38 protein-coding genes, 2 tRNA genes, 3 rRNA genes and 6 pseudogenes (2 of these 49 running past the window's edge) are annotated in these 57,671 nt (G+C 43.4%); 36 read left to right on the top strand and 13 right to left on the bottom strand.

Annotation, left to right across the window (positions count from 1 at the left end):
- The 8 genes from AC5YB1_RS05945 to AC5YB1_RS05980 form a co-directional block, all read left to right on the top strand.
- Positions 1-76: the final stretch of a M13 family metallopeptidase gene (locus AC5YB1_RS05945; protein ID WP_494521109.1), read on the top strand. The gene continues 2,009 nt to the left of window position 1, outside the view; only the last 76 of its 2,085 coding nucleotides appear in the window; its start codon lies beyond the left edge, outside the window; it ends in the stop codon at positions 74-76.
- Between the two features lie 224 nt (positions 77-300).
- Positions 301-1,086: a RelA/SpoT domain-containing protein gene (locus AC5YB1_RS05950; RefSeq protein WP_494521110.1), complete on the top strand. Its 786-nt coding sequence runs from the start codon at positions 301-303 to the stop codon at positions 1,084-1,086.
- Positions 1,087-1,254: 168 nt separating this feature from the next.
- A complete protein-coding gene (locus tag AC5YB1_RS05955; protein WP_494521111.1) occupies positions 1,255-1,656 on the top strand; it encodes an SMI1/KNR4 family protein in 402 nt (133 codons plus the stop codon).
- A gap of 90 nt (positions 1,657-1,746) precedes the next feature.
- Positions 1,747-2,247: a DUF4447 family protein gene (locus AC5YB1_RS05960; protein WP_494521112.1), complete on the top strand. Its 501-nt coding sequence runs from the start codon at positions 1,747-1,749 to the stop codon at positions 2,245-2,247.
- A gap of 501 nt (positions 2,248-2,748) precedes the next feature.
- A complete protein-coding gene (locus AC5YB1_RS05965) occupies positions 2,749-4,020 on the top strand; it encodes an Nramp family divalent metal transporter (protein ID WP_494521113.1) in 1,272 nt (423 codons plus the stop codon).
- Positions 4,021-4,189: 169 nt separating this feature from the next.
- Complete coding sequence (locus AC5YB1_RS05970) at positions 4,190-4,654, top strand: YehS family protein (protein WP_110457489.1); 465 nt, start codon at positions 4,190-4,192, stop codon at positions 4,652-4,654.
- A 196-nt stretch (positions 4,655-4,850) separates the two neighbouring features.
- Positions 4,851-6,539 (top strand): NAD-dependent malic enzyme, encoded by a 1,689-nt coding sequence (locus AC5YB1_RS05975; protein WP_494521114.1) that lies wholly within the window; start codon positions 4,851-4,853, stop codon positions 6,537-6,539.
- 494 nt (positions 6,540-7,033) lie between these two features.
- Entirely contained in the window at positions 7,034-7,267 is a 234-nt protein-coding gene (locus AC5YB1_RS05980) for a cytochrome c3 family protein (RefSeq protein ID WP_494521115.1), read from the top strand.
- Between the two features lie 281 nt (positions 7,268-7,548).
- Here AC5YB1_RS05980 and AC5YB1_RS05985 read toward each other — a convergent pair whose 3' ends face one another.
- Complete coding sequence (locus AC5YB1_RS05985) at positions 7,549-12,444, bottom strand: S8 family serine peptidase (protein WP_494521116.1); 4,896 nt, start codon at positions 12,442-12,444, stop codon at positions 7,549-7,551.
- Positions 12,445-12,731: 287 nt separating this feature from the next.
- Here AC5YB1_RS05985 and AC5YB1_RS05990 point away from each other — a divergent pair, with 287 nt between their 5' ends.
- Positions 12,732-13,649 (top strand): LysR family transcriptional regulator, encoded by a 918-nt coding sequence (locus AC5YB1_RS05990; RefSeq protein WP_494521117.1) that lies wholly within the window; start codon positions 12,732-12,734, stop codon positions 13,647-13,649.
- Between the two features lie 358 nt (positions 13,650-14,007).
- Complete coding sequence (locus AC5YB1_RS05995) at positions 14,008-15,870, top strand: methyl-accepting chemotaxis protein (protein ID WP_494521118.1); 1,863 nt, start codon at positions 14,008-14,010, stop codon at positions 15,868-15,870.
- A 291-nt stretch (positions 15,871-16,161) separates the two neighbouring features.
- Here AC5YB1_RS05995 and AC5YB1_RS06000 read toward each other — a convergent pair.
- Both AC5YB1_RS06000 and AC5YB1_RS06005 read right to left on the bottom strand, forming a co-directional pair.
- Positions 16,162-16,237, bottom strand: a tRNA-Phe gene (locus AC5YB1_RS06000).
- 614 nt (positions 16,238-16,851) lie between these two features.
- A complete protein-coding gene (locus tag AC5YB1_RS06005) occupies positions 16,852-17,610 on the bottom strand; it encodes an outer membrane protein assembly factor BamD (RefSeq protein ID WP_494521119.1) in 759 nt (252 codons plus the stop codon).
- A 122-nt stretch (positions 17,611-17,732) separates the two neighbouring features.
- Here AC5YB1_RS06005 and rluD point away from each other — a divergent pair, with 122 nt between their 5' ends.
- The 4 genes from rluD to AC5YB1_RS06025 all read left to right on the top strand — a co-directional run bounded on the left by rluD (position 17,733) and on the right by AC5YB1_RS06025 (position 22,799).
- Positions 17,733-18,704, top strand: a complete 972-nt coding sequence (gene rluD / locus AC5YB1_RS06010; protein ID WP_475514618.1) for a 23S rRNA pseudouridine(1911/1915/1917) synthase RluD — start codon at positions 17,733-17,735, stop codon at positions 18,702-18,704.
- A complete protein-coding gene (gene pgeF / locus AC5YB1_RS06015) occupies positions 18,704-19,423 on the top strand; it encodes a peptidoglycan editing factor PgeF (protein WP_494521120.1) in 720 nt (239 codons plus the stop codon). The genes rluD and pgeF overlap by 1 nt, the downstream gene beginning before the upstream one ends.
- A 112-nt stretch (positions 19,424-19,535) precedes the next feature.
- On the top strand, positions 19,536-22,109 hold the full coding sequence (gene clpB, locus AC5YB1_RS06020; protein ID WP_494521121.1) for an ATP-dependent chaperone ClpB: 2,574 nt from the start codon (positions 19,536-19,538) through the stop codon (positions 22,107-22,109).
- A gap of 381 nt (positions 22,110-22,490) precedes the next feature.
- Positions 22,491-22,799, top strand: coding sequence for a hypothetical protein (locus AC5YB1_RS06025; RefSeq protein ID WP_494521122.1), 309 nt, complete (start codon positions 22,491-22,493; stop codon positions 22,797-22,799).
- 68 nt (positions 22,800-22,867) lie between these two features.
- Here AC5YB1_RS06025 and AC5YB1_RS06030 read toward each other — a convergent pair whose 3' ends face one another.
- Positions 22,868-23,311 (bottom strand): DUF4124 domain-containing protein, encoded by a 444-nt coding sequence (locus tag AC5YB1_RS06030; protein ID WP_494521123.1) that lies wholly within the window; start codon positions 23,309-23,311, stop codon positions 22,868-22,870.
- Between the two features lie 1,263 nt (positions 23,312-24,574).
- On the opposite strand from AC5YB1_RS06030, the gene AC5YB1_RS06035 reads away from it, so the two are divergent.
- The 3 genes from AC5YB1_RS06035 to rrf all read left to right on the top strand — a co-directional run bounded on the left by AC5YB1_RS06035 (position 24,575) and on the right by rrf (position 29,575).
- Positions 24,575-26,121 (top strand): 16S ribosomal RNA (locus AC5YB1_RS06035).
- A 339-nt stretch (positions 26,122-26,460) separates the two neighbouring features.
- Positions 26,461-29,354 (top strand): 23S ribosomal RNA (locus AC5YB1_RS06040).
- A 105-nt stretch (positions 29,355-29,459) separates the two neighbouring features.
- Positions 29,460-29,575, top strand: a 5S ribosomal RNA gene (rrf, locus tag AC5YB1_RS06045).
- The 16S, 23S and 5S rRNA genes sit together here, the layout of an rRNA operon.
- 427 nt (positions 29,576-30,002) lie before the next feature.
- Here the strand turns inward: rrf and AC5YB1_RS06050 are convergent.
- The 3 pseudogenes from AC5YB1_RS06050 to AC5YB1_RS06060 all read right to left on the bottom strand — a co-directional run.
- Positions 30,003-30,306: pseudogene (locus AC5YB1_RS06050) on the bottom strand (NUDIX domain-containing protein).
- Positions 30,269-30,448 (bottom strand): annotated as a pseudogene (gene yacG, locus AC5YB1_RS06055) (DNA gyrase inhibitor YacG); the annotation flags it as partial. The pseudogenes AC5YB1_RS06050 and yacG, both read right to left, overlap by 38 nt.
- Positions 30,436-30,813, bottom strand: a pseudogene (locus tag AC5YB1_RS06060) (winged helix-turn-helix domain-containing protein); the annotation flags it as partial. The pseudogenes AC5YB1_RS06060 and yacG, both read right to left, overlap by 13 nt.
- A gap of 268 nt (positions 30,814-31,081) precedes the next feature.
- Here AC5YB1_RS06060 and AC5YB1_RS06065 point away from each other — a divergent pair.
- Positions 31,082-31,158, top strand: a tRNA-Trp gene (locus tag AC5YB1_RS06065).
- A 194-nt stretch (positions 31,159-31,352) separates the two neighbouring features.
- On the opposite strand, the gene AC5YB1_RS06070 is transcribed toward AC5YB1_RS06065, so the two are convergent.
- Positions 31,353-31,760 carry an HsdM family class I SAM-dependent methyltransferase gene (locus AC5YB1_RS06070; protein ID WP_494521124.1) on the bottom strand — a complete coding sequence of 136 codons (408 nt, stop codon included), beginning with the start codon at positions 31,758-31,760 and terminating at the stop codon, positions 31,353-31,355.
- Between the two features lie 6 nt (positions 31,761-31,766).
- A pseudogene (locus tag AC5YB1_RS06075) lies at positions 31,767-31,994 on the bottom strand (type I restriction-modification system subunit M N-terminal domain-containing protein); the annotation flags it as partial.
- 113 nt (positions 31,995-32,107) lie between these two features.
- Here AC5YB1_RS06075 and AC5YB1_RS06080 point away from each other — a divergent pair.
- From AC5YB1_RS06080 to AC5YB1_RS06155, 16 genes and pseudogenes are all read left to right on the top strand, one after another.
- On the top strand, positions 32,108-33,235 hold the full coding sequence (locus AC5YB1_RS06080) for an HNH endonuclease (protein WP_494521125.1): 1,128 nt from the start codon (positions 32,108-32,110) through the stop codon (positions 33,233-33,235).
- Between the two features lie 293 nt (positions 33,236-33,528).
- Positions 33,529-34,671 carry a CRISPR-associated ring nuclease Csm6 gene (csm6, locus tag AC5YB1_RS06085; protein WP_494521126.1) on the top strand — a complete coding sequence of 381 codons (1,143 nt, stop codon included), beginning with the start codon at positions 33,529-33,531 and terminating at the stop codon, positions 34,669-34,671.
- The gene (gene hsdR / locus AC5YB1_RS06090; RefSeq protein ID WP_494521127.1) at positions 34,671-38,207 is read left to right on the top strand and encodes a type I restriction-modification system endonuclease; all 3,537 of its coding nucleotides are present in this window, start codon (positions 34,671-34,673) and stop codon (positions 38,205-38,207) included. Before csm6 ends, hsdR begins: the two co-directional genes overlap by 1 nt.
- Positions 38,208-38,319: 112 nt before the next feature.
- Positions 38,320-38,997 carry a vWA domain-containing protein gene (locus AC5YB1_RS06095; protein WP_494521128.1) on the top strand — a complete coding sequence of 226 codons (678 nt, stop codon included), beginning with the start codon at positions 38,320-38,322 and terminating at the stop codon, positions 38,995-38,997.
- Positions 38,998-39,690: a PP2C family serine/threonine-protein phosphatase gene (locus AC5YB1_RS06100; protein ID WP_494521129.1), complete on the top strand. Its 693-nt coding sequence runs from the start codon at positions 38,998-39,000 to the stop codon at positions 39,688-39,690.
- Positions 39,683-41,113, top strand: a complete 1,431-nt coding sequence (locus tag AC5YB1_RS06105; RefSeq protein ID WP_494521130.1) for a protein kinase domain-containing protein — start codon at positions 39,683-39,685, stop codon at positions 41,111-41,113. Before AC5YB1_RS06100 ends, AC5YB1_RS06105 begins: the two co-directional genes overlap by 8 nt.
- An 8-nt stretch (positions 41,114-41,121) precedes the next feature.
- The gene (locus AC5YB1_RS06110; protein WP_494521131.1) at positions 41,122-44,469 is read left to right on the top strand and encodes a DEAD/DEAH box helicase; all 3,348 of its coding nucleotides are present in this window, start codon (positions 41,122-41,124) and stop codon (positions 44,467-44,469) included.
- Positions 44,459-45,913, top strand: a complete 1,455-nt coding sequence (locus AC5YB1_RS06115) for a hypothetical protein (RefSeq protein ID WP_494521132.1) — start codon at positions 44,459-44,461, stop codon at positions 45,911-45,913. Before AC5YB1_RS06110 ends, AC5YB1_RS06115 begins: the two co-directional genes overlap by 11 nt.
- A gap of 3 nt (positions 45,914-45,916) precedes the next feature.
- Positions 45,917-48,271, top strand: a complete 2,355-nt coding sequence (locus AC5YB1_RS06120) for an AAA family ATPase (RefSeq protein ID WP_494521133.1) — start codon at positions 45,917-45,919, stop codon at positions 48,269-48,271.
- A 2-nt stretch (positions 48,272-48,273) separates the two neighbouring features.
- The gene (locus AC5YB1_RS06125) at positions 48,274-50,115 is read left to right on the top strand and encodes a hypothetical protein (protein WP_494521134.1); all 1,842 of its coding nucleotides are present in this window, start codon (positions 48,274-48,276) and stop codon (positions 50,113-50,115) included.
- Positions 50,116-50,438: 323 nt separating this feature from the next.
- A pseudogene (locus AC5YB1_RS06130) lies at positions 50,439-50,606 on the top strand (type I restriction-modification system subunit M N-terminal domain-containing protein); the annotation flags it as partial.
- Between the two features lie 75 nt (positions 50,607-50,681).
- A protein-coding gene (locus tag AC5YB1_RS06135) for an IS3 family transposase (protein ID WP_494519615.1) occupies positions 50,682-51,784 on the top strand; the annotation gives its coding sequence in 2 pieces (ribosomal slippage) (positions 50,682-50,946 and positions 50,946-51,784; 1,104 coding nt in all).
- A 55-nt stretch (positions 51,785-51,839) separates the two neighbouring features.
- Complete coding sequence (locus AC5YB1_RS06140) at positions 51,840-52,223, top strand: hypothetical protein (protein WP_494521135.1); 384 nt, start codon at positions 51,840-51,842, stop codon at positions 52,221-52,223.
- Positions 52,224-52,266: 43 nt separating this feature from the next.
- Entirely contained in the window at positions 52,267-52,932 is a 666-nt protein-coding gene (locus tag AC5YB1_RS06145) for a metallophosphoesterase family protein (protein WP_011919772.1), read from the top strand.
- A gap of 5 nt (positions 52,933-52,937) precedes the next feature.
- Complete coding sequence (locus tag AC5YB1_RS06150) at positions 52,938-53,879, top strand: hypothetical protein (protein WP_494521136.1); 942 nt, start codon at positions 52,938-52,940, stop codon at positions 53,877-53,879.
- Positions 53,879-55,168: an MBL fold metallo-hydrolase gene (locus AC5YB1_RS06155; RefSeq protein ID WP_494521137.1), complete on the top strand. Its 1,290-nt coding sequence runs from the start codon at positions 53,879-53,881 to the stop codon at positions 55,166-55,168. The genes AC5YB1_RS06150 and AC5YB1_RS06155 overlap by 1 nt, the downstream gene beginning before the upstream one ends.
- Before the next feature lie 67 nt (positions 55,169-55,235).
- Here the strand turns inward: AC5YB1_RS06155 and AC5YB1_RS06160 are convergent.
- The 3 genes and pseudogenes from AC5YB1_RS06160 to AC5YB1_RS06170 form a co-directional block, all read right to left on the bottom strand.
- Positions 55,236-55,391: pseudogene (locus tag AC5YB1_RS06160) on the bottom strand (IS5/IS1182 family transposase); the annotation flags it as partial.
- A gap of 204 nt (positions 55,392-55,595) precedes the next feature.
- Entirely contained in the window at positions 55,596-55,730 is a 135-nt protein-coding gene (locus tag AC5YB1_RS06165) for a hypothetical protein (protein WP_269204142.1), read from the bottom strand.
- On the bottom strand, positions 55,727-56,170 hold the full coding sequence (locus AC5YB1_RS06170) for a hypothetical protein (RefSeq protein WP_041420582.1): 444 nt from the start codon (positions 56,168-56,170) through the stop codon (positions 55,727-55,729). Before AC5YB1_RS06170 ends, AC5YB1_RS06165 begins: the two co-directional genes overlap by 4 nt.
- 604 nt (positions 56,171-56,774) lie before the next feature.
- Here AC5YB1_RS06170 and AC5YB1_RS06175 point away from each other — a divergent pair.
- The gene (locus tag AC5YB1_RS06175; RefSeq protein ID WP_494521138.1) at positions 56,775-57,116 is read left to right on the top strand and encodes a DNA polymerase III subunit psi; all 342 of its coding nucleotides are present in this window, start codon (positions 56,775-56,777) and stop codon (positions 57,114-57,116) included.
- Positions 57,106-57,549 (top strand): ribosomal protein S18-alanine N-acetyltransferase, encoded by a 444-nt coding sequence (gene rimI / locus AC5YB1_RS06180; protein ID WP_494521139.1) that lies wholly within the window; start codon positions 57,106-57,108, stop codon positions 57,547-57,549. Before AC5YB1_RS06175 ends, rimI begins: the two co-directional genes overlap by 11 nt.
- Before the next feature lie 85 nt (positions 57,550-57,634).
- On the opposite strand, the gene lipA is transcribed toward rimI, so the two are convergent.
- Positions 57,635-57,671 carry the 3' end of a lipoyl synthase gene (gene lipA, locus AC5YB1_RS06185; RefSeq protein WP_110457843.1) on the bottom strand. It continues 929 nt past the right edge of the window, so the window shows 37 of its 966 coding nt (coding positions 930-966); its start codon lies off the right edge, out of view; the stop codon is at positions 57,635-57,637.

Genomic DNA, 57,671 nt, shown 5'->3' on the forward strand with positions numbered 1-57,671 from the left:
GTTTTACACCACCTTTAACGTTAAAGAGGGCGACGCTATGTATATTGCGCCTGAAAAGCAGGTGAAAATTTGGTAAGTCTGTAAGGCAAGATTAAGCGCTATGCTATCTGCTGCTATGCAGATAGATTTCACGCTTTAAAATTTAACTTTAGTTAATAAAAAGAGCGCATTACGCGCTCTTTTTTGTTGGTTTTTTATCGTGCGTTAAGATGAATCAATATTCACTTTGCATTCAGCAAGGGTTAAGCCATTGGAGGATAGATTAGAGGCTCGAGGTTAGGATTGTTACCGAGGATGGTTATGAATAGATTATTTCGCACCTTTATTATTTTCCTGTTATTGCTGTCGACCCGTAGCGGTTTAGCCGCCAGTTATGAGCCCCAAGTTAATCTAAAAGACCCACGCAGCAACTTCATCTCCCGCCAATCATTTAATCCTAACCTCGCTGGCCTTATCGCCATCCCCACCACGTCGTCACAACCCATTCGACAAACCAGCAGTAATCTAGAGCAACTTTACGCCAAAGCCGATGGCGCTCAGCAAGAGTTGCAAGACATACTCAAGAGTATTGATGGGGCTGAGCACTACGAGTTGATTGTACCGGCGATTAAAAGTTATCAGCGCGCGGCGCAGAAGGTCGCCGTTAAGTTTAATGGTGATGCCAGTCAAATTACCGATTTAGCCCGTGCCAGTATTGTTGCCAGCGATATTCATCGCCTGATGCATGCGTTCGAAGCGTTGCAACACAAGGCGACGATTGTGCAGGTTAAAAACCGCTTTGCCATGCCTAAAGCATCGGGTTATCGCGATCTTAATCTGTTAGTCAAGCTGCCACAAAGCGGCATGATTGCCGAGGTTCAGTTACACCTTAAAGCCATTGCTGAGATTAAAAGTGGTGAGGAGCATCAGATTTATCAAACAGTGCAAACTATTGAAGCTAACGCCAAACAGCAGCAACGTGCACTGAGTCAATTGGAACTGGCTAAAATCACTCAGTTACGTCAGCAGTCTCATAAGTGCTATCACAAGGCATGGCTGCACTATAAACGTATCGACAGTGCTAACCTTATTGCCCAAGCTGCGTAGGTGGCAATGGCATATTGTCCTCAGCCGATGGCGTAGCGGCGACAGATAATCCACCGCTACGCCATTGAGCTGCGTTTACCCATCAGCCTTCGACTGAAATTGGCTTAACAAATCCTCGCCAAAGCGATTATACTTGCCGCCATTAGCCCCATAACTAGCGAATAAAGCATGCATGATCTGATCGAACAGCTACAGGAATTAAGTGAAACCGTACCGGTTCCGTTAGAGTTACCCACCTTTGAACAGCTGGTGGAGGTGGAAGAGCAAATTTTGATCCCACTGCCTGCAGAGTTAAAAGAGTACCTCTTGTATGCCAGTGATGTGATCCACGGTACGCTAGAACCCGTGACCGCCAGCGATCCTTATGCGCATACCTATTTGCCCGAAGTGACCTCATATGCATGGTCCATTGGCCTGCCTCGAGAGTACATCGCTATCTGTCAGATGGGCGATGACTTTTACTGTATCGACCAAGAAGGTCAGGTGATGTTGTGGCGTGATGGTGAGCTCGATGAGGATGGTTGGGAGTCGTTTTGGCAGTGGGCCGAAGATGTGTGGATCCAAGCTTAGCCGCTTAACCTTGTCAGCGCTTTTTTTACCTTAGCTGATATTTATCCTAGCAAAACGATAGATGTTTACGTACTCAATTTGGAAATCAATATGTCGAAAAATGCAGAGTTAAATGCGATTGAAATTACCTACCTGCGCCACTCTTTAGGTTTAAGTGCGGCGCAAGTTGCTGAACTATCAAAGTCGACCGAAGCGCAAGTGCTGGCTTGGGAAGCGGGCGAGGCTGACGTATCAGGACTTGCAGCAAAAAAATTACTTGAGCTTGATGAAACCATCGAGATGCAAGTGCTTAATACCTGTGATGGTATTGAAGAGTTATTTAAAAAAGAACCCAAGCGCCGTTTAAGCTTTGTGGTGTACCCAACGCAGGTAATTTATACCCAATACAACCCTGAGTTTTTGAGTGCATTGCCGTTAACTGAGCTGTACAACACCGCGGCATGGCGTATCAAAAAAGAGTGCAAGTTAGTGCTAGAGGTCGATGTGACCCTAATCGCTCTGGACGTCGAAGCCTATAAAGCTTATCGCGAAAAAGAGGGGCTTAAAGAAAGCCGTGAAAGCCGTGCTAAGTGGGCGGCCACCCAGCTTTAAGTGATCGCTCAAATACCGTAAAGGTAGCCAGAAGACTAATGCCAGTCAGTTAAGCTGACTGGCATTTTTTGTTTTTGCTCGGGCTTGCTCTAGGTCGATCGCATCGCTCTTTGGGACGGCCTATTTTCAGCATGCTTGAGCGTCAAAGTCGCAATGTGCTTCTATTAAGTATTAAGGTTTCATCGTTTTCTGGAAACGTCTTAGGTCAGTTAATGGTAATGATGGGAAGCCGGTGAGCATGAGCCTTATGGCTGCTTTTTACTCTTTATTTTTAGTGGGTGTTGTAATGGCTGACATTAATCTGGTGATTCATTGAATGAATGTCTATTGACTCTATTTTAAAGACAGTTTCATATAGAATTTGTTTTATCTATGTTTTCTCTAATTAAGTTGTTTAACAACTTCCATGAGGAGAGCCCGAGCCTAGCGTGCCATTATGTGGGATTAATACAATATTGCAGGCAGCAACCTACCAAATATGAATAAACGGATAAATATACTATGAATAGCACGCATGCCACGGTGGCCATTGGCCCACTTGAACGAATCAATCGCGTACTCAAAGCCACGGGGCCTGGGTTGTTAATGGCGGCAGCGGCCATTGGAGCATCGCATTTGGTCGCTTCAACCCGCGCTGGCGCCGAATTTGGTTGGCAGCTCGCTTGGGTGATCGTGGCGGTTAATTTACTTAAGTATCCGTTTTTTGCGGCAGGAGCGCGTTATACCGCCGCCACTGGCGAGAGTTTGCTGCACGGTTACTTGCAGCAGGGCAGGCGCTACCTATTGTTGTTTACCGTGCTCAATACCATTGCGGCCATCGCTAGCACCGCGGGGGTGGCGATGTTAACCGCGGCGATGCTCACTTTGTTTATTCCCTTGTCTATCGATATCTTGGCGTTCATCGTCTTAGCGTCGAGCTTACTCATGTTGATACTGGGGCATTATCAACTGCTTGATAAGGTGACTAAGGTGGTCATGTTGGTGTTAACCATTACCACCTTAACGGCTGCAGCATTAGCGTTTAACGCCGAGCCCATTATAGTTGACGGATTTGTGTCACCTTCGCCATGGGATTGGGCCCATGTGGGCTTTTTGGTGGCGATGATGGGCTGGATGCCCGCGCCTATTGAAGTCAGTTGTTGGAACTCATTATGGCTATTAGAAAAGCAAAAGCAGCAAAGAGTGACTCAAGCGCAAGCCTTGTTCGATTTTAATTTAGGTTATGCCACTACAGCGGTATTGGCGGTGGTATTTTTATCCTTAGGAACCTTGGTGATGCATGGCAGCGGTGAGCATTTCTCGGCCTCTGGAGCCCAATTTGCTGACCAGCTCATTACCCTTTATAGCCAAGTACTTGGCAGCGAAAGTCGTTATTTAATCGCCATTGTGGCCCTGCTGTGTATTTTCAGTACCACTGTCACTGTGATTGATGGTTACAGCCGAACCTTAGCGTTAGGTTGGCAATTATTGATGCAGCAGCCAAGCGACAAAAGTAGTGCTTGGCTAACGGCCATCATGGTGGGGGTGAGTCTATTGGGGCTGGGGATCATCTTATTTTTCAAAGGTGCCTTGTTGCCATTATTACAGTTTGTTATGACGCTAGCGTTTATGACGACCATTATTTTTGCGTGGCTCAATTACCGATTAATGACCAGTGAACGCTTGGCCGTGGCGGATCGTTATGGTACTAAAATGCGCTTACTATCTTGGTTGGGCATGGGGTATTTGCTGGGCTTTGCAGGCCTATTTATCTATTGGAAAACGCTAGGGTAATCGTTTGTCTTGTGGGCTTGACTCCAATGTATATACGCAGGTGAAATATCGGCGGCGTGATGAGCCAAAAATGGTGAAAAAATCGCTTAGTTAACGGTAAAACTCAGTTATAATACGCCTCTAAGATGATCGCGCAGCCGCGCTATCCAAAAGGTAAAGACATTCGATTATGATTAACAACGATATATTACGCCGTTTACGTTTTGTGTTTGACTACCAAAATGCAAAAATGATTAAGATTTTTGCCAAGGTAAAACATGAGATAACCCAAGAAGAACTGCTCGACATGCTTAAGAAAGAGTCAGAAGAGGGCTATAAACCGTGTAACGATAAGACCCTTTGTCTGTTCCTTGATGGCTTGATCATCGAGAAGCGCGGTTTAAAAGAGGGCGCTGAGATCCCTGAGCCCGTGTCGCAGTTAAACAATAACCTGATATTCAAGAAGCTTCGAGTCGCACTTGAGATGCGTGAAGAAGATATCATCAACACGCTTGCCTTGGCAGACTTCAGCATGAGCAAGTCAGAGTTAGGTGCTTTGTTTAGAAAGCCGGGTCATAAGCACTTTAAAGAGTGTGGCGATCAGGTGTTGCGTAACTTCCTTACTGGGTTATCGATTAAATATCGTGGTAAGTGATCTTCAATAAGTCATATCAAAAGCACAGCCTAGGCTGTGCTTTTTTGTGTGCCAAAGTAGGATGTTTAAAACAAAGGCAAGGATAAAATAATCAAAAATCCACCGCTAAAAAGACAACAAAGATCACACTTTGTGGTAATCTTGCCGCATTCGAACGACAGTCAATCCACTATTTCACATACAATAAAGGTTACCAATGGACGATAATAAACGCCCGCTATATCTTCCTTTTGCCGGCCCAGCCATTTTGGAGGCGCCTCTTATTAATAAAGGCAGTGCGTTTACCGAAGAAGAGCGTATTTTCTTTAACCTTGAGGGCCTCCTGCCTCATGTTATCGAAACAATTGAAGAACAAGCGTCGCGTGCCTACGACCAATATAAAAACTTCAGCAATGATCTCGATAGACATATCTATTTGAGAAACATTCAAGACACCAACGAAACCCTATTTTATCGTTTAGTGCAAAACCACATTACCGAGATGATGCCTATCATCTACACCCCTACGGTGGGGATGGCGTGTGAGCGTTTTTCAAAAAACTATCGTCGTAACCGGGGTCTGTTTGTCTCTTATCCTCATAAAGACCGTATCGATGATATTTTGAATAACTCGACTCGCCAAAAAGTGAAGATCATAGTGGTCACCGATGGCGAGCGTATCTTAGGCCTTGGTGACCAAGGCATTGGTGGTATGGGGATCCCTATCGGCAAACTCTCTCTGTATACCAGTTGTGGCGGGATCAGCCCTGCATATACCTTGCCTATTACGTTGGATGTGGGCACGGATAATCCGCACTTGCTTGAAGACCCTATGTATATGGGCTGGCGTAATCAGCGTATTGGTGGCGAAGAATATGCCGAATTTGTTGAAGCCTTTATGCAAGCCGTACATCGTCGCTGGCCAGATGCATTGATCCAGTTTGAAGATTTTGCGCAAAAGAATGCCATGCCATTACTTGAGCGTTATAAAGACCAATACTGCTGTTTTAATGACGATATTCAAGGCACAGCCGCAGTAACAGTTGGTTCATTACTGGCTGCGTGTAAGGCTGCTAATACCCAATTGAGCCAGCAGCGAATTGCGTTTCTAGGTGCTGGCAGCGCCGGCTGCGGTATCGCCGAGGCGATTGTGGCGCAAATGGTCTCTGAAGGTATTTCTGATGAGCTGGCTCGTCAGCAGGTGTTTATGGTTGACCGTTGGGGCTTGCTGCAAGACAACATGCCTAACTTATTGCCGTTCCAGCAAACCTTGGCACAGAAGTCTGCGCTGGTAGATAGCTGGACGACCGAGAGTGAAAACATTTCATTGTTGGACGTGATGCACAATGGCAAGCCGACTGTATTGATTGGTGTGTCAGGGGCGCCGGGATTATTTAGTGAAGAGATCATCAAAGCGATGCACAGTCATTGCGCGCGCCCTATCATTTTCCCGTTGTCAAATCCAACCAGCCGTGTTGAGGCAACGCCAAAAGACATTTTGCATTGGACCAAAGGGGAAGCATTGGTTGCCACAGGCAGTCCATTTGAACCTGTGGTCATTGACGAACAAACCTTTGAAATTGCCCAGTGCAACAACAGTTATATCTTCCCTGGTATTGGCCTTGGGGTGTTGGCTTCTGGTGCTAAACGCGTCAGCAATGAAATGTTGATGGCCTCGAGCCGTGCGTTAGCCGAATGTTCACCATTGGCGATACAGGGACACGGTTCACTGCTGCCTAAATTGGAGAATATTCACCAAGTGAGTAAGCATATTGCGTTTGCGGTGGCTAAGGTTGCTGTTGAGCAAGGCCATGCACTGCCTTGCAGCGATGAGTTGTTGTTACAAGCGATTGAGGATAACTTTTGGACGGCCGATTACCGTCGTTATAAGCGCACCTCGTTCTAAGCAACCTTGTTGTAATGTGAAAAAGCTGCCCAAGGGCAGCTTTTTTATTGGGTGTTTATTGTAAGCGGTACTTGATAGTATAAATGCTGCTTAATCAGTTCATTATCCATTTACTGCACTGTACTTATTGCTATCGCTAGGCTTTATGGTGGGTAAATGCGCTAGGCCAGTAGATTCATCTAGAACTCGCCTACAATTAACCTGAATTTAGATGTGCTTAGGCTGATTAACCTTGTGTTAATCATATTGACAGTCATCACAAAGTTGAGCTTTAACGTTTGATGCTATTAGCATTTTACGCCAATTGTTGTTACTTTTAAGTTTCAGTTAATACTGATCGGTAAGTCTAGGTTTATCGGTTCGCAGCAATTTGCTTTTTTAGTAGGTGTTTAGCCTTAGCGAAAATTGAGGTTCGCTGTAAAAGCTAAATTGAGCGTCACCTTTATTTCACTATTTTGTCAGTTTGGCCATAGCCGCTGACTCTAGGAGCCACTATGAAATATCTCGCTATTGTTGCCGCCTTACTCTTTGCTGGTTCAGCTGCAGCACTCGATTGCACTGAATGCCATGAGAAAGTCGATTTGACGGTACACCAAGAAGCCGAAGCAACGTTGGCTACATGTAGTGATTGTCATGGCATCAATGATGCTCACGCGATCGACATGGAAATGCATACCCCTGAATTAACGATTACTGAGTGCGCTGATTGCCACGGTTTAGAAAAGTAATTATCGGCTAGCCAAATTGTTGTAATAAAAGCCATCTTATTTATAAGGTGGCTTTTTTTATGGCATGTTTCACACCAAGGTGCCATCCAATAATCTTATCTCAAATACCAAAATTCCGAATCGTTGTTACAGCTCACTTAGGTGGGGAGTACTAAAAAAAGGGCCCTCGTTGAGGACCCTTTGTTGGCATTACCTTGTTAGCGTCAACTTAAGATTGAGCCTTCGACTGAATGATTCAGTTTTAGGCCCAGGTATTAAGCGACTCTGTTAAAGCTTCAGTGTTAGTGAAACTTTCTACGACGTCCAGCTGCCAATGCTAATAAGCCAACGGCCAAGAAACCTAAGCTGCCACCATCATCATCGGGAGTTTCTGGTGCTGGCGCTTCAGGCTCTGGTGCTGGTGGCGTCGGTTCTACGCCGTCAGACATAACCACGAGTGTAAAGCTGGTGTGTACTGCATCGTTAGGGAAGGTGATGTCATGGGCTGTAACCGTAACGGTGGTTTCGCCATGCCAATCTTGCTCTGGTGTTAAGGTCACCAAGTTACCTTCGATAACGGCACTAACGTGCTCGCCACTGACTTTAATGCCATTAGCGGTATTTTCTTTATCTTGTATTAGCACCTCAAAGCTTATGCTGTCATTTTCATCGACAGACATATCATTAAGCGCGCCAATAGACAGATTCGATGGCACGTTAATGACTGTGGTAGTTGTGATGCTATCGCTGCCGGTGTAGTCACTGTCTACCGCTAGGTTAAGTGCTTGACCAACTGCTGTGGCACTGACTCTAGCTGAAAACGACACTTTAATTTCAGATTGCTCTGGGCCAGCATAGTTAGCACAGACCACAAGTCCTTCTTCAATCTTTGAGTCAAGATCGTCAAAGGCAAAGCCATCACCACTATAACCATAACTTGGGCCATAGGTGCCCCGTGGGCCATAGTAGCCATGCAGACCAATTGACCCTAAGTGTGATTTAGCGCCTTGAATTTTGTCATAAGCGAACACAAATTCATGCTTGCCAGGGGTGAAGTCTATTTTACTCGAGGCAATCACTTCGAAGCTATAACGTGCGTCGTAGTCTGGCTCGAAGTTAACCCCCCATGCAAACTCTTGGCGCATATTATCCCATTCGACAATCAGGTAATCACCGCTTACCGTGCTTGCCATACTCACACCATCTAGGCTGTCGGTGTCCATGTTGTATTCAGATAGAATAAAACCGTCGCCGCGCCATAGTGGGGCAATAATCGTGTCAGGGAAGAAATCTGCAGCAACAGGATAGTGCGCAGGCCAGAACAGCGGCATGCTATCAAGTTGAATAAAGCCACCGGGTGAAATGGCGAGCGTATCTGGCTCCATATAATCAGGGTTATTGTTATACAGTGGGATACGGTCAATACCAAAGATGTTTAATGGTAAGATCACGGTGTCATTTGAACGACCTTGGATCGCTGGCTCTGCGGTGATACCCGCTTCGCTAAGTAGATCTAAGTAGTATGGGTTTGAGCCGATGGGGACTCGACAGCTCTCATCTACAGCACTGGTGGTGTAGTGATATTGACGTTTTTGAGCGTTACTCGCCATCTGAACTGTGCTTAAGCTGATCTGCTGTCCTTCAATATTGATTGAATCTTGCAGACTTTGGTTGTTGCTAATTGCTGTGACAGTGTCAGCCAACAGTTGCAAGCCTTCTGGTAGCGTAAGATGCATGTTCACATCTCGCTCTAGCCCAAGGGTGTTGGGGGCCAGTGTCACGGTGACATCGACAACATCGCCTTCTTTAGCTTGTTCTTGACTGGTCACAATAGCAACATCGTCACCGCCGTGAACCAAATGGACAGCCATCTTACCAATGTTACCGACATTGTCAGCGCTGCTACCCACTTCAATTACGCCATAGAAACGATCGCCTTTTTCTGCGCCAGGCAATGTCCAATGCATCTGCAGTTGGTAAGGGTCAAGCCCATTGGTGCTTTGTGGTCCTGTGACGTCTAACTGTTGATTACTTTCATTGGGAATAACCGCTAAGCTAGTCGTGATACTGTCTTGGGTATCTTTAGCATCGCCATAGAGGCTCTTATTGTTGCTAACCAGAGCCCAGTAACGACCCGGTACGGGATTATTGATGTTGCAGTAGTCGAGGATGTCGGTCGATGAGAAACAAATTGCTTCGTCATACCAGTCAACTAGTCCATTTTCATTGAGATCAATACCGATATCAACCTTGCTCACAGCAGATTTATCTTCAGCCGTTATTTCCCAGACGATACGACTCGTGCCTTCTGGTACATCGAAGAATTGGATATCAATACCTGGATTGCTCTTTAGCGTTTCAGGCTGAGTGTAATCAGGGAGTTTTGATGCACTAAGCTTATGTTCAGTCATTTGCCCAGCGGTTAAGCCATGGACTTTTACATTGAGCTCACTAATCTCTTTGGTCATCAACTCAGGCGTCAGCACGGTACCCGTGTCACGGTGGATCATGCCCGATACCATTTCTGGCAGGCTGGAGCCGCTATAACGAGCCATTACAGGCAGGTACTGTTTTGATAGGTTGCTATCTTTAGGGGTGATTTCAACCTTACCAAACACCTCGTTAGACGAAGAGTTCGCATTAACCGATGACACATCCAGCACTTTGGCGGTAACCATAATGCTTTGCGACTGGCCAGCCTTGAGGCTAAAACTGTTTGGATAGACACCTAACTCAAGGAAAGGCGCACCTTCGGCTTCGAGTCCAGTTGCGCTGATATCCCATTCACCATCGGTTGTCGCGGTAAAGGTACGCATCCAGGTACAGCTGCTTTTACATTCAGCATTCACTAAGTAAGGCACGTTCAGCGCGGTAACATCACCGCCTTCTTCTGGATTGGCTGCGCGGTAGTTATCAGCCGTTTCATCCATGACTAAGCCCGCTTTCATTGCGCGAGCTACGTTAATGACACCACTACCCATCTCATAGAAGGTGGCTTCTTTGAGCTCGGGTGGATAACTTCTACCATATGACTTTCCTGGCAGAGCCGTGGTCATCAAGGCTGATTGGATCATCGCCGGAGTCCATTGTGGATAGGCTTGAGTCAGTAGCGCTAATGCACCCGCCACGTGTGGGCCAGACATAGAGGTACCACTGATTGCCACGTAATCACTTGGCGCTGGGTACATGCTAAAGGGCATTTCATCGGCGTAAGCGGCAAAAATATCCACCCCAGGCGCAGATACGTTGGGCACCATCACATTAGGATTGCTCAGGCTAGGACCGCGTGATGAGAAGCTGGCTAACACATCGGCTTCACGTTCGGTGGTCACAATCTCAGATGGATAAATACTGGCTTGTGCATCCTGTGTGTTGGCAACCCATTCGGTGAGTTTTCTACCCGCATTGTAGTCAACATGTAACCCTGGAATGGGGAACGTATTTAAGTTCAAGCTATTACCGCCGGTACCATCGTCCCAATTAATCGCATTGTAGAGTATGACAGCACCTGCACCGCCTGCAGCAACATTGACGCCTTTGTCGACACGGGCGATATCGCCACGTTTACACAAGACAATCTCATTGCTGTTAAAGGTATTGGCTGGGAACGGGGTTAGACAGAGTGCATCGCCATAATGGGCTGCATCTACCAGAGTACCGCTGAACTCACCCGTAATGCCGGCACCGGTGATATCTTCTGGTGCGTTTGCACCAACAAAATCGGTAAGCCTACCAGGGATTTGGTCGATTTTACGGCCATGGGTGCTAGCAGCAACCGAGGTTAACCAAGGTGATACATGGTCTATATAAGATGGGCCGTATTGGCCCCAGTTACCTGCAGAAGCTGCGACAGAAATGCCTGATTCACGCGCGGCCAGAAATGCCATCTCGATGGCATCATACCAAGGTAAACTCTCTAAACCACCAATGGAGAAGTTAATGACATCAACGCCGTCGATAATGGCATCTTCTATCGCGGCCACAAGTGCATCTCCAGGGCAACCACCATAGGTTTCACTGTAAGAGCCATCTCCGGCATAACAGGCTTGATAAGCGATAATGTTGGCACGTGGTGCAACACCCGATATTTCAGGGAACACTAATGGCGTTGGTACACCATCAGAAGATTCTGTCATGCCATTAAGTGGGAAGTTCACATTATACAGTAGGTTACCCGCAACCGTACTAGCAGTATGTGAGCCGTGACCGCTATAATCTTCGCCGTTAGGTGGGCGCTTATAATCGACATCCCAACGTGGAACATCCGGTTGATAAACTGGGTCTTTATAGCTATCTGTAATGACTTCGTACGAGCGAACCCCTATCAGTTTGCTGTTACACATCATAGGGTATTCGAGACAATCACCTATGTAATTCCCTTCGCCCAATGGGTTGGTGTGCTTATATCCGTCACCTGCAACGGCGGCAAATGAGGGGTGGTCCGAGTTAATTCCGGTATCGATAATACCGGCAATAATCCCTTCACCACGTAGCTCAACCCCATCGGGGGCGCTTGAGCCTTGCCAAACCATGTCTGCACCAATGTGCTTTGGTCCTGCGTCGGTAAATAGTTTGTACTCTTTAGCGCGGGTGACCGCCTTGACACCAGCCATTTTCGCCACATCGGCGGCTTGCTGCTGTGTGAGAGTTAGAGTCATACCGTTTAAGGCAACATTAAAGCGCTGTTTAATTTGAACATCGGGGGCGACCATCCTAATTTGGTTCACCGCGCGATCTTGCGCTTGTGTTAAGAACTTCTTGTAGCTCTTAGCCGCAGGGCTTTTGACATCTAAAGTGCCACGGCCACTACTGCGCATATTGGATTGCTGGCTGCGTGGAGAGGTCGCAGCATAATCTGGACGCTCGCCTTGATATAGCGCGATTGGCGCATCCATTAACTGAATGATATAGGTATGCTGACCTTGAATCTCGTCTTCCCACACAAAAGGCGCTTGATGATTACTGCCTTTTGCTGCGCGATGAACATTGAGACCGATTTGTCCGGGGGGGGTGGCTTTGCTTGCTGCTGAATGGGAAGATTTGTTGTTGTACTTTTCCAGCAGTTCGGGCGTAATTTTGACACCGACCAAATTATTGGCTTGGCGCAGTTCTGGGGACAAGGGGTCAGCAACAAGCGCCCCTAATCCTGTCGCATATAACGCGGCTAGCGTCATAATGCTGATCTTCTTAAGTTTCATGCTTCATTCCTTGTTTATTTTTATTGTTGCGACATTGTTAATCATCGCCGCTCGATTGTTACGGTTTATATTGTTGAGACGCCAATGCGTTATGCGTATGAAGGTATAGCTAAAAGCCATGAGGCTCACCTGTTTTGGTTTTTAATCTTTTTTATCAGTAGTTTGACTCTTTGCATTTTGGTTGGGCATTACTAAAGGTGATACAAAGTGTCACAGCAACTTGGTTGTTGATCTTTTGTTGTAACTGTATGTTGTGTTTTTGTTATCTGGTTGCGAGTGAGAGTGGGGTGATTGAGTTCAGACATTTACGAAATTTTAGCGTCCTTGCTAAGGAGCAAAATTATCAAAAGGCTGCCAAACGGCTTAATCTCGCTCAGCCATCATTGACCAGAAGCATACAAAGACTGGAGAGTTTGCTCGGCACCGAGCTACTCAATCGCGGTCATCAATCGATGACACTGACGGCATCGGGCGAATTAGTGTTAAGTCATAGCGATACTATCTTGGACAGTGTCGATACTTTACGTAAAGAGCTGCATTGTTTACTTGGTAAAAGTAGCGGTCACTTATTAATTGGCGCCAGCCCAGTACCAGCTAATACCATTATTGGCCCAGCAATAGGGCGCTTTATTGAGCAGCACCCCGATGTGCATGTAGAGTTGAAGGTCGCGACATGGCAGCAGCATATACAGCAACTGCTTCAAGGTAAGTTGTCGTTATTGGTCACAGATATCAAAGGGGAGGCGTTAGGCCATGATGCATTACTGCAGACATTTAACTTACCGTCTTACCACGCGGTATTTTGTGTACGAAAAAACCATCCTTTGGCAGTGAAACCTGAACTGACTTTAGCAGACATACGTCATTATCCTTTGGCAATACCGCGGAATTTGCCTACTGGAGTGATGGAGTCTTTTGCTGATCTATTTTCGCCATACCGTGATGATTTTGCTGGCTTACTTCGTTATGACACCTTTCAACCCATAAGTGCTGCACTACAACATTCTCAAATGGTAGCGCTAGCGCCTCAAGTTAGCGTGATAGAGGGGCAAACCAAGCCATCACTGTGCGCCTTGAGCCCCATAGACATGCCCCCTTTGGATGTGTGTTTTAGTATTGTGATGCTGAAAAAGCAAAACTGCACAGTCACGAGTCGATTTGTGCATCAATTGCTTTCAAGTGTCGCAGAGTCATCAATATCGTGATGGTAGCGATGACTTGCAGTAGGCTTAGCGACTAGGGCAATAATGGGGCGAAATGCTGTGCTACAAGGCGGCATCGCTTTTGAGTTGTTTTATCAATCTACTCTTTATGTCTTAAGGAAGTGTTAAATGAGTATGGGGGCAATGCCCAAGCTATTTTGAGGGTTTTTCCCATTTTCTGGTCTTACCTGTGGGTAATTTGTCTAAATCTGCAGCGGTTAATAGGCTTGGTGTTAAGAAAGAGCGTGGCTCGGCCGACATAAACTATAATCGCTAAAGGGTGATCGTCTTTTATTCAAGTGTGTTGAGAGTCGATCAAGCTTACATTGCCCAGCTAATTTACTCTAAGGATCTCTTCTCTATGCTCATTCGCCACAAATTGCTTGTTAGTGCCGCTGTATCTATTTGTTCGGTCATTGCGATGTTTGGTTTACAGCTTTATTCAGGCGATACGCTCGATGATCTTTCTCATGCTGCGCAGAGAGTGATTGAACTGGAAAAAGAAGTACTGAGTTTACGTAAAGATGAGAAAGATTTTTTTGTGCGTCTAGAGTTGAGCTATCTAGACCAACATAAAATCAATGCCAGCGAACTCGACAGCACCATGGCTGCGCTCAACGAGACGTTCGACCACTATGGTATCCCTTCCGCAACATTAGATGGTTTCAAACAAAGCGTAGAGCGTTACGAGAGCGTGTTTATTGATATTGTAAGCTTGCAGCAAAAGATAGGCTTACACCCCAAAGATGGCTTGTATGGCGCGCTGCGCAGGTCGGTACATGAAGTGGAATCAGTCGTTACGCAATATAATGAAGCCGAAATGATGGTGACCATGTTGCAGTTAAGGCGCAATGAAAAAGATTTTATGCTGCGTCGAGACGTAAGTTACGTTGATAAATTCAATACTAACCTAGATAAATTAAAACAACAGGTCAGCGATTCTATGTTAGAGAGTCGTGTCCAGTCACAACTCATTGGATTTATTGATGGTTATCAAGCCAGTTTTAAGATGTTAGTCGATACTGAAACAGAACTGGGTTTGACCAAAAATGATGGCCAAATGGAGCTTTTAAGAGAGAGTATTGCTAAGGCTGAAGACGATTTAGTGATGTTAAAAAAACAGTCACTGACAGCGATTGATAGTGCAGAGACCAGGGCGACTACCATAGGCCTTGTAGTGTTTATTTTGATCTCCATCATTTTAGTCGCTTTCACCTTAGCAATTATACGCAGCATCATGGATCCCGTTAAAAAGATCAGCGATGCAATTTCGAAAATCGAAGAAACTAAAGATTTAACCTTACGCTGCGATACCACTGCAGATGATGAGATTAGTCAGATAGGTATTCATTTTAATAGCATGGTCGATTCACTGCAGCAGCTGATTAAGCAAGTGTTAGATTCTGTCGATATGGTTAATCGTTCGTGCAAAGAATTGTCTGAAAACTCCATTCGTGCATCAGAAGGGGTGAGTCGCCAACTGAATGAAACCGATATGGTTGCAACCGCAATCACCGAAATGGGCGCCACCATTGATGAGATCGCCAATAATACAGAGTTGGCCGCAGAGCGTGCCAGTAATACCCATAATAATGCGCAGCAGGGACAAGTGGGTGTGGTGCAGACAATCGAAAAAATTCAAGCATTGGCAGAGCAACTTAATAGCTCTGTGCAAGTGGTGGCTGATCTTGAAAAAGACAGCGAAACCATTGGCAGTGTGCTCGATGTGATCAGAGGTATTGCCGATCAAACTAACCTACTGGCGTTGAATGCAGCCATTGAGGCTGCTAGAGCCGGTGAGCAAGGCCGTGGTTTTGCAGTCGTAGCTGATGAGGTTAGAAGTTTAGCTATGCGCACCCAAGAGTCGACTGAGGAGATTTCTGGCATTATTGAAACCTTACAGTCGCGCACGCGCTCGATTGTAGAGTTAATGGAGTCGACCCAGAAGCAGGGCAGCGAAAGTGCGGCAGAGGCGGCAAACGCTGGTGCTTTGCTAGAACAAATTAATGCCGATGTAACCAATATTATGGATATGAGCACACAAATAGCGGCCGCTATCGAAGAGCAGAGCGCAGTGGCCTCAGAGGTGAATCAAAACGTGGTGATCATTCGCGATATTGCAGCCGACTCTGCAACGGCTGCGCAAGAAAATGCCAATGCTTCTGATGAAGTACGTGCGCGAACTGAAGCGCTACATCAGGCGGTAAGCTTATTTAAGATTTAATTTTTACCCTAGCAGCAAAACAACAGGGCCAGGGTGTTTCACCTTGGCCCTGTTGTTTTTAATCCTCTTAACAAGGATGAGTTAAATGTTGAGGGCGCAGATAGTTTGGTGGTGTAGATAGTTTAAGTGATGGTTTAGGTAGCTTAGGCGGTGGCTGAGATGTGAATCGCCACAAGTTTACATCACGACTCTTTCACCACTCAATTAATGATAGTTTTAAAATCTACAGATACAAAAAAGCCTCGCATTGCGAGGCTTTTTTGTTTAGTTGCCGCAGCACCTAATTAAATTTGGTGCCCGAACCCGGAATCGAACCAGGGACACGAGGATTTTCAATCCTCTGCTCTACCGACTGAGCTATTCGGGCGACGGGGTGCATTAAATAGCTTTTCGGGATTTGAGTCAACCCATTTATTAAAAATATGCTTCAAAAGCTTCCGTTTGAATAAGTTTTGCACGAAACGTGCTTTTTTATAGCAATAATCATTTTAAAGCCGTGTTTAGGTTAGTGTGATGTTTTGCGGGATGCTCCTATGGGGTAAACGATGAAGAGGTGTTCGGCCTATTAAATACGAGTACGGTATACAGCAAGGTGAATGCTTGTATGGTTAGTCGCAGATGTAAGTTAGAGAATCAACGTTGTCTCAGTGGATTGATGTGATTTCAGTGGCTTAGTATTGCGACTTAGATTGTCATTCAACATTGTTTTAGCAGGCGCGTAAGATAAGCGGAGATGTTGAATAGGAGGCTGCACTTAACGAGGTGCTCAGTCGGGACCATAGTACCAGTGAGTGAAGTTCACGGGCACAACGCTATGTTGTAAGTTGGTGGAGACACAGACAAGGCTGTGCGAGGTCGCGCTGTCGTGATGTGCACAAGCTTTGGGGATAAAAATGAAAATAGAGGGAGTCAAGTCTGGGTATTAAGGCTGACATTAACCTGTTAGTCGTTAATATCAGCCTAAGTATTACAATTAATGCGTTATTTTACTAATGGATTGCTGGGAAAATTGCTCTGCATCACCAATAATACATGCTTTTTAAGTTGCTCTTGTCCAAGCTCTTCATACGCGGTGGCCATGATCTCTAAGGCTCGTTCGGTATGAGGCGTACCCGGATATGATTCCATTACCGTTTGCGCTCTCACCGCCGCAGCACTCCAAGCGTTCATCTTGATATAGTATTCGGCGACGGTAATTGAGTACTTTGCTAGACGATTTTTTAAAAATTGCATACGTTTTTGCGCATCTGCAGCGTATTTGCTGTTAGGATACGACTTTATCAAACGGTCAAAATCTTTAAAGGCATCTTGTGCCGCTTTTGGGTCTCTATCTGTCCTGTCAATATTCAACATGTCATGAAACATGTAATTATCTGACTGCATATTGACGAGTCCACGCATATAATAGACATAATCTATATCTTTATGGGTGGGGTTTAAGCGAATAAAGCGATCGATATTAGCGATACCTGAAGCAGGATCGTTAAGTTTGTAGTATGCGTAAATCAGGTCTAACTGTACTTGAGTTTTGTGTGGACCGAACGGATAACGAGAGTCCAACGCTTCCAATGAGCGCACAGCTTTACTGTAGTTTCCTAACTCCATTGACGTTCTAGCTTGTGAATAAAGCACTTCAGGCGATGATTTAGTGAGTTCGATATCATCTTCTGGACTACTACTGCAAGCCGCGAGGGCCAGTGATAACAAGGCGACAGCTGCGCCTTTGGCAAAATTATGCATACTTGAATTCGATTCTTTTTAAGTTGTAGTTAAGAATTTTTCCATTTCAGGATAAAATAGAAACAATCCGATTGTAACAGATAGCACATTATTTTGGACCCCAAAACGCGGGTACGGTTCCTATGACACAAGAGATTAATCTAAAAAGCGAGATAACAGCAACACAAACTGGTCAAAGATTGGATCAAACTTTGGCCGAAATGTTCCCTGATTATTCGCGTACACGCATTAAAGAGTGGATACAGGCAGGCGCTGTCTATGTCGACGGTGTAGTGCAAACTAAGCCACGAGAAAAAGTACTCGAAGGCCAAGAAATTGAAGTGCAAGCTACGTTGCACGAAGAAACGAAAGCTGAAGCACAAGCCATTGACTTAAACATTGTCTATGAAGATGACCATATTTTGGTTATCAATAAGCCTGCTGGCTTAGTGGTGCATCCAGGTGCAGGTAACAGTGACGGTACCTTGCTAAATGCGTTATTGCACTATTGCCCTGAAATCGAGTTGGTGCCAAGAGCGGGTATCGTGCATCGTCTCGATAAAGACACCACAGGATTAATGGTGGTGGCTAAGACGGTGGAAGCGCAAACTCATTTAGTGGCGGCATTGCAAGCACGTGAAATTGTGCGTGAATATGAAGCGATAGTACAGGGCACCCTTATTTCGGGTGGCACTGTGGATGAGCCTATCGATCGTCATCCGACTAAGCGTACTCATATGGCTGTGGTACATAATGGTAAGCCAGCGGTTACCCATTATCGTGTCGCAGAAAAGTTTCGAGCCCATACGCGCTTGAGATTGCGCCTTGAATCTGGTCGTACGCATCAGATCCGCGTGCATATGGCCCATATTGGTCACGTATTAGTGGGCGATCCGGTTTACGCTGGCCGTCCGCGTCCGCCTAAAGGGGTGACGCCTGAGTTTTTCGAGATCTACATGGGCTTTAAGCGCCAAGCGCTACATGCGATCAGACTTGAGCTAGCTCATCCATTCACGTGTGAAATCATGAGCTGGCAGGCGCCAGTGCCTGATGATATGGTGCAATTGACTCGAGCGTTGCGTGAAGATACCAAAGCGCATCCGACCGATTATTAATGCTACCATCAGACTGGCTTATACCTAAAGGGGTGAAGCTCGCCTTCACCCAAAGACAGGGTGGTGTAAGCCAGCCGCCTTTCGATAGTCTTAATCTCGGTACCCACGTGGGTGACTCGTTCACCGATGTTATGCAAAATCGCGCTATTATTAGAAGCTCGTTAGCACTGCCATGTGAGCCAGCTTGGTTAGAGCAGGTGCATGGTGTCAAAGTGGTCGATCTTGATAATGATCAACAACGAGTTGCCGACGGCAGTTTTTGCCAAAGTACTAATCATGTTTGTGTGGTGCTGACTGCAGATTGCCTTCCGGTGCTTATTTGCGATAAACAGGCTACGCAAGTGGCTGCTGTTCATGCCGGTTGGCGCGGCTTGTGCGATGGCATTATTGAAGCTGCGATAGCGCAATTTGATGCGCCTGCCGATCAGCTATTGGTTTACCTAGGGCCCTGTATTGGTGCTACAGCCTTTGAAGTGGGTGATGACGTCAGGCAGCAATTTATCGCTAAACATCCGCAAACAGCGTTGTTTTTTAGCCCTCATGGCCATAAGTATATGGGTGATCTACAAGGGATCGCACGCTATCGGATTGAGCAAGCGGGTGTTACACGCCTGTTTTGCTTATCTGATTGTACTTATACCTTGAAGCAACGTTATTTCTCCTATCGCCGCGAGTCTGTTACCGGACGAATGGCATCCTTAATTTGGTTAGAAAAGTAGCAGCTTTTTGGCCTTTTAACGCCTGCTGAAACTTGAATTAAGCAAAAATGCCCCCATCTTTAAATTAACAAAATACTGAAGGTTGACTTCATTCGTTAGTTTAGGAGGTTGTATGCGGCTTGATCGTATGACAAATAAATTTCAGATAGCCATCTCCGATGCTCAATCATTAGCGTTGGGGCGTGACCATCAGTTCATTGAACCCATTCATTTAATGATGGCATTGCTTAATCAAGATAGTGGCTCTATCCATCCTTTGCTGACTCAAGCTGGGATCTCAGTGAGTACACTTCGCTCATCATTAAACCAAGAGCTTGAGCGTTTACCTCAAGTTGAAGGTACTGGTGGAGACATTCAGTTATCGCAGGCGTTAATTCGCTTGTTAAACCTATGCGATAAATTAGCGCAAAAGCGCAATGATAAATTTATTTCAAGTGAACTCTTTGTGTTGGCTGCCATCGAAGGCAGTGATGCATTGGCACAGTGCCTTAAAAAGTCTGGTGCGACCAAAGAGTTGTTGGAGCAAACCATATTGCAAATTCGCTCTGGTAAAAATATTGATGATCCTAATGCGGAAGATCAGCGTCAGGCATTGAAAAAGTTCACTGTAGATTTAACTGAGCGCGCCGAGCAAGGTAAGCTCGATCCTGTTATTGGCCGTGATGATGAGATCCGTCGTACTATCCAAGTGCTGCAGCGTCGTAGCAAAAACAACCCAGTCTTGATTGGTGAGCCTGGTGTGGGTAAAACGGCGATTGTCGAAGGCTTGGCACAACGTATCATTAACGGTGAAGTGCCCGAAGGGATCAAAAATAAGCGGGTATTGTCGCTCGATATGGGCGCATTGATTGCGGGGGCTAAATATCGTGGTGAGTTTGAAGAGCGCTTAAAAGCGGTGCTTAACGAGCTGGCACAAGAAGAAGGCCAGGTTATTCTGTTTATCGATGAGTTGCACACCATGGTCGGCGCAGGTAAAGGCGATGGTGCCATGGATGCAGGTAACATGTTAAAACCTGCGTTAGCCCGCGGTGATTTACACTGCGTCGGTGCAACAACGTTAGATGAGTATCGTCAATATATTGAAAAAGATGCCGCGCTTGAGCGTCGTTTCCAAAAAGTGTTGGTCGATGAGCCTAGCGTGGAAGACACTATCGCGATTTTACGTGGACTCAAAGAGCGTTACGAGTTGCATCATCATGTTGAGATCACCGATCCAGCGATTGTGGCGGCGGCGAGCATGTCTCACCGTTATATCTCGGATCGTAAATTACCGGATAAGGCGATCGACTTAATTGATGAGGCGGCATCGAGTATTCGTATTCAGATAGACTCAAAACCTGAGCCGCTAGATAAACTTGAGCGCCGGGCGATTCAGCTTAAGCTTGAAGAGCAAGCGTTAAGTAAAGAAAACGATGAAGCGAGCTTACGTCGCCTAAGTACGCTGCGCAGTGAGCTACGAGAAGTCGAAGAGAAAGTTGCCGAGCTTACTGAGATTTGGCATACCGAGAAAGCAGCCTTGGCTGGTACTCAACATATTAAAGCCGAACTCGAACAGGCTAGAATGGATATGGAAGTGGCGCGTCGTGCGGGGGATTTAACCCGGATGTCAGAGCTACAATATGGCCGTATTCCTGAGCTTGAAAAGCAACTTGATTTAGCTTCTCAAGCTGAAATGCAAGATATGACCTTGTTGCGTAACAAAGTGACCGATATCGAGATCGCTGAGGTGCTCTCAAAGGCTACAGGTATTCCTGTGTCTAAGATGCTCGAAGGCGAGAAAGAGAAGCTCTTACAGATGGAAGATGCGTTGCATAAACGGGTAATTGGTCAAAATGAAGCCGTCAATGCCGTTGCTAATGCTATCCGTCGTAGCCGCGCAGGTCTTGCAGATCCTAACCGACCCATTGGTTCATTCTTATTCCTTGGACCAACGGGTGTGGGTAAGACAGAGCTGTGCAAATCGCTAGCGAAGTTTTTGTTTGATACCGAAGCGGCGATGGTGCGAATCGACATGTCGGAATTTATGGAGAAGCATTCAGTATCACGTTTAGTGGGTGCGCCTCCAGGATATGTGGGTTACGAAGAGGGTGGCTACTTAACCGAAGCGGTGAGACGTAAGCCTTACTCGGTTATCTTACTCGACGAGGTTGAGAAAGCGCATCCTGATGTATTCAACATCCTGTTACAGGTGCTTGATGATGGTCGTTTGACCGATGGACAAGGTCGTACGGTTGATTTCCGTAATACTGTGGTCATCATGACATCGAACTTAGGTTCAGACATTATTCAAGAGCGTTTTGGTGTGGCGACTTATGCCGAAATGAAAGCTGAAGTCATGAATGTCGTGACCCATAGCTTTAGGCCTGAGTTCCTTAACCGTATTGACGAGAGTGTCGTGTTCCATCCGTTAGAGTCAGAACACATTGCACATATTGCTAAGATTCAAATCGATAATCTTCGCGCTCGTCTTGCAGATAAGGACTTTGAATTAGAGATAAGTGATGACGCATTGGCGTTAATTGCTCAGGCTGGTTTCGATCCTGTTTATGGTGCACGCCCATTAAAACGTGCATTGCAGCAAGAGGTTGAAAACCCATTAGCGCAGCGTCTATTACGAGGTGAGTTAATCCCCGGTAAGCCAATCCATATTGGCAGCGCCGGTGGTGAGTTAACCTTTACTCAATAACGATGCGTAAGAGGTGTTAACCAATAGTCTGTACCATCGCTAAATTGACTTGTTAGCCTCTCCAACCAAAAAGCCCGAACTTATTATATTGAGTTCGGGCTTTTTTATTGGGTTAATCGTCCAGTAATTTGCCATCATTAACAAGGTAGCTATGATATGAAATATGACCCCATCAGGTAATGATTGAGTTGAGGGGGGCTTTACCTAGTGACTTTGTAATCATAAAAAACATTAACTACTATTGCTAATAGTGTTTTGCCTTGTAGTTTCAATATCGACTTGTTGTTAATAGGTTTAATCGTGTTGTCACAGCTATAGTTACAGTTACTACGTGTTGAACGTCATCGCATTGGAGGAGTTCTGAATGCCAAACTAGCCATATTGTCAGCAATAGCCCTTGCATTAACTGGGTGTAGCAGCTCATCGAGTACCGCGCCCGAATCGTTAACAAGTGCAACCTATATAGGTGTCGGTAATATCGAATACGATAGTTTATATCATTATGGTTACAATATAGGCTGTCGTAGCGCGGTAGCCGTGAAGGTTGACCCCACTAATAATGTGAACGTCGAATCAATGAAAGATCCCGTTCTTGATGGATTAACTGAATTTGATAAAGGTTGGCGCTCGGGCGTTAACGCTTGTGAGGATGGCATTAGTCGCTCTATGTATAGCGTTAAATCATCATAGATTGATGCTTAACCAACACTCACAATCGGTTTTGGGCTATAGGATAGGCCTTGCTTATGCGAATCAGGCTATTTGACACAAAATAGCCTGATTCTCTCTTGTTGTATTGAAATCGCTGCTTGCCTCTGCTCTTCGGTCATTTTTTCCATATCACCCGTTTGTTCATTTTTTTGTGTCAGTCTGGTGTGGGTATTGAGTAGGTTGAGTCGATGTTTAGCATTGCTACAAATCGCTTTTGCTTGTGCTTTATCTTGTAGCACTATTGCTTGTGTTGCAGTTTGCTCCGAGCTTTTAGTTGGCGCACTTGCCGCAGTCACTTTTGGCGCAATAAATCCCACTTTCTGTTGTTCTATCTCTTCGCTGTACAATGTTTCCGATGACTTTTCTGGCGGGACCTGTTGACTGTAATTAGTCACCCCATTCTCATCAACCCACTTATAAATGGTTGTCGCCAATACCGCAGGGCTCAAGGCTAGTGTAAGTAATAGTGCATAATACCGATTTTTAATCATCTTGCTGTCCATAATAAGATTAGCGAGTGTGGCTACCTGATTTTATATTCCTAACGAAATATGCGCTACCTGCTAGTTAAGCAGATTATCAACGTGAGGCAAAATTAGCTGCTATCGTGTCAAGATAACGCCGCCATCAAGGATATGCAAAACTTAAACAACATTACGTTAAACAGCAAATGTGACCGCTTCGTTGACGCAACCTATTCACTGGAAATGAACCAGTACTTAAAGTGTTTAGTAGGACCATGTTCAATAGAACAAATCCACTTCCCTTTTTCTGTGCCTGTATGCAAAAGCCCCTAAGGGATGCCGAATAAGAGGGAGGGGAAGCTAACAGGGCGTTTGGCTTAGGCTTATTTTTGCATGTTAATGAAGATGGCGGTGGGCGAATCATACTAATGTGGAGTCGCATTGTAGAACTGCATTACGTTAAACTTATATCCCAATCATCGCTCTTAGCGCTTGTTATGTAGACGATAGGCATAATAAATTATGGCGCACCGATCATCTGTGCCCGTTAACCTATCGACTCGTTAAATAATCTTTGGCAAATTCTTACATATTTTCTGCAAAATGAATCAATCTGTGCCAGACTTATTTTCCCGCTCAACAATGCCTCGTTAAATAACGAACTATTTATCGCATGATAATTGAGCATTTTGAGTTGGGATGTGGCATTTATAGAGTGGTTTCATCGGTTTTTGTTCAAAAAATGGGCGGGCGTGATTTAATACGCAAAAAGCCCTTGCGCCCATCCGAGAACTGCCTATAATGCGCATCCACTGACACGGCACAGCAGGCCAACTACCTAGGTAGTACGGGACTTGCAGCGGTGTTAGCGAGTTGAACTCTTCGGAGATTAACTCAGGTGATAAGCACTTTTAAGGGCTTCGACTGATGGCTTCTGTTTAAGAAATCATCGCTTGGAAAGCTTCTTAAAATAAGCACTTGACGCCAACAACGGGACGTGTAAAATACGCATCCCTAAGCCAACGACCTAGCGTCAACGGCGGCTAAATGAAAGATTGATTCTCTCATGCTAGCAACGCTCTTTAACAAGATGAAACAAGAAATCTGTGTGGACACTCACAGGTGTTGAGTTAATCGAAATTGCCTAACCTTCGGGTTGGCAATCAAAGAATTAAATCAATGTAACGATGAGTGTTCATAGCAATATGTACAAACGTTTTTAAGATTCTTCCGAGTCTTTTAAACGGAATCAGAATTCATTGAGCCGAATCGCAAGATTCAACAAAACTTTAATTGAAGAGTTTGATCATGGCTCAGATTGAACGCTGGCGGCAGGCCTAACACATGCAAGTCGAGCGGTAACAGGAAGAAAGCTTGCTTTCTTTGCTGACGAGCGGCGGACGGGTGAGTAATGCCTAGGGAACTGCCCAGTCGAGGGGGATAACAGTTGGAAACGACTGCTAATACCGCATACGCCCTACGGGGGAAAAGAGGGGACCTTCGGGCCTTCTGCGATTGGATGTACCTAGGTGGGATTAGCTAGTTGGTGAGGTAATGGCTCACCAAGGCGACGATCCCTAGCTGTTCTGAGAGGATGATCAGCCACACTGGGACTGAGACACGGCCCAGACTCCTACGGGAGGCAGCAGTGGGGAATATTGCACAATGGGCGCAAGCCTGATGCAGCCATGCCGCGTGTGTGAAGAAGGCCTTCGGGTTGTAAAGCACTTTCAGCGAGGAGGAAAGCTTAAGCGTTAATAGCGTTTAGGTGTGACGTTACTCGCAGAAGAAGGACCGGCTAACTTCGTGCCAGCAGCCGCGGTAATACGAGGGGTCCAAGCGTTAATCGGAATTACTGGGCGTAAAGCGTACGCAGGCGGTTTGTTAAGCGAGATGTGAAAGCCCCGGGCTCAACCTGGGAATTGCATTTCGAACTGGCAGACTAGAGTCTTGTAGAGGGGGGTAGAATTTCAGGTGTAGCGGTGAAATGCGTAGAGATCTGAAGGAATACCGGTGGCGAAGGCGGCCCCCTGGACAAAGACTGACGCTCAGGTACGAAAGCGTGGGGAGCAAACAGGATTAGATACCCTGGTAGTCCACGCCGTAAACGATGTCTACTCGGAATTTGGTGTCTTGAACACTGGGTTCCCAAGCTAACGCATTAAGTAGACCGCCTGGGGAGTACGGCCGCAAGGTTAAAACTCAAATGAATTGACGGGGGCCCGCACAAGCGGTGGAGCATGTGGTTTAATTCGATGCAACGCGAAGAACCTTACCTACTCTTGACATCCAGAGAATTCGCTAGAGATAGCTTAGTGCCTTCGGGAACTCTGAGACAGGTGCTGCATGGCTGTCGTCAGCTCGTGTTGTGAAATGTTGGGTTAAGTCCCGCAACGAGCGCAACCCTTATCCTTATTTGCCAGCACGTAATGGTGGGAACTTTAGGGAGACTGCCGGTGATAAACCGGAGGAAGGTGGGGACGACGTCAAGTCATCATGGCCCTTACGAGTAGGGCTACACACGTGCTACAATGGCAAGTACAGAGGGTTGCAAAGCCGCGAGGTGGAGCTAATCTCACAAAGCTTGTCGTAGTCCGGATTGGAGTCTGCAACTCGACTCCATGAAGTCGGAATCGCTAGTAATCGTGGATCAGAATGCCACGGTGAATACGTTCCCGGGCCTTGTACACACCGCCCGTCACACCATGGGAGTGGGCTGCACCAGAAGTAGATAGCTTAACCTTTCGGGGAGGGCGTTTACCACGGTGTGGTTCATGACTGGGGTGAAGTCGTAACAAGGTAGCCCTAGGGGAACCTGGGGCTGGATCACCTCCTTACCTATACGACTAACTCAATATTTGCTGAGTGTTCACACAGATAACTTGTTCTTGTTAGAGCAGGTGGCACGTCTTAACGGCGATGCTTGTTCTTTAAAAATTTGGAAAGCTGATAGTGTTAATGTGAAAGGGATAGTGACGTACTTGTACGTGATTATTTGTAGCATTGACGCGAAAATTAAAATTGAGTTCTCAAACACTTAAATCAAGTGCCGAGTCATTGTAATGATGATTCATGAGTATTCTTTTGGCGAAAGTAAACACCATTAGTTGCGATACAACATCAAGCTTACCCGCTTGATAAAGTTTGTTTCCTTGTGAAACTCATTTGGGTTGTATGGTTAAGTGACTAAGCGTATACGGTGGATGCCTTGGCAGTCAGAGGCGATGAAGGACGTAGTAACTTGCGAAAAGCGTTGGCGAGCTAGTAACAAGCATTTGAGCTAACGATGTCCGAATGGGGAAACCCACATGCATAAGCATGTATCACAACATGAATACATAGTGTTGTGAGGCGAACCCGGGGAACTGAAACATCTAAGTACCCGGAGGAAAAGAAATCAACCGAGATTCCCCTAGTAGCGGCGAGCGAACGGGGATTAGCCCTTAAGCGTAGAGGGTGTTAGTGGAATGTGTTGGAAAGCACAGCGGCACAGGGTGATAGCCCCGTACATGAAAACTAACTTTACGTGAAAACGAGTAGGACGGGACACGTGACATCTTGTCTGAACATGGGGGGACCATCCTCCAAGGCTAAATACTCCTGACTGACCGATAGTGAACCAGTACCGTGAGGGAAAGGCGAAAAGAACCCCTGTGAGGGGAGTGAAATAGAACCTGAAACCGTATACGTACAAGCAGTGGGAGCGGTTCTTGAGACCGTGACTGCGTACCTTTTGTATAATGGGTCAGCGACTTACATTTTGTAGCGAGGTTAAGCGAATAGCGGAGCCGTAGGGAAACCGAGTGTTAACTGCGCGTTTAGTTGCAAGGTGTAGACCCGAAACCCGGTGATCTAGCCATGGGCAGGTTGAAGGTTGAGTAACATCAACTGGAGGACCGAACACACGTATGTTGAAAAATGCGGTGATGACTTGTGGCTGGGGGTGAAAGGCCAATCAAACCGGGAGATATCTGGTTCTCCTCGAAAGCTATTTAGGTAGCGCCTCGAGCGAATACCATTGGGGGTAGAGCACTGTTAAGGCTAGGGGGTCATCCCGACTTACCAACCCTTTGCAAACTCCGAATACCAATGAGTACTACTCGGGAGACACACGGCGGGTGCTAACGTCCGTCGTGAAAAGGGAAACAACCCAGACCATCAGCTAAGGTCCCAAAGTTATTGCTAAGTGGGAAACGATGTGGGAAGGCTTAGACAGCTAGGATGTTGGCTTAGAAGCAGCCATCATTTAAAGAAAGCGTAATAGCTCACTAGTCGAGTCGGCCTGCGCGGAAGATTTAACGGGGCTAAGCAATACACCGAAGCTATGGGTACTAGCGCTTGCGCTAGTGCGGTAGAGGAGCGTTCTGTAAGCCGTTGAAGGTGAAGGGGTAACCCACGCTGGAGGTATCAGAAGTGCGAATGCTGACATGAGTAACGATAAAGGGGGTGAAAAACCCCCTCGCCGAAAGACCAAGGGTTCCTGTCCAATGTTAATCAGGGCAGGGTGAGTCGACCCCTAAGGCGAGGCCGAAAGGCGTAGTCGATGGGAAACAGGTTAATATTCCTGTACTTCTGCTAACTGCGATGGAGAGACGGAGAAGGCTAGGCTAGCGCGGCGTTGGTTGTCCGCGTTTAAGGCTGTAGGTGGTGCACTTAGGCAAATCCGGGTGCACATACACTGAGAGTTGATGACGAGGTTCTACGGAACTGAAGTAGTTGATGCCATGCTTCCAGGAAAATCTTCTAAGCTTCAGGTTAGCAGGAATCGTACCCCAAACCGACACAGGTGGTTGGGTAGAGAATACCAAGGCGCTTGAGAGAACTCGGCTGAAGGAACTAGGCAAAATGGTACCGTAACTTCGGGAGAAGGTACGCTCCTGTTGGTGATGAGACTTGCTCTCTAAGCTGACGGGAGTCGCAGATACCAGGTGGCTGCAACTGTTTATCAAAAACACAGCACTGTGCAAACTCGCAAGAGGAAGTATACGGTGTGACGCCTGCCCGGTGCCGGAAGGTTAATTGATTGGGTTATCTTCGGAGAAGCTCATGATCGAAGCCCCGGTAAACGGCGGCCGTAACTATAACGGTCCTAAGGTAGCGAAATTCCTTGTCGGGTAAGTTCCGACCTGCACGAATGGCGTAATGATGGCCACGCTGTCTCCAGCCGAGACTCAGTGAAGTTGAAATTGCGGTGAAGATGCCGTATACCCGCGGCTAGACGGAAAGACCCCGTGAACCTTTACTATAGCTTGGCACTGAACATTGACCCTACATGTGTAGGATAGGTGGGAGACTTTGAAGCAGGAACGCCAGTTCTTGTGGAGTCAACCTTGAAATACCACCCTTGTAGTGTTGATGTTCTAACTCTGGCCCCTGAATCGGGGTTGAGGACAGTGCCTGGTGGGTAGTTTGACTGGGGCGGTCTCCTCCCAAAGAGTAACGGAGGAGCACGAAGGTTGGCTAAGTACGGTCGGACATCGTACGGTTAGTGCAATGGCATAAGCCAGCTTAACTGCGAGACATACACGTCGAGCAGGTGCGAAAGCAGGTCATAGTGATCCGGTGGTTCTGAATGGAAGGGCCATCGCTCAACGGATAAAAGGTACTCCGGGGATAACAGGCTGATACCGCCCAAGAGTTCATATCGACGGCGGTGTTTGGCACCTCGATGTCGGCTCATCACATCCTGGGGCTGAAGTCGGTCCCAAGGGTATGGCTGTTCGCCATTTAAAGTGGTACGCGAGCTGGGTTCAGAACGTCGTGAGACAGTTCGGTCCCTATCTGCCGTGGGCGTTGGATGATTGAAGGGAGCTGCTCCTAGTACGAGAGGACCGGAGTGGACGAACCGCTGGTGTTCGGGTTGTCATGCCAATGGCATTGCCCGGTAGCTACGTTCGGAATCGATAACCGCTGAAAGCATCTAAGCGGGAAGCGAGCCCTAAGATGAGTCATCCCTAGGACTTTAAGTCCTCTAAAGGGCCGTAGGAGACTACTACGTTGATAGGCAAGGTGTGTAAGCGTTGTGAGGCGTTGAGCTAACTTGTACTAATGACCCGTGAGGCTTAACCATACAACCCAAAAGGGTTTCTAACTAAGTGAATACTTAGCGAAAGAATACCGACACTTGATTTAGTGTGACTCAAATTTAAAACAGCTTTCTAAATTTCCAAATTTGTCTGGAAACCATAGCATTGTGGTACCACCTGATCCCATCCCGAACTCAGAAGTGAAACGCAATCGCGCCGATGGTAGTGTGGGGTCTCCCCATGTGAGAGTAGGTCATTTCCAGACGCCTAATACGATAAAGCCCGTTGCTAATGCAACGGGCTTTTTTCGTTTTAGCCTGGAGCTAACCACTCGAACATGGGGAAGTAAATAGTCCGAACGTAGTGAGGCTCAAACCCATGTAGAGTAGGGTGAAGCGTCTGCGCTTATCAAGTGCAGCTTGATGCTGGAGCTGAACGCGGAGAGCTAGCTCCAAGCTGACCATTTCCAGGCGCCTAATACTTCTCGTAAGAGAATCGATAAATCCCCAGCACTTTGTGTTGGGGATTTTTTCGTTTAATCGCTATTGAAATGACCACTCGAACATGGGCGTTAAGTAGCGCATGCAAAGCATGCTGCAATTCATATGATAGGCAGTGAATAGCTGCTGCATTCTCTACATCCACGTAGGGCATAGAAAGTCCAATATCTGTAGATATTGGACTACATGGCACTATAAAGAGAGAAGTTTTTCTATGATAGGGCTGTTAGCGGCGGGGAAGTCATATTCTGTTAATGTATTGAACTCTGCCCATGTGACTGCTTGGCCTTCAAGGCCGCGAGGCTCTCCTGAGAAGGTTTTGTAACCCTCCCTGCAACTCTCTGATTAGTGCTTGTGAGGTGGTTTCGTTATTTTCAACCTTACCACAGGGAAACTCCCATTTTCCGCCCTGATGTAGATGCTCTGGGCGTTTGGCCAGCAGTATTTGGTTAGCGGCATTAATGACAACACCTACGGCGACATGTACGCGTTTCATTGGTTAGTTGTCCTTGAAAAAGATCTGCTTCATCATACCCGAGTGCATCTAAGGAGTCGGCATCGAATTCTGGTTTAACCGGAATGGCATGTTTCTCTGATGCCCAGTCGCCTAGATCGATTAGCTTGCAGCGTTCGCTGCATGTTGTTGCTTAATTGCTCTTGGTCTTGAGCCTTTTAGTGCCCAAACTCGAGTCGTCGTGTTTTGCTGGTCAAATCTGGCCTCATCTTGGAACACACATCGATCCGAATAAGCGGTAAATGGCCAGGGGGTGTTAAGGATCGTTTCCATGAGAAAGGTTTTTAAAAAGTCGTTGAGCCTCTTCATTTTTTTAGGATGTTTAGAGCGGCTTGTTATCCACGAAAAGGCTAATTGATGAAGCAGTCTATAGACATTTATGCCCTCATATTCAACACCAAATTGAGTGTGTATAAACTCACCAACGTCTTTTGCTTAATGTTGTCCGCCATAAGTAGAAGCACTTCTTTCCTTTACAAAACCTTCGACCATGTCTAGTTGTTGTGGCGTTCTGTGCCGTCAACTATAGGGTTTTGATTACACTCAGCGATTCTTTGGAGAAAAGGCTCATGTAACGTGTGGTTTGAAAAGTCGCAAAACTGAAAATAACGCATTGTTGATATTATTTTTTGCATTGAAAAATGCACCAATACTTATGATATTAAGCTTCTTGCATGAAAAACCCGCAGTTAAGTGGTTTTGGTATAAAAAGTCCTTTACCTTTGGCAGGTGTTTTTGCATAATGCCCCACGTCAACAGGGGTGTAGTTCCAATTGGTAGAACAGCGGTCTCCAAAACCGATGGTTGCGGGTTCGAGTCCTGCCACCCCTGCCAAATTCTAGAAGGCTTAGCAGAAATGCTAGGCCTTTGTCTTTTCTAGTTTTCCTCATGTTTTGTGTCATCAACTAATGGTCATATCCAACTTTCTATACTTCTAATAATTTCTCTCGGTGACCAAACGGTGACCAAATCGTGACCATTGCTATTAAGTCGTTAATTAGTCTACTAAATTTTTGCTCGTCACTTGTTTACATTGAAAGGCGTTCAGTTGTTAATTTGAGAGTGCGGTATTCTTTACCTTCATCTTTAAGGTGCAACGCGCAGTTAAGTAATAGACCACCAGAGCCACAAGTCGGATTGTACACTGATTCACCCGGTTGCGGGGCCATTATCATGGTCATTAATTTAACCACGGTACGGTTGGTGTAAAACTCTGCTGCGGCATGGCCGCTATCGTCAGCGAACTCTTTAATTCGGTACTCGTAAGCGTTACCTAACTTATCGTCAGGTACGTTTTTAAGATTCAGCGTTTGCTCGGAATAGTGCTCAATTAAGTTAGTGAGCATGGGATCAGAAAGACGATCTTTATTGGTCCAACTAGCATCACCAAAAATACCTTCTAAGGTATCTGGGTTAGCCTTCTCGATAGCGTGCATAGCGTTTTATAATGCTAGACCAATGTTGACAGTGGTTTCACGTACATCGTTCCTGTGAGCACCTTCAGGTACTTGAAAGTGGTGGTTTTCGGCAAAGGCTGCATACTCTAAATCGCCATCACTTTCAGCAAGTGCATTTTCAAACTCTTCAGCGTCAACATCGGAGATACGCTTAAAGAACATCAATGAGAAAATGTACTGTTTGTAATCACCCGTATCAATGGTGCCGCGTAATGTAGCTGCAGCGCCCTAGAGGTATTTTTCTAGGGTTTAGGTACTTGAAGCTTTTTCATTGAAGGAGTGTATATAATGCGTGCTTTAGGCTTGTATAGACACAAGGAAAGGCGATGGCACTCGAATACTATTTAGATCGATTTCAAAACCTGAAGATGAACAGTTCTAATGGGATAAAAAGTCCTCATAAAGTGTGTATGCTTTTGGCCGTGATGGATTTAATCCAAGTTGGGCATATCGCTACCAACCAGATTTTTTTAAACCGAACCCTCAAAGAGCGGTTTACTCATTATTTTGACAGTTTAGCCCAGGGCAAAGATAAAAATACACCCGAACATCCTTTTTTTCATTTAAGGAGTGAAGACTTTTGGTACCTTTCTTATCATGATGGTTATGATAAATCATCAAGTAGTCGCTATTCAGTAAAAATGGTCTCTCACGCTTATATTGACGATGAACTGTTTAGCTATATGAAAAGCTATATCGTTTCTAACGAATTAAAAGAAGCGCTAGTTTCCAATCTTTCTGACTTAGCTACCTTGTATCATCAGTGGTTGATTGATATTGGTAAGTCCGAGAAAACAGCTAGTAACTATCTCGGAGCCGTAAGGGGATCTATATCTAATTGGTTGATGGATGTTGGTGAGTTAGAAGTACCACTCACCGATATTAATTCATATCGAAAATTTGTAAGCTATGAAGAAAAAGCGAGAAAATTACAAGAGTTTCAAATTCATGATTCTAGGGGAAAGGGGATGTACAGTGCCGCCTTGTCTCACTACCACAAGTTTCTATCCGATTTATCTCAAGTGGATGTTAATGCAGATATTAAGCAGGTTATGACTGATAGCACTTTATCCGAGACCGAAAAAAATATTCTGGTTAATACAAGGATAGGGCAAGGACATTTTAGAGCAAAACTGATTCAGATGTGGGGGGGCTGTGCGGTTACTGGGTACCGTAACACTCAACTATTATTGGCTTCTCATATTAAGCCTTGGCGAGACTCTAAGAACGAGGAACGTTTGGATAGGTTCAATGGTTTATTGCTTCTTGCCAATATTGATAAGGCTTTTGACCTTGGGTTTATTTCCTTCGATGATTTCGGGAGAGTACTCATTTCAAGCTACTTAGAGTCACCTGATGTGATCGGTTTAAAAGAAGATATGACATTTAATATCCGGGCTGAGAACAGGCCATACCTTTGTTATCATCGTGGCGAGCTATTTAAAGGTAGATAATTGATTTTTTTTATGCCTGCATCACTGATTTAGAAGAGTAAATATGGTCTCATTTCCTCATTATTCACCAAGAAGATCTGTTGACCTTTGGGATAGAGTCCAACACATGGATATCAATATTACCTGCGTCCATAGGACTCGAGGCTGTCCATATAACTCTATGAAGTGTCTGCTGTTCTAATGGATTACCTCTGGCTTGAACTGCCGCTGCTTCACAATCAATGATGTTGGGTATATCCTCTTTTATCATATAGCAGTAAACTTCCAGTTAAGGTTTTTCGACATGGAACGTTATGAAACATATTCTATTGGCTACAACAGGTGCTAGCCCGCAAGTTTTAACCGAAACGCTTTATGCCATCCACCAGGGTGGCAAACCTTTTCCCGATGAAGTCTTTATCATCACCACGCAATCAGCGAAGCAAGTGCTGATAAACGGGCTGTTTCGTGACGGCCATTTAGCTGCGCTAAAACAGGAATATAACCTTCCTGACTTTCAATTTGATGAAGACCATATTTGGTTGATTGAAGACGATAATGGCCATCCGATTGATGATGCCAAATCAATTGAAGATCAAACTTTTATGGCAGACTTTATCACCCATAAAGTTTTCGAACTGACCCAAGATCCTAATGTTGTTATTCATGCATCATTGGCTGGTGGTCGTAAAACAATGGCATTTTACTTTGGTTACGCCATGTCTTTACTTGGGCGCGAGCAAGACACACTCAGTCATGTTTTTGTTGATGACGCTTATGAGTTTGTACGCGATTTTTGGTTTCCAACTAAGCAACCTAAATGGGTTACAGGTAAAAACGGCCAAGGAGAGGTCGATGTTAGTCAAGCCAAGGTAACACTCGCTGAAATCCCTTTTGTGAGAATGCGCAACTCCATTGACCCAAGCCTCCTAGCATCTATCGCTAATTTGTCATTTAGCCAAACAGTGGCGTTGCTTAATGCAGGACAAAGCCAAACTTTAACGGTTAAAGCTAATCCTGTTGCCAAAACGCTGGAAACTTTAGGGGTAGAGGTTAAGTTCACCGCTAAAGAGTTGGCATTCTATTTATGGCTGCATAAAAAAGGTGAGGCTGGTTTATTGGTTGATCGATACTTTGAAGACAAGTCAGAACATAGTCAGAGTTTTTTGATCCAGTTTTCACAGCTCTCCCTAGACCCCAGAGTATTCGAAAGCTTTGGTGTTACTCCAGAAGATTTTAAAGAGCAAAACATTACAGCCCTTAAAGGCATGGAGAAGGCTTTTTTACAGCCAGTCTGTAGCCAAATTAATCGTAAGCTTAAAAAAGCTCTGCCTGCAGCAACTGCAGATAAACTTGCCGTGCTGTCGGTAACGGAAGAGCAGGGACAAAGATATTACCTAGCACTTATCGCTGAAGGTCAGCTTGATGACACTGCTTTATTGATTGAGAAGCCATAATGAAACAGTCAAACTTCGAATTCCTTAAGGGAGTAAACGACTTCCTGTTTGCCGTAGCTTGTGCGGCTGAGAACAATTATCCCGATGATCCCAATACGACATTGGTAAAGATGCGCCAATTTGGTGAGATGACTGCAAAAATGCTCGCCAAAATGTTAGGCATGCAGGAGATCCCCGAAAATCAAAATGACCTGTTACGAGATATCGGGAGCTTGCCGTTTATAGATGAGGCGATTTTAGGTGTATTTCATAAGCTCAGGCAGATAGGTAACAAAGCGGTTCATGAGTATCATGATGATCTGCAAGACGCCGAAATGTGTTTGCGTCTTGGTTATCGTCTTGGGATTTGGTTCTATCGTATAACAACTAAGGATGTTGACTTCCAGGCTCCGCCTTTTGTACTGCCTAACAATTGTGAAAACAGCTATCTCGTGGAAGTTGAAGAGATAAAGCGCAAGTTAGAGTCTGCTAGTCAGGCTGAAAACCAATCTAAAGTTGCGCTGGAAGCGCAAAAGCAGCAACTAGTCGCGCTTAATGGTTATATTGCCATACTTGAAGGCAAGCAGCATGAAACAGAAGCTCAAACTCAGGCGCGTATAGCAGCTCTAGAAGCACAGCTAGCAGCCAAAGATGCAGAGCTCGCTAAAAAGACCGAACAGGAACGTCGTGCTTACCATAAACACATTACTAAGCAGGCAACTAGCAGAAGCCTTGAACTGAACGAAAAGGAAACTCGCTACCTTATTGATGCTCAGTTGCGTAAAGCTGGTTGGGATGCCGATAGTGAAAATCTCACTTTTTCTAAAGGCACTCGGCCTCAGGTTGGCCGCAATATGGCGATTGCTGAATGGCCTACCGGAACAGATGAAACCGGTAAAGCAGGCTTTGCCGATTATGCGCTGTTTGTCGGTTTAAAACCTATAGGTGTTATTGAAGCTAAACAAGCCAATAAGGATGTCAGCGCTAAACTAAGTGAAGCATACCGATACAGTAAATGTTTCGATAATAAGCTATTGCATGAACTACTTATTGAGGCTGCCGAAGGCGATATCCATCAATTGGATCTAGTTGCAGAGTCTAAACCTAGTTATAAGGTAAGCTGGCCAGATACTCAAGGCAGCCCCTACAAAATTCCATTTTGTTTTTCTGCTAATGGTCGCGGTTATCGCGCAGCCGTTAAAACAAAAAGCGGTATCTGGTATCGTGATGTTCGCCACAGCTCTAATATGCCTAGAGCCTTGCCTGAATGGCATAGCCCTGATGAGTTAATGGCCAAGCTAGAAAACGACCATCAGCAGCAAAATCGTTGGTTTACTGATAATGCCGATATGAGTGATTTAGGTCTGCGCTATTATCAAGCAGAAGCGGTACAAGCCACCGAGAAAGCCATTACTCAAGGACAGCAAGATATCTTGTTAGCAATGGCAACTGGCACAGGTAAAACCCGTACCGCAATTGCGCTGATGTATCGTTTGATCCAATCACAACGCTTTAAGCGCGTGTTGTTTTTGGTCGACAGAACGTCACTGGGCAAGCAAGCGTTAGACTCGTTTGAAGATACCAACATTAAAGGCGATACCTTTAACAGTATTTTTAACGTTAAGGGGCTAACAGACCGTTTTCCAGAAGACAGTACCAAAATTCATGTTGCTACGGTGCAGTCGTTAGTTAAACGCACATTGCAAAGTGATGAAGTCATGCCTGTTGGGCGTTACGACTGCATTATTGTTGACGAAGCCCATCGAGGCTACATTCTCGATAAAGAGCAAACAGAAGGCGAAGAGAAGTTTCGTAGTGAGCTTGACTTTATCTCCTCTTATCGTCGAATCATCGATCACTTCGATGCAGTTAAAATTGCCTTAACCGCGACGCCAGCACTGCACACCATTGATATATTTGGCGGCGTGAAAAAACAACCGGTTTACCGCTATAGCTACCGTAAAGCAGTAATCGACGGCTTCTTAACCGACCAAGAGCCGCCAATCAGAATCATCACCAAGTTGAGCGAGGGCGGCCTGCACCTCTCAAAAGGCACAGAAGTCCAGCGTTTAACGCCCCAAGGAGAGTTGATTAACGATACCTTAGAAGATGAGCAAGGCTTCGAGGTCGCAGACTTTAACCGCGCGTTAATTGCTTCAAACTTTAATAAAGTGGTAAGTGAAGAGCTGGTGAATCATATCGATCCAACTAGCCCACAAAAAACCTTAGTTTTTTGTGTCAACAATGCACACGCAGACTCGGTTATTGAAGAGTTACGGACAGCATTTAAAGCTAAATATCCGCAATTAGAACACGATGCAATTATTAAGATCACCGGTGATTCAGACAAAGACAGCACTAAAGTGCAGTCGATGATCACTCGCTTTAACAAAGAGCGCTTGCCAAACATAGTGGTAACAGTGGATCTACTGACCACGGGCATAGATATCCCCAGCATCTGTAACTTAGTGTTTATGCGCAAGGTACGTAGCCGTATTTTATACGAGCAGATGAAAGGCCGTGCAACGCGTCTTTGCCCAGAGGTCGGCAAAACAGCATTTAAGATCTTTGATGCAGTTGATTTGTACTCGACATTGCAAAGTGTCGATACCATGCGCCCAGTCGTTGTAAGGCCTAAAGTTGAGCTGCAAACATTAGTGAACGAGATCACTGATTCTGAAACCTATAAAACCAAAGAGGCTGATGGCCGCAGTTTCGCTGAGCATAGTCATGAGCAGCTGGTGGCTAAATTGCAGCGCATTATCAGCCACGCGCAATTTAATCGCACTAAGTCCAAAGAGATAGATAGCCAGATTAAAGCGTTTGATGAGATCTGCCAAACCAGCGCAGGGTGTGATTTTAGCGATTTAGCTACTGTGCTAAAACAAAAAGGGCCCCAATGGTCGGCTGAAGTGTTTAACAAACACCTCACTATGGTCAGCAGGTTGGAAAATCTAAAGCAAGAGATTAATAACCTACGTGAAATGCCAATCTTTACCGATGTGGCTGATGAGTTACTTAGAACTGAAACGCTTTACGGTGAATATGAAAACGCGCAAGACTTTTTAGAAGCCTTTGATGCGTTAGTCGACAAGTCTAAAAATCAACAAGATGCGCTTGATGTGATTATCAATCGTCCACGTGACTTAACCCGTAAAGGTTTGCTTGAGCTGCAAGAGTGGTTCGATGCCCAGAACTTCAATGAACCCACCCTCAAAAAGGCTTGGCAGGAATCTAAAAACCAAGACGTGGCTGCACGCTTAATCGGTCATATACGCCGAGCCGCAATTGGTGATGCGTTACTCCCCTTTGAGGAGCGCGTCGATATTGCGCTGGATAGAATAAAGTCCAGTAAGCAATGGACAAGCGAGCAACTCAGCTGGCTAGACCGACTTGCAAGTTCAATCAAAGAGAAAGTCGTACTCGACGAAGACGTCTTCAATAGCGGTAATTACAAGCGTCGAGGTGGGAAACGTAAGCTTATGAAAGTCTTTAATGATGACTTAGACAGTATACTGACTCAATTCAATGAATACATGTGGGATGAGCCTGCATAGAGTCATACAAATTAATGTTTAACGCTATGTGGTAAATCTTTTGTGAAAAATCTATGTAGGCTTATGAGTTAGAAAAGTCAATTACATAGTACCTTATAACTTTGAGGAAAGTATGGAACTAAATAAGTTTGTTGCAAATAAAGCGCGTCCTTTACCTGTAATAGTGATGGCTGATACAAGTGGTAGTATGAGCATAAATGGAAAAATTGATGCGTTAAATAGTTCAATCAAGGACATGGTATTGAGTTTCGCGAATGAGAGCAGGCTAAGAGCTGAAATTCATTTATCTATTGTTACTTTTGGTGGTAAAGCGACAACGCAGCTTCCCTTAACACCAGCCCATCAAATAGAGCAATTTGAAAACTTCACAGCTGAAGGAAGCACGCCTTTGGGAGCTGCTTGTAAAATAGTTAAGGAGTTACTTGAAAATAAGGAATCTATTCCTTCTAGAGCATACAGACCAATCATCATTTTAGTGTCAGATGGATATCCTACAGATGACTATGAAAATGCATTTGAAGCACTGTTAACGAGCGAAAGGGCTCAAAAAGCAACGAGGTTTGCTTTGTCAATTGGTAATGATGCAGATAATGCTTTACTTGAGTCTTTTGGAAATGATGTTGAAGCACCTCTATTGTTTGCACATAACGCAGCAGAAATAGCTCGCTTTTTCCGTGCAGTAACTATGAGTGTAGCTAATCATTCTAAAAGTCAGAAACCAAATGAACCGATGAAGCTGGAGTTTGTTAACGACGAATTGTCTGATGATGATTTAGATATTCCGTTATAAATGAGAGTTAATATATTAAAAACATCTGTTATTGGCCCTTCGCATTGTGCTTTTAAACTCCCAAACCAAGATGCAGTTACTTCAAAAAAAAGTAACGGTCGATGGGCTGTGGCTGTATCAGACGGTATGGGCTCAAGAGCCTTTTCCCATATAGGCTCTAAATTGGCAACGAGTTTGGCTGTTAGTGCTTGCTTAGATAACAGTGAAGACATTGCTGATAAAGAGCTTATTACCGAGATCTATACTAAGTGGCTTAACGGGTTAAAAGACAAGAATATAGCACCAAATGATGCAGTTACTACTTTAATGATTGCCTGGGGTAACTCAAAAGGTGAATACCGCTTTATTCAACTTGGTGATGGTGTTCTTTGCAATAATATTTCCAATCACTCCGCTTCTGAAAATGAATTATTCTCAAATGAAACAACGGGGCTGGGTCTGAGTAAAAAGTTCTCCGATTGGGGTATCGGTAAAGGTAGGCTTAATAAAGTAACTAATGGACTAGTACTTATGACAGACGGAATTTCAGAAGATATTGAAGATCACCTTGGTTTTTGTGACTCCATATTAAAACGTGCTCAAAAAGGAAGTTTAAGAGCTGTTAAGAAAAATCTAAAAGGCTTATTTCATAATTGGCCTACACCACATCATACCGATGACAAAACAATTGCAGTGGTTCTAATTAATGAATAACAAAAAGAATAGTACTGTCTATGATAAACATGGCAACGCATATGAACTGACTAAAAGAGTTGGTGAAGGTGGGCAAGGTATTGTTTGTCAAACTCAGCTGAGTGGAGTTCTGGTAAAAATCTTAAATACAAAAAGCGAGTCGGCAATAAATCAGTGGCAAAAGCAACTGGATTGGACACTTAGACAAGATTTAACAGGACTAAACTTAGCTCACCCTAAAATACAGATAACAAAGCCTCGCTTGGGCTATGTTATGGAGTTGATGGATGGTTTGATTCCGCTTCAAAATATACTAGAGAAAAGTTTTAATGACCTTGTAGATAACGATAGTATCAAACAATACATACAAACAGGCGGTTTGAAAAGACGTCTTCAAATCCTGCTTAAAGTCGCAAAAACTCTCGCTAAACTCCATAGTAGAGGTTATGCCTACGGCGATATTTCACCAGCAAACATTTTTGTTTCAGAAGATAGTCGCTATTCCGAAGTGTGGTTTATTGATTGCGACAACTTATGTGTTAACGAGAGAGAAGGGTTTACTCACATATACACGCCTGGATACGGTGCTCCCGAAGTAGTTAAAGGTGATATGGGAGTCAACGCATTAACGGATCAGTGGTCATTTGCTGTTATGGCTTTTGAACTCCTTACGCATCAACATCCATTTAGGGGACTTCAAGTTGAAGATGGAGAACCTGAAGTAGTAGAAGAACAAGCTTATAGGGGGGAGTTGCCTTGGGTATATGATACCGAAGATGAAAGTAACGAAAGTGCAGGCGGAATTAATTTGACTTTAGTTGCAAATAAAAAACTTTATAACTTATTTGACAAGTGCTTCACCAAAGGTAAATCAAATCCTTATGAGCGGCCTTCATTAAATACTTGGTGTGCAGTTATACAAGAGGCATTAGATCATTTATTGGAGTGCCCAACTTGCTGTAGTCATTATTTTATTAATCTTCAATCCGATGAACAAATTTGCCCATTTTGTTCGACTTCTGTACGGCAAGAAGATTATGCAGTAATAAGGCAAGTTATATACCTAAATGAAGAGGATTCACAATATACCTTTAATATGCCAGAAGGTTTCATTGAAACCGATAATATTCGGGTTGTTAGTAATGGTACTTCACTTACATTTAATTCTGCTCCATACAATACAGAGCTATGGTTTGAAAATGATGCAAGTTTAACCATAACTATGGATGAGGGAGATATATATTTTCTTCCTGAGACTCGTTCTGTTTGTAACATATCTCGTAAGAATTCATCTGAAACTCATCAAATTATGCATAAGCAAAGAATACCTGCAGAGCGTCGCTACGCTAAAGATCCTTATGAGTTCACAACTTGGCTCAAATCTGATGAAACACATGCTGATTTTGTCGATTTGTTAAATAATTACAGATGGCAATTAGTGTGAAGTAAATTATGAACTTATTAGATTCTAAATGCCTTACAGGCGATGTGATTGAACTTATTTTTGAAGATTCTAATGATGCAAATCTGAATTGGAAAATAGGTGAAGAAGTAGAGTTGTTTTTTGAAGTGGACTCATATTACGTCAAACAAGGAACTAGAAATTTATTTGCTGAAGTAAAGTTTAAAAACACGCCTCTTGCTATGGCTGTTTCAGAAAGTAAAGCTAGAAAAGTTTGTGCTGTTTCTTGTTACAAAAACTCTCGTGCGTTAGCTGTTCGCTATGTCGATCTTATTGATAGCCACGATGAGAGTATCGAATTTAAAGTCGAGCCTATCTTCATTGAGACTATTCAAAAGCAAGTTTCAAGTGTTCTAGATGTTGAGAGTGCACGCAAATGGTTTAATGAAGAGTTCGTCTTTGCAAAAGGTGATAAAGGTGGGGTTTTTATTGAGTTTCCTGAAAACTCAAAGGATTCATTTTTTTTAATTGGTATAAATTACAAAGCATTAGTTGATAAAGTTAGGAAGGATTGGCACATTTCCTCGTTCCGTCAATTTGACGGTGGTACAGATAAGCTTTACGCATTTTATGGTAATCATGTACTAGAATTACATGGAGTTGAAGAACAGTTAAACACTTCCAGTTATAAGCACCAACTTGAACAGCACCTTCAAGATAATGCTAGTTACTTCAAGCTCTGGCAAAAGTATTCAGATCTCCACTGGGAACAACATTCCAGATTAGCTAAAGCCGTTGGTTTCCTTGAGTACGAATCCACATATAGTGATTCTGATACCGAAGTAAGATTTAAATTCAAAGTTGGAGATAAGGCTCTAAAGTCGTTCTTTGAAAAGTATAAAAATGAATTAGATACTCTTGGTGAAACCTTTTCTATATCGGAGGTTGAGTTACAGCTAGCTCAAAATTTACCAAGTTGGTTATTATCTTCCGATAGCTTTGAAAAAAGTGACTCTAAACCTTTATTCCTAAACCGGATTAAAATCGAAGGGGACTATTTAGTCGCAAATTTGAGACAAAGGCCTAAAGGAAAAGGTTATATATTCGTATCTCTAAATGGTATTAAAAAACAGCATGAGCGTAAAAAAATTGCTTTTGATTTGTTGAAAGACGCAACAAACCCTATGCCGCAGCTTAAGTACATTTTGGAAGGTATAAACCCTCCAGAGCAGAAAGTTAAGAAACTGCGTGCAATAACATCTACCTTAAAGAAAAAACTAGATGGAAAATTGTTAACGAAGAAACAAGAGAAAGCGGTGAAAGTTGCTTTAAATACTCCTGATGTAGCGTTGATTATTGGGCCACCAGGAACAGGTAAAACTCAGGTTATCTCAGCCATTCAGCATAGAATTGCAGAAGAAGGTAATAAATATAACTTATCGCTCAAACACCAAGTTCTTTTGACAAGTTACCAACATGATGCTGTTGATAACGTAGTTGCTAGATCTGGTGTATTTGGGCTTCCAGCGATCAAAGTTGGTGGTAAAAAAGATGAGTCGAATCAGCAACAATCAAATAGTATCCACATTTGGACAAGTAAAGTTGTTAATGATTTAGCACCAAATGTTGACAATGAAATTCAAAATAGTGATGAATTTAAATTAATTGATGCAATATCGTCATTAGTTTTTCAAATAAAAAATTCAAATAATGCTCAATTTAATTACCACAACTTAATCGAATTGCAGCTAAAGCAAAAGAAGTTAGCCGCTGAATACGGTATTAAAGTTTCAACCAAGATTGAAAGAATTGTAGAACAGCTTATTGAACAGTTCAGATTATCTTCGTCATATGCGTTAACAGGTACGCAGAAGCAAGAGTTAATAACGGCAGCTAGAGCATTAAGAACTGACTCTATATCTTACGGTGATGACGGAAGTTTAAGGCTAACAAGATTAATTACATTGCTCAAAGATTTAGAGGATCGTGATTATGATCTTGAGAAACTGAAAACCATGATTGACATAGGTGTTGAGATAGATTTTGAGTTTTTAAAAAATACTCAAAACCAATTGCTCGATGCTTTACAAGAAAAGTTTGTGCTACCAAATCAACGTTGGCTGAAACCTGAGCAGTCAAAATATCTAAGTGAGCTAGTTGAGGAACTAGAAGCAAGCTTAGTGAACTCACCGAGATTAGGGCAGTTATATTATCGTAAGAACTATCTTGATTCTCTTATGTTTGAGAAAGAACAAGTGCAAAAGTCATTGAAGGAATATAGTGCAGTGCTTGGGGCAACATGTCAGCAAGCGGCAGGCGAAGCTATGACTAGTATAAAGTCGGTTGAGCACAGTAAAAATATTCATTTCGACTCTGTGATTGTTGATGAAGCTGCAAGAGCCAATCCGCTAGATCTTATGATACCTATGTCAATGGCAAGAAAACGAGTCGTTCTAGTTGGAGACCATAGGCAGCTCCCGCATATGTTAGAGCCTAGAGTTGAAAAAGAGCTACAAGATAAAAATGAATTAGAAATCACAGACCATGAACTATTACAACAAAGTTTGTTTGAGCGTTTGTACCACTCGCTTTCTAAATATGAAAAAGAGGGGTCAACAGAGCATAAGCGGGTAGTCATGCTAGACACTCAGTTCCGTATGCACCCCGAGTTAGGCTCATTTGTGAGTGAAGAGTTTTACGAGCGCTTTGGTTTACCACCCATCAAAGCAGGCTTTGATGAATCATATTTTCCACTCGATGTACCAGGCTATAAAGGAAAACTTGCAGCGTGGATAAATGTTGATGCATCAAAGGGAAAAATGTCTTCTAAGAATGGTTCAAAATACCGTGATTGCGAAGCTGAAGTTATAGCGGATGAAGCTTATAAAATATTAACTGCCAGACCAGATTTAAGTGTCGGGATCATCACTTTTTATGCGGCTCAAAGAGACCATATCATAGACAAAATGGTCGATAGAAAAGTTATGGAGTATTCAACTACTGGGGCAAATGTATTATCTGAATTTAGAATGACGAAACCAAAATCAGGCGAAAAACCAGAAGAGCGTTTTCGTGTTGGTTCTGTTGATGCATTTCAAGGTAAAGAGTTTGATGTGGTGTTACTGTCAACTGTTCGAAGTTGGAATGAACCAGATGAAATGACTCAAGAATCTGTTAATGCACAGCTAGGTTTTTTACGCATACCTAACCGTATTAACGTTGCTATGTCGAGACAAAAGCGTTTGCTAATCGTTGTTGGTGATACAAGTTTGGCATCACCCAGCCTTAACCAACTTATGCCTGAATCAATTCGGACATCCGAAAATGAAAAGTTATTAGTGGGGTTCCCTAAGTTCTTTAATGAACTTTGCCAAAAGGAGAAAGGCATTGTTCTCTAATACATATATAAAAACCACAGACTTTCCTCAAAGTCGTGACGTACAGCTTTTTGCGTGGCCTGTATACAGTTGGGAAGTATATTTGTCTTCCCACAAAGGGCGAGAGTTAAATCTCTTTGAAAAAACTATTTTAGAGTTAATTCGAGTGACTGGTGATAGAGAATTATCATCTAGTCAAATTGCTGAATGGCTTTCGTTAGAAAAGGAGATGGTTTTATACATCTTGACAGCCACAATGCAGCCAAATGGGTGGCTAGATAAGAACTTTAAAATTACTGAAGAAGGTCGGAAAATTCTAGATTCTGAAATTGAGCCAGAAATGACAACGGCCTCAGTATTTCAGTGTGCGTTAACGGGGCAATGGCTTCCGAGAATTGCTTACGAATCTAGTGAAATTAAACCTGAGACTGATGCTAACAAGTTAACGTTTAAGTTAGATAGAGCAACAGATAGAAGAGTAAAAGCCTTTCGTGCTAAAAAGCAAATATTCGAGGTAAATAGACCCACTACTTCAGAGTTGAATGATCTGTTAAATAAAGATAAAGAAGCTCGTTGGATAGCAAATAATATTAGTGATGAGCGATATCATATGCCTAATAAGGCTGAGAAAATGATTCTTTCAGATAAAGAGGCCAAACTGTCTTATTTATTGCTTTGGGCAGATATCTCTTCAGGGGGTAAATTCGATTTTATTGATCCATTTGCTCTTTCTCATAAAGCGCCTTGGATGAATGAGCTTTTTGACCAAGCTAGAAGTGTAAATGATAACTTAGAACAATTCTCCAGTTCAAAATTTAACCTTCAAGAAGAGGAGCTTTCTTATCAAGAAGCTATTGATCTGATGAAGGAAACTGCCAGGTTCGAAGTGTTAACTAAGTATCCAAACGTGCAACGTTACAGAGATTTAGTCGAGCCGCTATTTGAGCTTATGAATGGAAAAGAAAAAATTAATAGAGGAGCTGCGCCTGATTACAGTTTAAATAGATCTTTAATTAACGGATGCGGTTCTATTTTAGAAATTGTATGTAAAGCGGCTTTGATTGCTAATCCATTCAAACGGTTAGACATTTTACCTGGAAATAAACTTAAAAATTTCGAACAGAAACAAGAGCTAGCATGGTTATTAAAAGAGGTAGGAAAGTTCAGTCAATCGCAAATTGATAGCATTCTTAGAGTTCAACCTGGGAAGATTTATCAAACCGCTCGCGGAAATAACTCAAGTCTTCGCTCTCTGCTGGCGACTATTTTTATATCGATGAGAGATTATCCCCATCACCCGTTACTGCTTATTGTGCAAGACAGTTTGTTATTCGGGCAGGTGTATGACTTATCGCATGTTCGTGATGAAGCTTCACACGGCAACAGCACAAGATTTACCAATGAACAAGCGTTGCATTACATCAACGTCGTAGACAAATTTTTAGAAAATATTTTAGTGGACTAAGTAATGGCTAAGAAACCTAATAAAAGAAACTCAGCACCAAAACCAGTGGAAAAACCACAAGTTCCAACATCAATAGGTGCTTTTCTCAAAAAAGCAGGTGTAACATCAGATGAAACGCTATTAAGTAAATTAAATGAAGAAGATAAGCAGGCTTTAGCCGATTTGACAGCTCAACTTGAAGAGCTAATTGAAACAAACGAAAGAACAAAGCAAGAGCAAGAATATAATCTAGCTGAAATTGAGTTTAATGTGGCGCAATCCGCTAAAGATAGCGAAGAAGTAAAGAATAAGCTCCAATCAATAATAGACAAAGAAAAATCTCTTGCTACCAAAGAGAAAGAACTTTTGTCGAAACTCAATGAGCTTTCTAGCAAAGAGCAATCGTTATTAGAAAAAGAAGCGAATGCTAATGCTGGTTTTGTTCTTGAGCGTCAAAAATCGCTGGAATCGCTAAAAAAAGAATACCAACAAGTCGAGCAAAAAATAGCTCAGCTTGATGAGCAACGTAGAGCAAACGAATTGAAAATGCTTGAACAGCAAGCTCAAAATCATGAGCGTGCGAAAGTGCAAGAAAATACGCGATTTGAAGAGTTAAAGCAAAAGCTACAAGCTGAGGAAGATGCGGTAGAAGGTCGCCGGATAGAGCTTGATAAAAAAATAGCAGAAAATAAATCGTTAAATGAGCAGCTGAAGAAAAAAATAGGTGCCCAGGCTGTTATGAAAAGGCAAGCGATTGAAGAGAGTAGAAGAGAATTTGAAACGGAAAAAGTAACGTTAGAAAATCAATTAAAGCTATTGGAAGACTATCGTAATCGCGATCAGAACGAGATCAAACAACTAACCGAGCGTTTACTAGGCTATAAAGAGTTGGAAAGAGAAGCTCAAATCAAAGAACTTGGTTCGCCTGCCGCGGTTTTACACCGTATTGATGAGCTAGAAAAAGAACTACGAGAGGCTCGAAACAAGCTAAAAGGACGTAGTGAAGACGATTTAGAAGAAGAGTTAGATTATTACAAAGAACGAGTCGAAGATTTAGAAGACGAGTTAAGAGAGCTTAAACAAGAGCACGAAGAGGTTAAGCAACGTGAGGGTAAGTATAAGCTTAGTGTCAGAGAGAAACTGGAATTACAGAAGCACAAAGATCTTCTGGAAACTAGTAATGCTGCGTTAACGCATAGTATTGAAGCGGTGAAGTCGCAGCTAGATGACTTAATAGAAAAGCAACAGTCACAAGAAGCTTTTAAAGAGCTGACATTAATGGATCGCAAATATCGTGAACCTGTTCCAACACAACCTGTTAATTCGTTAAAAGAATTCACAGAAGAGTTGCAGCATAGAATTGCAAAATCGACAGATGTAGAGCTCTATTATGACTTAGATCTACTTAGAAAATTCATGGCGGGCCTAGCGCTTAGCCCGTTACATGTATTCCAAGGGATCTCTGGAACAGGTAAAACAAGTTTGGTTAATGCTTTTGCTGCGGCTGTTGGTGGTGAAGTCACGACTGTACCAGTTCAAGCTGGTTGGCGTGATAGAGACGATTTAATTGGTCACTACAATGCTTTTGAAAAACGTTACTATGAAAAAGAGTGCTTGCAGGGCTTATATAAAGCGCATACTCCATCTTTCGAAAAACGTTTTAATATTATTTTATTGGATGAAATGAACCTGTCTCGTCCGGAACAATATTTTGCTGAGTTTCTTTCTGCAATGGAGCAAAACGAACAAAAACGAAAAGTCGTTCTAATGGACTCGTCTGTAGCAAACCCGCCAAAGCACTTTGTTGAGGACAGAAAGTTATTACTCAAAACCAATACTTGGTTTATGGGGACAGCAAACCATGATGAAACAACGTTTGAGTTTGCCGACAAAACCCATGATAGAGCCTTCACTTTAGATCTTGACAAGCAAGTAAAACCGAAAGGGTGGAGCCCAAAGCCTATTAAGAATACGGTAATAGACTTTGATTCAGTTAATGAGCTTTTTATAAAGGCGCAAAAGACCCATAAAAAGTTAGTTTTAGAGATGCTGAACAAACTCGCTACTTCTGAATTTACAGATATTCTAGAGCGTCAATTTAATATCGGCTGGGGTAACCGTTTGGAGGCTCAAGCTCTTAGGTTCATTTCTGTATACAAAGAATGCGGTGGCCATGAAGCAGATGCACTTGAGCACCTTTTAATTACTCGTGTATTACGAAAAGGTAAAGTACTTGGTCGTTATGATATTTCTATCGATAAGCTAAAAGATCTCAAGGGTGCTCTAAGTAAAATTCTCAAATCAGTTAATGGTACCAGTAGTAAAGCTATTGACATTATTGAAGACGAGATCACTCGTAAAGAACAAGGGGTTTATTAACAATGTTAATAGACAGGGTAACTTCTAAAACGGTTCAACCTAACGAAGTCACTTGTTTACAATCAGGGCGTTATGCCCTGATTGGTAAAGAGTTTGACGAAAGCTTTGAGCAGTCCCTTATCTTAGAGCCAGTAATCCCAATAAAAGTTGAGGGAAGGTTTTCAACTGAAATGGGGTTTGTGCAACCTTCAGAAGAGTTGTTTACCAATGAGGAGATTTTAAAGAGTCAGCAACAGCTTAGAGTTATTTACGATGCAATTCATCAAATAAATGATAAGTTCGATGCAATTGACTTAAAAAAGTTTAGTCATTTCCTACCTCCTGAGATCAGTAAAAACATCACCCCAAATGAACTTGATAAAGGAATTGAAGAAGCTTTCAAAAGTGGTGTTTTATTCCAGATAAATAGCTCGCCTAGAATAAGCATGCGTTACGATACAGAACTATTACCGACGAGTAGGGTTAAACGATACGCAAATAACTATCAAGCACACTTAGTTGCTCATTCTGAATGTTGGCAACAAAGAACAATTGTAGGCATTATCCCAAAAAAGCTGATGGCGAAGGTGAGCGAAGACGAAGCGGCTATTTACGAAAACATAGTTTATGCGAGGCTCGTCGATAATTTATTTAACTACCTTACTATGTATCAATTACGTCTTGAACAAGTTGTAAGTTTCATCGAACAGTTCGGAACGCTCGAAAGGGGTAATAAAGACCATCGTTACATTACTCAGCTAACACAAGACTGGGGAAGAGCATACCAAGATAGTGACAAAACGATGAAGCAATTGCAGGAGGAAACCGAATCAAGTTTAGACAAGGTGAAATCTAGCATTCGTAAGCTATCACAGTTACGTGCAGATAAGTTATATCAATCAATTCCACGAGCAGCTAAGGTGCCAATGGAATTGAAACAGACCAATATTTTAGTGCACGATAAAAATTATCGAAGAGCTGCGAAACTTTGGCGACAATGGCTTAAAAATGCTAATACAGATAAGTTATCGCCGCAGCAGATTCTCGAGCAAAAGCAACGTAATTTCATTCAATATCAGTCTTATTTTTATCAAATATTAAGGCAGGTGTTTGTAAACCTTGGTTGGTCTTTAACTAAAGTTTCAAAAGGCTATAAGTTAAGCCGAGACAATACCTTTGGTTTAATACTTGAAGACTCAGGTAAAGGTGAATGGTTATTAACCAGAAAAGAAAATGTGATAGCCCGGATAGTAGCCTTGTCTGAGCCGTTAGTTGAGCAAATAACTCAGAGTGAGTTGGCAGCTGGAGAGTTTTTAGTTTGCCCTGAAGATAATACATTAAGCGAAAATGATAACATTATTGTCATTTCACCTATCGAACTTCATGGTAAAGAAATAATGGCAGGGAAACTACAGCAACAAATTTTAAAGGTGATCATTCATGAATATTTGACTGACTTCAAAGTTAAATTGCCGACAGTGATAGATGAGCTTTATGAAGGGAAGTGTGATTACAAGCTATCAGATGAAGAATTGAAGGTAGCTAAAAAACATGCAAATACTGAGTTGTACAGCGCGATTGTTACAAAGAGTAATATATCTAAGTATTTAAAGCAGTGTCCTGTATGCAGCCAACAGGCACATGAGAATAGCATACGTCAAACTTCTATAGATTACTTCACCGCAAGTTGCAGTAACAAGGCATGTAAGGCTAGTTGGACTCTAGATGTGAAAAGAGCACAATTTATCTTAAATGATGGTAACTCATCTAATGGCAGGTTTTCGTTCACTATCTGTTTAGAGCATGAACTCTTTGAGCATAGAGAAGTGAGAGCTAACTTGAATCGTGCCAATTGCGTAGCTTAGCTGTACTTAAGAGGTTTATAAGTATAGCTAAATATGGCCTCCTTTAATCAACAAAAAGCCTTTAACGATGAATTAGACAGCATACTCTCAAGCTTTAATGAATATATGTGGGACGAGCGCGCTTAGGCCTTATACAATAGGGCAAATCTCGCTAAGCGCGACTTGCCCTGAAGCAGCAGGCTGCTCCTAAACCAGTTGGCGACAAGTCTAACCGCATAACGATACCAATTTTATACTCACTCTTAGCATGCTGATTGATCGCATTTTGCGTTAACGCAGTCAAATAGAAAGCTAAGAGCCGTAAACCATTTAAGAGAACATACATGAACAACAATGATCTAGTCGCCAAACTCTGGAAACTCTGTGACAACCTGCGCGATGGCGGGGTGTCTTACCAAAACTATGTTAACGAGCTAGCATCATTGCTGTTTCTTAAAATGTGTGAAGAAACTGGTCAAGAAGATGAGCTATTGCCTGAGGGGTACCGCTGGGCATGTAACCCTCCCTTAAAATCAGAATGTTTTAAATAGAGTTTTCCATTTACACTAAACCAAATGGAGAATCACATGAAAAAGACACGTTTTACTGAAAGCCAAATTATCAACATCCTCAAAGAAGGCGAGTCTGGTGCACAGACTGTGCCTGAGTTATGTCGCAAACATAATGTAGGTCAAAGTACCTATTACAAATGGAAATCTAAGTACGGTGGGATGCAAGCCTCTGACTTAACCCGTATGCGGGAATTAGAAGCCGAGAACGCCAAACTTAAAAAGATGTTTGCTGATGTCAGCTTACAAAATATGGCACTCAAAGATATTGTTGAAAAAAAGCTATAAGGCCAGCAGAACGAAAGGTATTAGCCCACTATGCCATTAATGAATTTGGCCTAGGTGTTGTGCTGGCTTGTGATGCGTTAAACATCAGTCGTTGCACATATTATTATCAACTTAAACGTATAGATGATAATGATATTATTGAGGCAGTATCAGACATTGCTGAAAAACATAAGGCCTATGGGTTTCGGAAGATATTTAAGCGGCTACGGCTCCTAGGCCATAAATGGAACCATAAACGTGTGTACCGTATTTATTGTGGTTTGAAGCTTAACTTACGGCGTAAAGGTAAAAAGCGCTTACCTTCTCGAGAGCCTGAGCCACTGGCCGTTCCAGCAAAGGCTAATGAATGCTGGTCTATGGATTTTATGAGTGATAACTTATTTTCAGGCAAGTCTTTCAGAACATTTAATGTCATTGATGATTATCATCGTGAAGCGTTAGCCATCGAAGTGGACTCGAGCTTACCTGCACAGAGGGTTATACGCGTGCTGGATAGAATCGCAGCCTACCGTGGTTACCCAAAGCGATTAAGGCAAGATAATGGGCCAGAATTTATCTCACATGCACTTGAGATATGGGCTGAAGAACATGGCATCAAGTTAGATTTTATTAAGCCAGGAAAACCAACGCAAAATGCGTATATTGAGCGATTCAACCGCACTTATCGAAATGAAGTATTAGACTGTTACTTGTTCAATAGCTTGACTGAAGTAAGGGAAATCACAGATAGTTGGATTGAAGAATATAATTATGATCGGCCACATGAATCACTGAATGATTTACCGCCTAAATTATATGAGCGATTAATTGAGGAAAACTCTCTCAAAATATGATCGATATAAGGGAGGGTTACAGCAGTTTCTACATATCGAGGTTGGTTCAATAGTCTTGAGCCCATCAGAAAGTAGTATTGAAAGTATGCATCTGTTTCGTACCGTCGAATCCTCACAGTATGATATGAATCGAGATAACTCAAAAGAAGGGAACCCTCATGGTGTGCCCGTTGAACATATCATGACAGTAAAGAAGTCACTCCTTCCACCGGGTGTTTTGAGGTCATTGAAAGGCGCACGCAAAACGGTATGTAATTTTTCCAAGCATGCGGCAGCAATGGAGGAGTTCCTTAAAGTTGCTGAACATATATCCGAAGAGCCCGTTACAACAGAATTAGAGTTACAAAATAAAGTGCGTAACACGCTAATTCAGGCACTGGATAGCGAAAATGAGATTGTACGGGTTCAAGCTGCTGCGGCATTGTATAAATCTGCCTGACCCTGTTTTCCTACGACTATTAATTTATACGGATGAGCTTTAAATGACTCATGTTATTAAGCCTACTCTTGGCTGTTCGGTGAAGGTACTGCACGTATCTGATCTGCATTTCAATCAAGCTCAATTTGAATGGGTAACAGAGCAATCGTGCAATTATGATGTGTTGTGTATCAGTGGTGATCTGCTCGATGATTCCTTGAATCAGACTTTAAGCAGTGAGGAGCAAATTGAGTGGATCAAGCAATGGACGCTTACACTAAGTATTCCTACATTTATCTGCTCGGGTAATCATGATCAAATAGAGTTTGAAAATGATGAGCAGCCATCAGCACGTTGGCTTAGCAGGTTGAAAAAAGATCATCTCTACCTTGATGGTAATATTGTCGAGATAGGTGGTTTTTACTTTGGCTGTATACCATACGAAAGTCTTAACTTTCATAAGTTTAGATATTGTGACGTATTACTACACCACGTCCCGCCATCTAAGCTCAAAGTCGCTATGCAGGGTGGTGAAGACTGGGGCTGCCAAGATATCCGAGCCGCTATCAAGTTTGGTGAGTTGCAGGCAAAGTATGTTCTATGCGGCCATGTTCATCAGCCCCATGCTCGCTTTAGTAAATTTAAAAACAGGATTATTTCTAACCCAGGTAGTAACCCTAGCGCTGAAAAGCCGAACTTTAACTCTATAACTCTAGTGGGGAGTGAGTAATCTGTATGACAAAACCTTTTGCGAGAAAATTCGATCTTAATCAGTTACCTAAAGAAAACCCAGAATGGTGGCAGGATCTGCTGCAACGACTAATGCCAGCTGGCGAAGAGTTAGGTGACTTTGGACTTCGCTTAGCTGTACGTGAAAATTACCTCAATTTTTATCACAGGGGGCAAGCTATTGCCTATATTGGTTTTAACCGTAAAAAAGAGTTGTACTCAAAGCTACATATTAAATATGTATTTCCAGGTGCTAAGCCGCAGAAATACGTCAAATTGAATGGAAATGAACCAGGAATCATTAATCCTGAGAACGAAAAAGACAGTGTCAGTTACCAAGGCAGCCAGACGTTAAAAAAGTGGATTGGTTGCGCTAAGGATACAAAAATAAAAGATGATGATGAAAAAAGCTTTGTAGAAAAGGTGGTTGCAGCTAACGGCGATGTTGTTGATATGGAGGTGGGGTTACCGGGTAAGGCTTACCGAATTGATTTGGTATCGCTAGAGCAGCGCGACGGTTTAGTACATATTGTTTTTTGGGAAGCTAAGCTCACGACTGATAAACGTTGGGGGCCAGATAGTGACATTTCTAAGGTACTTGAACAGTTGGGGCGTTATAGAGCCTTTCTAAATAGTGACAACCGTCAAAAGCAGTTAAAAGTAGCATTTGTTAACGCTTGCCAAGTACTGACCAAGATAACCAAGCTAGCAAATAAATCTGTGGCGTCGATTATTGAAGACGTCGCTAATATGGAAGAAGATGAAAGTGGGGACATACCACGGCTAGTTATCGATAGTGAGCCAAGGTTACTGATTTATTATAACGAGGTACAGGATAAGAAAAATAACTGGTCTCGTTATGAAAAGAAGCTAATTGAAAATAAAGTAACCATGCAGATAATGACTGAAGGCAGCTGTTACAAACTTCAGAGTAAGGAGCAGTTTTAATGCCACAGATCTCAGTAACTATATTGCGTGGAGCAGATACCATTGGTGGTAGTTGCGTAAAAATAAACCATGGCGAAGATAGCATTGTGTTAGATTACGGTGCTCCTCTCATGGATAGCACAGGAGTATCGATTGATGCAGACTTGGCTTCAAGCCCATCGATGGAAAATGGTATTTTGCTTGATATTCAACAGCAAGATACTAGACCTCCTTTGGCTTATCTCTTATCCCATGCACATCCAGACCATTATGGTCTACTGAGATCATTACCTAAAAGCTCAAATATATACCTGTCAGATAGTAGTTACTCTATGATGACTATTGGCAACTTGTTTTACCCTGAAGCATTGCGATTTAGTTCACTGGAGCAGTGTCGACAGTTCACTCCTGGAAAACCATTTCAAGTTGGTCCATTCACAGTAACGGCATTTTTAATGGATCATTCAGCCTTTGGCGCATGTAGTCTTTTAATAGAGGTTGATGGTAAGCAGGTATATTACACTGGGGATTTTCGTGGGCATGGCAGAAAGTCACAGGTTAGCGATTACATCTACGCAAATGTGAAGCAGCCTGATTTAATGCTGCTTGAGGGAACGACCCTTAATGGAGGGCACTCGCTACAATTTCCTACTGAAGTTTCGGTTGAAGATGCTATGGTTTCGGCCCTTAATGAGGGTGATGGGCCAGCTTTTGTTTCAGCCTCAGGTAGCAATATTGATCGAATTGTAAGCCTCTATAACGCAACTAAACGCACAGGAAAAGAGCTAGTTATCGATCTATACCAACTTTACTTGCTTGAGGCGCTAAAGAAGTACTCCCCTAGCTTACCACCACATAAAAATGATCACCTAAAAGTGATATTTCCTCAATCCCAACTAGCTATCATTAAGTCTGAATTTGGTGATGATTTCCTGCGATACAGCAACCGCCATGTGAATCTTAGTAAGCTGAAGGGGACTAACTACGTATTCAGATTATCTCCCTATGCAATGACCCCCTACCTTGACTCATTTAAAGAAAAAGGGGTAAAACCTAAACTTATCTACTCTATGTGGTTAGGTTATCAAAGTAAGCAGCCTAAGTTTGCAGAGATAGCCAATAAATATCAGGAGTCATGGCAATACATTCATACGAGTGGTCATGCTTACCTAGAGCACTTACAGAGCTTCGCAGGTAATATATCACCCAAGGTTTTAGTACCAATTCATACTCTCAACCGTGACAAGTTTTCAAGCTATTTTGATAACGTTCGCATAGTAGAAAATGGAGAGTCGATAGTCTGTGAATGATATGCATTGAGCGGCCTTGTTGATCAAATAACTGCTTGAGATGCAGCTATACTAAGGTTTTCCGAGTTTATGCAGTTGTCTGTCTAACAGGCATACTTGGCTCTATGACTTTGTTCATCGCTTTTACACCAGCCAAAGCTTCTCCGATCAGTGCATTGTGATCACGTAAGCTTAGCTTGGAGCTGATGAGTTGTTTTTAGCGATACATTGCAGTCTCGGATAGACATATTCATCATCTGGCTCATTTCAGAGTCAGTTCGTTTCGTATCGTGAATTTGTTTAAGTTTTTTTAGAATCTTCTGTTTGCGTCTGCGCAAGTAGGCAGCTTGAGAAGATAAGGATTTTCGATTGTTCATGTGTTTCTCCAATTTAGAGGAACACAAGCCCTTGAGGGAGTGTCCCTCTAGGGTTAAATATTTTAACTGATTTATTTCTTAGGTTGCTTGCTTCTATCGAACTCGGCGGCAAACCAACCTACTGCAACCAACATTAAGGTCGCAACAGAAAAAACAGCTAATGAATATAAAATAAACGTTTCAGGTGACACTATATAGTTACTCATAAGGATGTCCTTACCTTAAATTTTAGCATTTGATTCAATTTCGAGCAATAACGATGTTCAAGGGGCTTACCAGTCCCTACTTCTTGAGCCGCTTCTTTTTTTACTTCTTCCTCAGTCGCTTTTTTAAACAACAGCTTTCCAAGTTCTTTAGGCAACATGCTATTTATCGTTGAGTATACTTGCTCTTTCATTGCGTACAGCATGTTACCAATAGCCGCTGAAGCACTCGTTGACCCCATTGATACGCTATCGGCGACACCTTGCATAAATTCAGGATCACCCATCACTGAGCTAGCAAAGTCAACTACTGCCGTTGCTCCGGTATTCCACCTGTAAACCAACATCGTGGTAAAGTCACTATACAACCCCGCAACTTGATCAGTTACTCGGCCCGAAAGCCTTGAACAGTTAATCAATATAGACCCTTGGGTAAAAAGCATTACTACACAGCTCAATAATTATTCTCTATTGGAGGCTTGCTTAAGGGCAAACCTCCAAGTTCGACAGTGGTCAGTTGTATATGTGTTTAGCAAAGGCATGATTTTGTGCTATCCAACTCTAGAATATGGTCTAACCAAGCTCCTTTTTCGGTATCTCTTTGTGAAAATAAATAGAATTTTTATACCAAAATCGGTGACCAAAATAATCGCCGTGGGCACTAAATCGCTGAAAAATGACTTAAATCCGTTGAAAATGAATTTTTAAACGTAATGATTTAACTATATGTAATTAATATAATTATTCAATGAAACCCTCAGGTTTCAACTGGCGTAGAATAACATCATTTGGTCTTGTGGCGGTCTCCAAAACCGATGGTTGCGGGTTCGAGTCCTGCCACCCCTGCCAAATTAAAGAAGCCGTTCAGAAATGAACGGCTTTTTGCTTTTCTGCTTTTATTAAACGTGGATGTCGATTGACACGTTTACTGCGTTAATACCTGTCACAGTGTTTGCCATCTTCCTCGTGTTTAACAACTTGCTTTATACTCCAGTGACATTCTAACTGTGTAACTGGTATTCTTGGGTCGTATTTGGATTGGTTGGAGTGAACTTGAATAGAGACGATTATTTGGACGCGATGGGGGTAACCCGTTGGACCGATGCTAATAATGTATTGCCTACGGCTATTATTCTGCTAGATCATGGTGCGCAATTCGATCTCAGTCATCCGATCATCCAAATTGTGCTTAGGCTTGTCGATGTAGAACCCGCACAAGTTCAACTAAGCACTAAATTACAACAAAATATTCTTTGGGATATGCGTAAGTTAAAGCTGCCTAAAGTGAACTCTGTTATCAGCTCTGCCCCTTTGAATGAGCTTGAGCGTGACGTTCAGGCTAAGCGAGCGCTTTGGCAATCGATATGCGAGCAACAGCATGCATTATAAGTTAAGGGCTTTATCGCTGGCAGATGTGGCCAACGTTGCTGAAATTGAGCAACGCTGTCATCAATTTCCTATGTCTATAGCAACGCTTGAGAGTTGCTTTGGGCGTTTCTATCATGTTATTGGTCTTGAGGTTGATGGCGACCTCGTAGGGTTTGCCATTTTGCACTTGTTATTTGAGGACGCCACCTTGATGGATATCTGCGTGTCACCAGAAAATCAAGGCAAAGGACTTGGTAGAGTGTTATTAGATGCTGTTGTCGATTTAGCGGCCTCTGGTGGTGCAGAGCGGATAATGTTAGAGGTCAGGGCATCGAGCTCTGCGGTGATCCGTTTGTATGAAATGGCGGGTTTTGTTCGTACTGGTTTACGGGTTAACTATTATCAACATGAGCTAGGCAAGGAAGATGCGGTGTTGATGGAGCGATTATTATAGGCTTGCTTGCAACAAATATTGTGATAAAAATAGCGCCTTGCGGCGCTATTTTTAGATTAAAACTTGTTGTGGTTAAAAGAAGCGCTTATTTAACTTCTTTGCCTTGCGCTTGCAGATCGGCA

The organism is Shewanella sp. 433, assembly GCF_059338565.1.

What these genes read in the sequence shown, in the direction of transcription:
- AC5YB1_RS05950 (WP_494521110.1), top strand. Translation starts at nt 301, where the DNA reads ATGAATAGATTATTTCGCACCTTTATTATTTTCCTGTTATTGCTGTCG.
- AC5YB1_RS05955 (WP_494521111.1), top strand. Translation starts at nt 1,255, where the DNA reads ATGCATGATCTGATCGAACAGCTACAGGAATTAAGTGAAACCGTACCG.
- AC5YB1_RS05960 (WP_494521112.1), top strand. Translation starts at nt 1,747, where the DNA reads ATGTCGAAAAATGCAGAGTTAAATGCGATTGAAATTACCTACCTGCGC.
- AC5YB1_RS05965 (WP_494521113.1), top strand. Translation starts at nt 2,749, where the DNA reads ATGAATAGCACGCATGCCACGGTGGCCATTGGCCCACTTGAACGAATC.
- AC5YB1_RS05970 (WP_110457489.1), top strand. Translation starts at nt 4,190, where the DNA reads ATGATTAACAACGATATATTACGCCGTTTACGTTTTGTGTTTGACTAC.
- AC5YB1_RS05975 (WP_494521114.1), top strand. Translation starts at nt 4,851, where the DNA reads ATGGACGATAATAAACGCCCGCTATATCTTCCTTTTGCCGGCCCAGCC.
- AC5YB1_RS05980 (WP_494521115.1), top strand. Translation starts at nt 7,034, where the DNA reads ATGAAATATCTCGCTATTGTTGCCGCCTTACTCTTTGCTGGTTCAGCT.
- AC5YB1_RS05985 (WP_494521116.1), bottom strand. Translation starts at nt 12,444, where the DNA reads ATGAAACTTAAGAAGATCAGCATTATGACGCTAGCCGCGTTATATGCG.
- AC5YB1_RS05995 (WP_494521118.1), top strand. Translation starts at nt 14,008, where the DNA reads ATGCTCATTCGCCACAAATTGCTTGTTAGTGCCGCTGTATCTATTTGT.
- AC5YB1_RS06005 (WP_494521119.1), bottom strand. Translation starts at nt 17,610, where the DNA reads ATGCATAATTTTGCCAAAGGCGCAGCTGTCGCCTTGTTATCACTGGCC.
- rluD (WP_475514618.1), top strand. Translation starts at nt 17,733, where the DNA reads ATGACACAAGAGATTAATCTAAAAAGCGAGATAACAGCAACACAAACT.
- pgeF (WP_494521120.1), top strand. Translation starts at nt 18,704, where the DNA reads ATGCTACCATCAGACTGGCTTATACCTAAAGGGGTGAAGCTCGCCTTC.
- clpB (WP_494521121.1), top strand. Translation starts at nt 19,536, where the DNA reads ATGCGGCTTGATCGTATGACAAATAAATTTCAGATAGCCATCTCCGAT.
- AC5YB1_RS06030 (WP_494521123.1), bottom strand. Translation starts at nt 23,311, where the DNA reads ATGATTAAAAATCGGTATTATGCACTATTACTTACACTAGCCTTGAGC.
- AC5YB1_RS06070 (WP_494521124.1), bottom strand. Translation starts at nt 31,760, where the DNA reads ATGCACGCTATCGAGAAGGCTAACCCAGATACCTTAGAAGGTATTTTT.
- AC5YB1_RS06080 (WP_494521125.1), top strand. Translation starts at nt 32,108, where the DNA reads ATGGCACTCGAATACTATTTAGATCGATTTCAAAACCTGAAGATGAAC.
- csm6 (WP_494521126.1), top strand. Translation starts at nt 33,529, where the DNA reads ATGAAACATATTCTATTGGCTACAACAGGTGCTAGCCCGCAAGTTTTA.
- hsdR (WP_494521127.1), top strand. Translation starts at nt 34,671, where the DNA reads ATGAAACAGTCAAACTTCGAATTCCTTAAGGGAGTAAACGACTTCCTG.
- AC5YB1_RS06095 (WP_494521128.1), top strand. Translation starts at nt 38,320, where the DNA reads ATGGAACTAAATAAGTTTGTTGCAAATAAAGCGCGTCCTTTACCTGTA.
- AC5YB1_RS06100 (WP_494521129.1), top strand. Translation starts at nt 38,998, where the DNA reads ATGAGAGTTAATATATTAAAAACATCTGTTATTGGCCCTTCGCATTGT.
- AC5YB1_RS06105 (WP_494521130.1), top strand. Translation starts at nt 39,683, where the DNA reads ATGAATAACAAAAAGAATAGTACTGTCTATGATAAACATGGCAACGCA.
- AC5YB1_RS06110 (WP_494521131.1), top strand. Translation starts at nt 41,122, where the DNA reads ATGAACTTATTAGATTCTAAATGCCTTACAGGCGATGTGATTGAACTT.
- AC5YB1_RS06120 (WP_494521133.1), top strand. Translation starts at nt 45,917, where the DNA reads ATGGCTAAGAAACCTAATAAAAGAAACTCAGCACCAAAACCAGTGGAA.
- AC5YB1_RS06125 (WP_494521134.1), top strand. Translation starts at nt 48,274, where the DNA reads ATGTTAATAGACAGGGTAACTTCTAAAACGGTTCAACCTAACGAAGTC.
- AC5YB1_RS06145 (WP_011919772.1), top strand. Translation starts at nt 52,267, where the DNA reads ATGACTCATGTTATTAAGCCTACTCTTGGCTGTTCGGTGAAGGTACTG.
- AC5YB1_RS06150 (WP_494521136.1), top strand. Translation starts at nt 52,938, where the DNA reads ATGACAAAACCTTTTGCGAGAAAATTCGATCTTAATCAGTTACCTAAA.
- AC5YB1_RS06155 (WP_494521137.1), top strand. Translation starts at nt 53,879, where the DNA reads ATGCCACAGATCTCAGTAACTATATTGCGTGGAGCAGATACCATTGGT.
- AC5YB1_RS06165 (WP_269204142.1), bottom strand. Translation starts at nt 55,730, where the DNA reads ATGAGTAACTATATAGTGTCACCTGAAACGTTTATTTTATATTCATTA.
- AC5YB1_RS06170 (WP_041420582.1), bottom strand. Translation starts at nt 56,170, where the DNA reads ATGCTTTTTACCCAAGGGTCTATATTGATTAACTGTTCAAGGCTTTCG.
- rimI (WP_494521139.1), top strand. Translation starts at nt 57,106, where the DNA reads ATGCATTATAAGTTAAGGGCTTTATCGCTGGCAGATGTGGCCAACGTT.